At 44.1% G+C, this 51,568-nt stretch carries 56 protein-coding genes and 3 pseudogenes; 21 read left to right on the top strand and 38 right to left on the bottom strand.

From position 1 onward, the window contains the following. Positions 1-230: 230 nt before the first annotated feature. The 7 genes from E4U82_RS12460 to E4U82_RS12430 form a co-directional block, all read right to left on the bottom strand. Positions 231-629 (bottom strand): VOC family protein, encoded by a 399-nt coding sequence (locus E4U82_RS12460; RefSeq protein ID WP_135110511.1) that lies wholly within the window; start codon positions 627-629, stop codon positions 231-233. Further along, positions 614-1,132 (bottom strand): helix-hairpin-helix domain-containing protein, encoded by a 519-nt coding sequence (locus E4U82_RS12455; protein ID WP_342447738.1) that lies wholly within the window; start codon positions 1,130-1,132, stop codon positions 614-616. Before E4U82_RS12455 ends, E4U82_RS12460 begins: the two co-directional genes overlap by 16 nt. A 6-nt stretch (positions 1,133-1,138) precedes the next feature. After that, positions 1,139-1,636, bottom strand: coding sequence for a GNAT family N-acetyltransferase (locus E4U82_RS12450; RefSeq protein ID WP_135110510.1), 498 nt, complete (start codon positions 1,634-1,636; stop codon positions 1,139-1,141). Positions 1,637-1,664: 28 nt separating this feature from the next. After that, on the bottom strand, positions 1,665-2,246 hold the full coding sequence (locus E4U82_RS12445; RefSeq protein ID WP_135110509.1) for a protease complex subunit PrcB family protein: 582 nt from the start codon (positions 2,244-2,246) through the stop codon (positions 1,665-1,667). 89 nt (positions 2,247-2,335) lie between these two features. Beyond that, entirely contained in the window at positions 2,336-2,773 is a 438-nt protein-coding gene (locus E4U82_RS12440) for a GNAT family N-acetyltransferase (protein WP_135110515.1), read from the bottom strand. A 166-nt stretch (positions 2,774-2,939) separates the two neighbouring features. After that, positions 2,940-3,539, bottom strand: coding sequence for a nucleotidyltransferase family protein (locus tag E4U82_RS12435; RefSeq protein WP_167751404.1), 600 nt, complete (start codon positions 3,537-3,539; stop codon positions 2,940-2,942). Positions 3,540-3,546: 7 nt separating this feature from the next. Continuing rightward, the gene (locus tag E4U82_RS12430) at positions 3,547-3,951 is read right to left on the bottom strand and encodes an HIT family protein (RefSeq protein WP_135110508.1); all 405 of its coding nucleotides are present in this window, start codon (positions 3,949-3,951) and stop codon (positions 3,547-3,549) included. Between the two features lie 254 nt (positions 3,952-4,205). Between E4U82_RS12430 and E4U82_RS12425 the strand changes: the two genes are divergently transcribed. From E4U82_RS12425 to E4U82_RS12410, 4 genes and pseudogenes are all read left to right on the top strand, one after another. Further along, positions 4,206-4,532, top strand: coding sequence for a PadR family transcriptional regulator (locus tag E4U82_RS12425; RefSeq protein WP_135110507.1), 327 nt, complete (start codon positions 4,206-4,208; stop codon positions 4,530-4,532). Beyond that, positions 4,532-5,686 (top strand): DUF2812 domain-containing protein, encoded by a 1,155-nt coding sequence (locus E4U82_RS12420; protein WP_135110506.1) that lies wholly within the window; start codon positions 4,532-4,534, stop codon positions 5,684-5,686. Before E4U82_RS12425 ends, E4U82_RS12420 begins: the two co-directional genes overlap by 1 nt. A 54-nt stretch (positions 5,687-5,740) precedes the next feature. Continuing rightward, a pseudogene (locus E4U82_RS12415) lies at positions 5,741-6,183 on the top strand (GNAT family N-acetyltransferase); the annotation flags it as partial. Between the two features lie 140 nt (positions 6,184-6,323). Then, positions 6,324-6,965, top strand: coding sequence for a Fic family protein (locus E4U82_RS12410; RefSeq protein WP_245183576.1), 642 nt, complete (start codon positions 6,324-6,326; stop codon positions 6,963-6,965). 146 nt (positions 6,966-7,111) lie between these two features. Here E4U82_RS12410 and E4U82_RS12405 read toward each other — a convergent pair whose 3' ends face one another. The 3 genes from E4U82_RS12405 to E4U82_RS12395 all read right to left on the bottom strand — a co-directional run bounded on the left by E4U82_RS12405 (position 7,112) and on the right by E4U82_RS12395 (position 9,747). After that, entirely contained in the window at positions 7,112-7,468 is a 357-nt protein-coding gene (locus tag E4U82_RS12405; RefSeq protein WP_135110504.1) for a hypothetical protein, read from the bottom strand. Between the two features lie 405 nt (positions 7,469-7,873). Next, a complete protein-coding gene (coaW, locus tag E4U82_RS12400; protein WP_135110503.1) occupies positions 7,874-8,707 on the bottom strand; it encodes a type II pantothenate kinase in 834 nt (277 codons plus the stop codon). Positions 8,708-8,709: 2 nt separating this feature from the next. Next, entirely contained in the window at positions 8,710-9,747 is a 1,038-nt protein-coding gene (locus E4U82_RS12395; protein WP_135110502.1) for a C45 family autoproteolytic acyltransferase/hydrolase, read from the bottom strand. A gap of 303 nt (positions 9,748-10,050) precedes the next feature. On the opposite strand from E4U82_RS12395, the gene E4U82_RS12390 reads away from it, so the two are divergent. Continuing rightward, positions 10,051-11,178 carry a trans-sulfuration enzyme family protein gene (locus tag E4U82_RS12390; protein WP_135110501.1) on the top strand — a complete coding sequence of 376 codons (1,128 nt, stop codon included), beginning with the start codon at positions 10,051-10,053 and terminating at the stop codon, positions 11,176-11,178. Positions 11,179-11,400: 222 nt separating this feature from the next. On the opposite strand, the gene E4U82_RS12385 is transcribed toward E4U82_RS12390, so the two are convergent. From E4U82_RS12385 to E4U82_RS12370, 5 genes are all read right to left on the bottom strand, one after another. After that, complete coding sequence (locus E4U82_RS12385; RefSeq protein ID WP_135110500.1) at positions 11,401-12,090, bottom strand: LrgB family protein; 690 nt, start codon at positions 12,088-12,090, stop codon at positions 11,401-11,403. Further along, positions 12,083-12,448 (bottom strand): CidA/LrgA family protein, encoded by a 366-nt coding sequence (locus E4U82_RS12380; RefSeq protein ID WP_209300569.1) that lies wholly within the window; start codon positions 12,446-12,448, stop codon positions 12,083-12,085. Before E4U82_RS12380 ends, E4U82_RS12385 begins: the two co-directional genes overlap by 8 nt. Positions 12,449-12,832: 384 nt before the next feature. Beyond that, positions 12,833-13,024: a Uma2 family endonuclease gene (locus tag E4U82_RS20535; RefSeq protein ID WP_342447737.1), complete on the bottom strand. Its 192-nt coding sequence runs from the start codon at positions 13,022-13,024 to the stop codon at positions 12,833-12,835. Further along, a complete protein-coding gene (locus tag E4U82_RS12375; RefSeq protein WP_342447736.1) occupies positions 12,993-13,553 on the bottom strand; it encodes a type II toxin-antitoxin system prevent-host-death family antitoxin in 561 nt (186 codons plus the stop codon). The genes E4U82_RS20535 and E4U82_RS12375 overlap by 32 nt, the downstream gene beginning before the upstream one ends. 36 nt (positions 13,554-13,589) lie before the next feature. Further along, complete coding sequence (locus tag E4U82_RS12370; RefSeq protein WP_135110498.1) at positions 13,590-13,931, bottom strand: nucleoside triphosphate pyrophosphohydrolase; 342 nt, start codon at positions 13,929-13,931, stop codon at positions 13,590-13,592. A 298-nt stretch (positions 13,932-14,229) separates the two neighbouring features. On the opposite strand from E4U82_RS12370, the gene E4U82_RS12365 reads away from it, so the two are divergent. Beyond that, complete coding sequence (locus tag E4U82_RS12365) at positions 14,230-15,270, top strand: C45 family autoproteolytic acyltransferase/hydrolase (RefSeq protein ID WP_135110497.1); 1,041 nt, start codon at positions 14,230-14,232, stop codon at positions 15,268-15,270. Between the two features lie 258 nt (positions 15,271-15,528). Here E4U82_RS12365 and E4U82_RS12360 read toward each other — a convergent pair whose 3' ends face one another. Together E4U82_RS12360 and E4U82_RS12355 are read right to left on the bottom strand one after the other, a co-directional pair. Further along, positions 15,529-16,455, bottom strand: a complete 927-nt coding sequence (locus E4U82_RS12360; RefSeq protein WP_135110496.1) for a nucleoside hydrolase — start codon at positions 16,453-16,455, stop codon at positions 15,529-15,531. A gap of 98 nt (positions 16,456-16,553) precedes the next feature. Beyond that, a complete protein-coding gene (locus E4U82_RS12355) occupies positions 16,554-17,201 on the bottom strand; it encodes an SDR family oxidoreductase (protein ID WP_135110495.1) in 648 nt (215 codons plus the stop codon). Positions 17,202-17,587: 386 nt separating this feature from the next. On the opposite strand from E4U82_RS12355, the gene E4U82_RS20320 reads away from it, so the two are divergent. Next, on the top strand, positions 17,588-17,704 hold the full coding sequence (locus E4U82_RS20320) for a DUF3231 family protein (protein WP_245183575.1): 117 nt from the start codon (positions 17,588-17,590) through the stop codon (positions 17,702-17,704). A gap of 216 nt (positions 17,705-17,920) precedes the next feature. Here E4U82_RS20320 and E4U82_RS12350 read toward each other — a convergent pair whose 3' ends face one another. The 7 genes from E4U82_RS12350 to E4U82_RS12325 form a co-directional block, all read right to left on the bottom strand. Next, positions 17,921-18,661, bottom strand: coding sequence for a hypothetical protein (locus tag E4U82_RS12350; protein WP_135110494.1), 741 nt, complete (start codon positions 18,659-18,661; stop codon positions 17,921-17,923). Positions 18,662-18,735: 74 nt separating this feature from the next. Next, a complete protein-coding gene (locus tag E4U82_RS12345; RefSeq protein ID WP_135110493.1) occupies positions 18,736-19,188 on the bottom strand; it encodes a hypothetical protein in 453 nt (150 codons plus the stop codon). Between the two features lie 11 nt (positions 19,189-19,199). After that, positions 19,200-19,334 (bottom strand): hypothetical protein, encoded by a 135-nt coding sequence (locus tag E4U82_RS20475; RefSeq protein WP_280689038.1) that lies wholly within the window; start codon positions 19,332-19,334, stop codon positions 19,200-19,202. A 58-nt stretch (positions 19,335-19,392) separates the two neighbouring features. Then, entirely contained in the window at positions 19,393-19,992 is a 600-nt protein-coding gene (locus E4U82_RS12340) for a response regulator transcription factor (RefSeq protein WP_135110492.1), read from the bottom strand. Beyond that, positions 19,989-21,125 carry a sensor histidine kinase gene (locus tag E4U82_RS12335; RefSeq protein WP_135110491.1) on the bottom strand — a complete coding sequence of 379 codons (1,137 nt, stop codon included), beginning with the start codon at positions 21,123-21,125 and terminating at the stop codon, positions 19,989-19,991. The genes E4U82_RS12340 and E4U82_RS12335 overlap by 4 nt, the downstream gene beginning before the upstream one ends. Before the next feature lie 85 nt (positions 21,126-21,210). Further along, a complete protein-coding gene (gene desA, locus E4U82_RS12330) occupies positions 21,211-22,245 on the bottom strand; it encodes a Delta(5) desaturase DesA (RefSeq protein ID WP_135110490.1) in 1,035 nt (344 codons plus the stop codon). A gap of 525 nt (positions 22,246-22,770) precedes the next feature. Beyond that, complete coding sequence (locus tag E4U82_RS12325) at positions 22,771-23,787, bottom strand: YeiH family protein (protein WP_135110489.1); 1,017 nt, start codon at positions 23,785-23,787, stop codon at positions 22,771-22,773. 120 nt (positions 23,788-23,907) lie between these two features. Between E4U82_RS12325 and E4U82_RS12320 the strand changes: the two genes are divergently transcribed. Beyond that, positions 23,908-24,783, top strand: a complete 876-nt coding sequence (locus tag E4U82_RS12320) for a LysR family transcriptional regulator (RefSeq protein ID WP_135110488.1) — start codon at positions 23,908-23,910, stop codon at positions 24,781-24,783. Between the two features lie 246 nt (positions 24,784-25,029). On the opposite strand, the gene E4U82_RS12315 is transcribed toward E4U82_RS12320, so the two are convergent. Together E4U82_RS12315 and E4U82_RS20530 are read right to left on the bottom strand one after the other, a co-directional pair. Next, complete coding sequence (locus E4U82_RS12315) at positions 25,030-25,227, bottom strand: DUF2188 domain-containing protein (RefSeq protein WP_135110487.1); 198 nt, start codon at positions 25,225-25,227, stop codon at positions 25,030-25,032. Positions 25,228-25,250: 23 nt separating this feature from the next. Next, positions 25,251-25,820 (bottom strand): MFS transporter, encoded by a 570-nt coding sequence (locus E4U82_RS20530; RefSeq protein ID WP_342447735.1) that lies wholly within the window; start codon positions 25,818-25,820, stop codon positions 25,251-25,253. A gap of 157 nt (positions 25,821-25,977) precedes the next feature. Here E4U82_RS20530 and E4U82_RS12305 point away from each other — a divergent pair, with 157 nt between their 5' ends. After that, on the top strand, positions 25,978-26,166 hold the full coding sequence (locus E4U82_RS12305) for an H-type small acid-soluble spore protein (protein WP_135110486.1): 189 nt from the start codon (positions 25,978-25,980) through the stop codon (positions 26,164-26,166). A 202-nt stretch (positions 26,167-26,368) separates the two neighbouring features. Continuing rightward, a complete protein-coding gene (locus E4U82_RS12300) occupies positions 26,369-27,607 on the top strand; it encodes a dicarboxylate/amino acid:cation symporter (protein WP_135110485.1) in 1,239 nt (412 codons plus the stop codon). Between the two features lie 52 nt (positions 27,608-27,659). Here E4U82_RS12300 and E4U82_RS12295 read toward each other — a convergent pair whose 3' ends face one another. From E4U82_RS12295 to E4U82_RS12280, 4 genes are all read right to left on the bottom strand, one after another. Beyond that, positions 27,660-28,274, bottom strand: coding sequence for a TetR/AcrR family transcriptional regulator (locus tag E4U82_RS12295; protein ID WP_135110484.1), 615 nt, complete (start codon positions 28,272-28,274; stop codon positions 27,660-27,662). A 373-nt stretch (positions 28,275-28,647) separates the two neighbouring features. Further along, positions 28,648-29,187: a helix-turn-helix domain-containing protein gene (locus E4U82_RS12290; RefSeq protein WP_135110483.1), complete on the bottom strand. Its 540-nt coding sequence runs from the start codon at positions 29,185-29,187 to the stop codon at positions 28,648-28,650. Positions 29,188-29,436: 249 nt separating this feature from the next. Further along, positions 29,437-30,342, bottom strand: a complete 906-nt coding sequence (locus E4U82_RS12285; protein ID WP_135110482.1) for a hydroxymethylglutaryl-CoA lyase — start codon at positions 30,340-30,342, stop codon at positions 29,437-29,439. 237 nt (positions 30,343-30,579) lie between these two features. Beyond that, positions 30,580-31,194: an NUDIX hydrolase gene (locus E4U82_RS12280; RefSeq protein ID WP_135110513.1), complete on the bottom strand. Its 615-nt coding sequence runs from the start codon at positions 31,192-31,194 to the stop codon at positions 30,580-30,582. 212 nt (positions 31,195-31,406) lie between these two features. On the opposite strand from E4U82_RS12280, the pseudogene E4U82_RS20315 reads away from it, so the two are divergent. Beyond that, positions 31,407-31,589 (top strand): annotated as a pseudogene (locus E4U82_RS20315) (sodium:calcium antiporter); the annotation flags it as partial. 19 nt (positions 31,590-31,608) lie between these two features. Here the strand turns inward: E4U82_RS20315 and E4U82_RS12270 are convergent. Together E4U82_RS12270 and E4U82_RS12265 are read right to left on the bottom strand one after the other, a co-directional pair. Next, on the bottom strand, positions 31,609-32,145 hold the full coding sequence (locus tag E4U82_RS12270) for a hypothetical protein (protein ID WP_135110480.1): 537 nt from the start codon (positions 32,143-32,145) through the stop codon (positions 31,609-31,611). A 377-nt stretch (positions 32,146-32,522) separates the two neighbouring features. Continuing rightward, entirely contained in the window at positions 32,523-32,999 is a 477-nt protein-coding gene (locus E4U82_RS12265; protein ID WP_135110479.1) for a CBO0543 family protein, read from the bottom strand. A 141-nt stretch (positions 33,000-33,140) separates the two neighbouring features. Here E4U82_RS12265 and E4U82_RS12260 point away from each other — a divergent pair, with 141 nt between their 5' ends. Next, the gene (locus E4U82_RS12260; protein ID WP_135110478.1) at positions 33,141-33,431 is read left to right on the top strand and encodes a hypothetical protein; all 291 of its coding nucleotides are present in this window, start codon (positions 33,141-33,143) and stop codon (positions 33,429-33,431) included. 85 nt (positions 33,432-33,516) lie between these two features. On the opposite strand, the pseudogene rhuM reads toward E4U82_RS12260, so the two are convergent. Further along, positions 33,517-34,158: pseudogene (gene rhuM, locus E4U82_RS12255) on the bottom strand (RhuM family protein); the annotation flags it as partial. Between the two features lie 133 nt (positions 34,159-34,291). On the opposite strand from rhuM, the gene E4U82_RS12250 reads away from it, so the two are divergent. Both E4U82_RS12250 and E4U82_RS12245 read left to right on the top strand, forming a co-directional pair. Continuing rightward, positions 34,292-34,639, top strand: a complete 348-nt coding sequence (locus E4U82_RS12250) for a hypothetical protein (protein ID WP_135110476.1) — start codon at positions 34,292-34,294, stop codon at positions 34,637-34,639. A 49-nt stretch (positions 34,640-34,688) separates the two neighbouring features. Next, positions 34,689-35,210: a GNAT family N-acetyltransferase gene (locus E4U82_RS12245; protein WP_135110475.1), complete on the top strand. Its 522-nt coding sequence runs from the start codon at positions 34,689-34,691 to the stop codon at positions 35,208-35,210. Between the two features lie 16 nt (positions 35,211-35,226). Here the strand turns inward: E4U82_RS12245 and E4U82_RS12240 are convergent, their stop codons facing one another. Beyond that, positions 35,227-36,261 (bottom strand): S66 family peptidase, encoded by a 1,035-nt coding sequence (locus E4U82_RS12240; RefSeq protein WP_135110474.1) that lies wholly within the window; start codon positions 36,259-36,261, stop codon positions 35,227-35,229. A gap of 242 nt (positions 36,262-36,503) precedes the next feature. Between E4U82_RS12240 and E4U82_RS12235 the strand changes: the two genes are divergently transcribed. Together E4U82_RS12235 and E4U82_RS12230 are read left to right on the top strand one after the other, a co-directional pair. Then, the gene (locus E4U82_RS12235; RefSeq protein ID WP_135110473.1) at positions 36,504-37,934 is read left to right on the top strand and encodes a vWA domain-containing protein; all 1,431 of its coding nucleotides are present in this window, start codon (positions 36,504-36,506) and stop codon (positions 37,932-37,934) included. 117 nt (positions 37,935-38,051) lie between these two features. Continuing rightward, entirely contained in the window at positions 38,052-38,798 is a 747-nt protein-coding gene (locus tag E4U82_RS12230; RefSeq protein ID WP_135110472.1) for a uracil-DNA glycosylase family protein, read from the top strand. Between the two features lie 112 nt (positions 38,799-38,910). Here the strand turns inward: E4U82_RS12230 and E4U82_RS12225 are convergent, their stop codons facing one another. Together E4U82_RS12225 and E4U82_RS12220 are read right to left on the bottom strand one after the other, a co-directional pair. Beyond that, positions 38,911-40,734 carry a methyl-accepting chemotaxis protein gene (locus E4U82_RS12225; RefSeq protein ID WP_135110471.1) on the bottom strand — a complete coding sequence of 608 codons (1,824 nt, stop codon included), beginning with the start codon at positions 40,732-40,734 and terminating at the stop codon, positions 38,911-38,913. Between the two features lie 4 nt (positions 40,735-40,738). Continuing rightward, a complete protein-coding gene (locus E4U82_RS12220) occupies positions 40,739-42,787 on the bottom strand; it encodes an efflux RND transporter permease subunit (protein WP_135110470.1) in 2,049 nt (682 codons plus the stop codon). 163 nt (positions 42,788-42,950) lie between these two features. On the opposite strand from E4U82_RS12220, the gene E4U82_RS12215 reads away from it, so the two are divergent. Both E4U82_RS12215 and E4U82_RS12210 read left to right on the top strand, forming a co-directional pair. Further along, positions 42,951-43,502 (top strand): TetR/AcrR family transcriptional regulator, encoded by a 552-nt coding sequence (locus E4U82_RS12215; protein ID WP_135110469.1) that lies wholly within the window; start codon positions 42,951-42,953, stop codon positions 43,500-43,502. A gap of 8 nt (positions 43,503-43,510) precedes the next feature. Next, a complete protein-coding gene (locus tag E4U82_RS12210) occupies positions 43,511-44,065 on the top strand; it encodes a GNAT family N-acetyltransferase (RefSeq protein WP_135110468.1) in 555 nt (184 codons plus the stop codon). Between the two features lie 317 nt (positions 44,066-44,382). Here the strand turns inward: E4U82_RS12210 and E4U82_RS12205 are convergent, their stop codons facing one another. Then, complete coding sequence (locus tag E4U82_RS12205) at positions 44,383-46,089, bottom strand: amidohydrolase (RefSeq protein WP_245183574.1); 1,707 nt, start codon at positions 46,087-46,089, stop codon at positions 44,383-44,385. Positions 46,090-46,522: 433 nt separating this feature from the next. Here E4U82_RS12205 and E4U82_RS12200 point away from each other — a divergent pair, with 433 nt between their 5' ends. Beyond that, positions 46,523-47,482 carry an alpha/beta hydrolase gene (locus E4U82_RS12200; RefSeq protein ID WP_135110467.1) on the top strand — a complete coding sequence of 320 codons (960 nt, stop codon included), beginning with the start codon at positions 46,523-46,525 and terminating at the stop codon, positions 47,480-47,482. Between the two features lie 355 nt (positions 47,483-47,837). Here the strand turns inward: E4U82_RS12200 and E4U82_RS12195 are convergent, their stop codons facing one another. Further along, positions 47,838-48,863 carry an NADP-dependent oxidoreductase gene (locus tag E4U82_RS12195; RefSeq protein ID WP_135110466.1) on the bottom strand — a complete coding sequence of 342 codons (1,026 nt, stop codon included), beginning with the start codon at positions 48,861-48,863 and terminating at the stop codon, positions 47,838-47,840. A gap of 580 nt (positions 48,864-49,443) precedes the next feature. Here E4U82_RS12195 and E4U82_RS12190 point away from each other — a divergent pair. Further along, positions 49,444-50,184 (top strand): spr1630 family ClpXP-sensitive toxin, encoded by a 741-nt coding sequence (locus E4U82_RS12190; protein WP_135110465.1) that lies wholly within the window; start codon positions 49,444-49,446, stop codon positions 50,182-50,184. Positions 50,185-50,200: 16 nt separating this feature from the next. After that, positions 50,201-51,409: a spr1629 family repressor/antitoxin gene (locus E4U82_RS12185; RefSeq protein WP_135110464.1), complete on the top strand. Its 1,209-nt coding sequence runs from the start codon at positions 50,201-50,203 to the stop codon at positions 51,407-51,409. The last annotated feature ends 159 nt before the right edge of the window (positions 51,410-51,568 follow it).

Raw genomic sequence — 51,568 nt, 5'->3', positions numbered from 1 at the left:
AGTCCTCCTTGGTACTTAAATTCGAGGTCATTGCAATGACACTCTCTATCGTACCAAGAGGGCTCTATTTTTGTACAACCGATTCTAGCCCCACTTATCCTCAAATTTCTTTATATACAGGAATGCTTTTTAATTTCTTTCTTCTTACGGGGCAGTTACTTCATACGGTTTAGCATCTGCCTCATTCTTTTCCATCTCCTTTGGTTATCTCCCCTTTATGACTACATAATTCATTTAGGTGCTACCAGTTCAACCTTTATTCTATCTGGATCTTCAAAGTAAACAGCATATTGATCGTTACCACCAGCATATGGATGCCTGTCGGTATAAAGTATGTGTACCTCTTTTAGCTCCAGCATTGCTGTTATATCATCAACATGCTTCTTTGACTCAGCGTGAAATGCAAGGTGGTTAAGTCCCACACGGCGTCTGTGGTATGGAAGGTCAAGAAATCGTTCCTCTGCCTGTACGAAAACAATGTACGTTTCACCCAGTTTCCAGCTGCAGCCATTATCCCATTCCTGAAACAAATGATATCCCAATTCCTCTAAAAACCAACCCCAAAAGTTTGCTGTAGCAGTTAAATCGGAAACATATAGCTCTATGTGATGAATCAGTCCCTTCGGCAATTTTTATCCCCTCTCCCATTACTATACTTTGCTATACCATGCGATTTCCGGCCTCGATGCCGGATAACCGTTCGCTGCACGTATGCCTTTCGCTCCTCCGTAAAATCAAGCCATTGTTTCGTGGAGCCGGAATGATCCACATGATGGATGACACATCTGATCTGATCCTCGACGCACGGATCAACCCAATACCCCAGATCATGCTCAAGCTGATCCAGTAATACAGCGCCATCTTTACCTTTTAATTCCTCGAGACTATAAAACCCGAGATTATCGACAAGCGTATCAGCAAATTTATATCCGATTGAGGGAATCTGCTGAAACGCGGCTAAAGCCCTGATTTGCCTGGCACGACTCCCTGATGTCTCTAAAACACGGGTCAATTCCGGCGTTTCAAGTTCATGGATGTCACTTAATCTGATTTTAGCTTTTCGCAAATGCGCTTTTTCTTCTGGTGTTAATGGCAGTTTCGGATTTTTAGACAATTCAACCACCACTTTCATAATTATTCACCGCAGCAGTTTATACATATAATACTCATTCGCAGGCTCCCCGTCGATCATCAGCGAATGCACCTTTTCGCCTTCAATTTGAAAACCCATTTTCTGATAGAGCTTCACGGCTTTGACATTAGCTTTAATGACGGTCAGTTCCAGTCTGGTGATGCCAATACGACCTGCCCATTCAAGCACCGTGTTCATCAGTTTCGTTGCAATGCCCTGTCCCTGAAACGCGTCATGAACACCCAGGGCAAGATAAGCCGAATGCCGGTTGCGTCTCATCTTGCCGCCGAATGCTGCGATGAAGCCGGCGAGCTGCCGGTCCGTTTCCGCTACAAAAAAGACAGACCGTTCTTCTGAGGAAATCCTTTCGATGGCCTGTCTTTGCTGTTCGGCGGTTAAGTTTCGTTCACCGGGCTCGTGCAGCATGAATCCGGATTCATCGATTCGTTTGTTTAATTCTAAAAACACTTCTGCATCACTTGTTTCAATTGGTCTGATGTTCATGTTTGCCTCCCCATACATCTGCTGTCTTCTATTCTGTAATTTTCCCTTCGCTCGTCAACTCTTCAGGCTGAACACCTTCACTCTCCCCATCTGATTGATTCTGGCTCTTTTTCAGCCCGTCTCCTTTGGCTTGTTGTGAAAACTGAAATGTATAATTGCGCACGCCGTCGATTTCAGCAATCGCCATCGGATAGGTAAGCACTTGGATGTTGACGCTGCCTTTTTGCGGCTCAACGACCTTATATGTCACGTTCACCGTTCCCTCGCCCGCCTTGGACGCCGGCGAAACAATTTTCTCAAGCTGCATCTCATCAATTTTTACAGCATAGCCACCGGTAGACTTTTGGCCGAGCATGATAACAACATAAGTTTTCCCATCAGCATGAAAAACCTTTTTCGTTTCCTCATTCCGATTCTTTTCAATCCACTTTTGTACTCTTTCAGGCGCGTCATCCGCTTCGATTGTCCTGAATGAGAGCTCCGTTTTTTCTCTTGCAATTGGTCCTTCTTCACTCATTGTCTCACCCTCCGTTGTTCCTGAACCACAGCCAGTTAATGATAGAGTTAGCAAAATCATTAGTAGGACATTGAATAAAACATGCCGTTCCATCAGTGGATACCCCTCTCAGCTATATTACGATTTCCAGCTGAATCCCGTGAATCCTTTAAAAGGGAACTGAAATGTGATCCGTTCATAACTTATAAGGCTTTTTCCATTTTAATATTTGTTTCGGAATATCCCATTTTTTCATATAAGCCTCTTGCTGCTTGGTTGTGACCGAAGACGTGAAGCCCTATAGTTTCGAAACCTATTTTTTTAGCTATCATTTCAATCTCTTTCATTGCTTGCTTACCATAACCGTTACCCTGGTTGCCTTCCCAAATGTTAATGTCATAAATAAACCCTTTTTCATTCGTTCTTTGTGCCAGCCAAATCATCCCCACATTTTGATCTCCATCACGAACTGTAAATAGATAATTGTGTTCAGTTTTTTCTCCTTCAGGCAATAACTTTTCATGTTCCTCCGTTGCCTTACTGATTGCCTCTTCTTGTTTCCAATTGCCAGACTTAACCTGCTCATTTGCAAAGTTTTTAATAGCATAACTCAAGTATTGCTGATATTCAATTGAATTCATTTTTTCTAATGTAACCGTCACTTTCTGTCTCTCCTTATAGTTTCAGAGCTGAATTTTCCTGAATCTAAGTACTTTTCTTCAAAGTTCAAAGGGTGGTCAGCTATTCCCGTTTGGAGAAGATCATTGTTTAAAAATAACATCTTTGATTTCACTCAATAACATCGCCTTAACTGCCGTTTTGAATGTGACAGACGTCCAACTTATACCATATAGATTGCCAATCCTTTGTCTTAATCCGATCTTCATAAACACGCGCACGATCTTTGTTCTCCCTGAAATAAGGTGTCGGCATTATCCGCAGATGAATCGCATCACTTATTCCATGGGGTGCAGCTAAAATCAGCTGGCCCGTTTCATCAAGCCTTACCCCCAGTGCTGTAGCGGTTTCCGGGAATTTAGATATCGCATCGACAGAAGACGTATAGGGCGGCAGATCATTTCGGAGGTGCATTCTTGCTTCATTTTTGACTGACCACGGAACATCCGGAAGCAAACTGCTTAGCTCCTTCTCCAATTTTTTCTCCACTGACGCATTTAAATTCGTTTCATCGAAATAAATCACATCGACATCCGGAAGTGGCGTGCGCCGGGTGAAATCATGCAATGTATCCCATATTTTCGAACGGACAAAACCGGCGCAAATCCACCAATCCGGGAGTTTTAACATAGCAACCGATTTCAAGACATCCATCATCCATTGATCCTGTTTAACCAGTTCGAGTACGTCTGTTTCGTTTTGAAGGTTCACGGTTAATCTATTTTTCATCTGTTCTTCAACCCTTCCGCCGGTTCCCCATGCCTTTAAACATATACCGAATACCTTTTCCGGCAAGCGGCTCATCCTCGTACCTTGGCAACACGTGTAAATGCGCGTGGTGAATATGCTGACCGCCAACTTCGCCGCAATTCCAGCCAACATTATAGCCATCGGGATGAAAAGTTTCATCGATATATTGTTTCACATCCTGAAGAATTGTGTATGTGGCACGCCATTCCTCAGGGGTTAAATCAAAAACCGTTTCCTGGTGTGCTTTCGGGACAATCAGACCGGCACCCGCCAGCTGCCCGCCTTTCACCCTTGCCTGTTTCAGCTGCAAAAACATACAGTAGTCATTGCTTAACACGATTTCCTGTTCTGATTCCATTTCCGGATAACAAAAAACACAATCTCTTTCCATAAAACTTCTCCCTGCCAACTGGTTAACCGCAATCACTCATCAGCTATTGTTATCGGTCATGATGATGAGCCCCCGACCGTCATTTCCTTTCTGTCATTATAATACAAACAGAATTGATTTGCAGTTTCGACTTTTGGTAATGATCCGTTATCATAATGGAACCAAACAAGTTTTATAAGTGAATACAAATAAGTATTGTTATATGTGTCGCGCCATGATATAGTCATGGTGTGACATAATAAAGGATGAGATTAATGAAACAGACAAAATTGATGAGATCATACATTCCAATGACCGAAACCGCATTTTATATCCTACTTTCGCTGACTGAACCCCGTCACGGATACGGGATTATTAAGCATGTTGAACACCTGACAAAAGGCAGGATCCGATTGGGTTCCGGGACGGTTTATGGCACACTGACGAAAATGCAACGGGACGGTCTTATCACGGTCTTTGCCGATGAAAAGCGCAAAAAGATTTATGAAATTACCGATCCGGGCAGAAACATCATAAAGATAGAAATTGATCGGCTTAAAGAACTCCATGAGAACGCCTTACGATTTGAGGGGGAATTTTAATGATTCTGAAACAGTTCAAGCCCTTTTGGAGTTATGATATTACCAAAACTGAAAACTGGCTCACTTCCATGGCAGCAAAGGGTTGGCATTTTGCGGAACTAAATATATTTACACGGCAATTCTTTTTTGAAAAAGGGGAACCTAACGAAGCGACATTTCGTATTCAATATGACAAGACCGCCGAAGTTCCTGTATCTATAGAGGATAGCGGCTGGGAGTATGTTTATCAGCGTCGTAAATGGAATATCTTACGTAATCAAGATCCTGCAAGTGGTATCAGTGCATTTCCGGTTCGAGATGGTATCATCAAGCGGAATTACATCTTGAGAAATGTATTCGGCGGTATCTTTCTTTATCATCTCTTTACGTTTATTATTTTTCTTTTTATAACCGGATCCATTCTCTTATCCAGCGAGGGTGGTAGTTTCAAAGTCGTTGGAAGCCCTTTTTGGATCCTAACAATTACCGCCTGGATTCTAATGTGGACATTCGTGCCATATTCGGCATTCAAACTCCATCAATCTGTCAAACAACTTTCCGATTTTTCGAAAGCAACTGATTTTGAGATGCTTCCCGCCAGCAAAACCGGCAGCATCATAACAAAATGGAAATTCGGCTGGAATTATGAGCCGGATAAGCTGGAACAATGGCTCGAAGAAATGGAACAAGCTGGTTATAATCTGATGCGCATCAGCACGGCTGGGCTTAAATTCCACTTTGTGCAGGGCACACCACGAAACGTTAGCTATTGCGTAGATTTCCAGAATACCCGGCACCAACATTACTTTGATATACACAAAGAAGCAGGATGGCTACTGATGTACACAAGTGGTTCTTTTCAAACCAAATGGGCCATCTGGGCGAAAGAATATCAAGACGATGAAGAACCGCCACAGTTGTATAGTGACAGTGAGCACATGCTGAAACATGGCAGAAGGATTGCTCTGACTAATTTTGCGATATTTGGCCCGATCATCGTTATGTACATCGGTTTGATTGTCATGAATATTAATCTCGCACAAACGCGTGGAATGGATACACTCGATTGGACGATTATCATCTTGTTTGGGATCGTCATTATTGAAGACGGCTGGCTGCTGATGAAATCAGGTTTTTACTATCGGCGGATGAAACATCGACACAAAAATAAGTGAAGTTCCATTTGGTAGAAACAGTATAAGTCAGTAACATTATAAGGAGACATCACCATGTTTTCGACCAGCCCATCACTGGACTTATATTCATATGAGGATACAAAGCGTTTTGTGGAAAATGTTCTGATGAACGGGACTTCATCCAAAAGCTATATCATTGTTGGAAAAGCACAGCAAATTCCAATCGGCATAACGTCCTTGATACACATCAATTTTAAAACCGGAACGCCGAATGTGTGATTGATATCGGCGAGAAAGACTATTAGGGGCAGGGCTACGGCACGGAAGCACTTCAGATCCTATTAAGTTATGCATTCCGGGAACTGAATCTGCATCGCCTATCGTTACGGGTGTTTTCGTTTAATGAAAAAGCCCTCCATTTATACAAAAAACTGGGCTATCAGGAAGAGGGCAGAAGCCGGGAGTGTCTGTACAGAAACGGGCAATGGCACAATATCATACTTATGGAGATGTTACAGGAAGAATACCCGCTGTGAGTGAGACATATTACCGTTGAAAATATGTAAAAGTATTCCCTGGAGGTGACAGAATTGTTTGACCAAATCAATCAAAAAAAGCGCATTTAGACGCACACCGGCCACTGCCAACGTATACATTGAAGAGTCTCCGTGAAAAATTGCTGCTTGAATGGACCTATAATTCCAATGCTATAGAAGGGAATACATTAACCCTGAATGAAACAAAAGTCGTACTGGAAAGCATTACCGTCGGCGGGAAAACGATGCGCGAACACTTGGAGGTCATTAACCACCGTGATGCCATTATGTATGCAGAAAAAATCGTAAAAAACCGCGAGACACTCTCAGAATGGCAAATTAAAAACATACATCGCTTGGTACTAAAAGAAATTAATGATGAATATGCAGGTGTTTACCGCGACCAGCAAGTCTTTATTTCAGGTGCAGAGCATACACCGCCAGCCCCGCTTTTTATCCAGGAACAAATGGAACAGCTCATAAAATGGCATGAACATGAGGCGGAAGAGCTGCATCCGATCACCCGCGGCGCCATACTGCACGCTATTTTTGTCGGGATCCATCCATTTATTGACGGCAATGGCTATGTATCACGCTTATTATTAAATTTGGAACTTATGAAAGAAGGCTTCCCCCCTGTTGTCATCAAAGTTGAAAACCGATTGACTTATTACAAAGCGCTGGATAAAGCCCATACCCAAAAGGCATATCATGATTTTATTCAATTAGTTGCAACGGAAGCAGAGGATTCTTTGGACTTGTATTTAAAGGCTGTCAACTGACAAATCCCCCTGGGTAATTGTGCGGATTATCATGCGGAAATGCTGTTGACAAGCAAATTTCAAACGGGCGCTCCTTCCCCGATAAGGATTAGCGCCCAATTTACATACAGATAGAGGTTCGCCTATCAATAATAAAGCGTACTGTGTCACTCCTGTTCTGAAACAGGGCTATCTGCTCGGGTATGACTCGCATCCACCAGCTTCTTCCGTCTATAGTACAATGTGGCGATCAAAGCGGCTTCACCGGCAACAAACAAGCTAAGTCCCAGAACCAATCCGCCAAAGAAGACCGCCTCATCAATACTTAGAGCATAAAGGAACCAACCGAACAGCGCACATGCACACAGAAATAGATTCATAACACTTGATATAAAAACCTGCGAGCCAAACCATCCGGTCGCCTCAATTGCTTTCCAGCCGTAAAGCAGGCTGACGGCCAATGCTATCAAAATGACTAAAATAAAAATGATAATAGCTGAAGCACTGCTGCCCTCCAATGTCATATTACTTTAACACCTGCCTTTTAGCTATATTATGTTGGAATGTGGCCTTTCAATTCTCTTCCCGTTTCCACTTAAAATAATTATACCAAATTTGCAGGAGTGCCATGAGATTCAAAATCACAATAAGCGTCTCTTTCAACCACCACGAGAAAGATACCGTTATGAAGATAGCCATTAAGATGAGAAAACTGACGGGAATGATCCAAAGCGTACGGATCAATTTCCGGCCAGTAGATTAGTTTAAACTGATCAAGCTGCTTTAAAACCATATAGCTTGGTTAACAAAATAAAAAAGCAGCACCAACCCTGTCCACACGAGAACAAAACGTACAGGCCCAGGGATTCGTAATAATTTTGATGTCAAGTACTGCCCAAAACGGTTGCCATTGGCGTGTTCACGGTCTCTCATTCAATCACACCCTCATCAACAGCCAGGAGCGCACCAACCGCACCGCTATAGTCACCATGCTGCAAAAATACCGGCTTTTTCCCAATCATCCAGGCATATGTTTCAATAATCTCCCTTATGATCGGATTGTCACGGAATGATGAACCGACATAGACGATTGAATCGGCATTATAATGGGCCGCCATCTGACTGCTGATCGTGACAATCACTTCACCGATCAAACCGATAATAGATGCCAGTGTATCCTGTTGTGTTGGAGGATTCTGCATCATGAATGCTGTTTTTCCGAGGTTACTGGCGGTCAAATCTCCGGAAATCGGTGGCACCGCACCTTCAAAAATATCCTTCACTTTCAGATCCACATTTCCCCGATTACCAATGCCGGCAAGTCGCACAATCTCATCATAATCCGTCATGCCAGTGGTCAGATACGCGAGCCCCATGAGCGTTCCGCCGCCGATACCGGATCCGCCAACCCGCTCCTGTGTGCCATTTTTAACATAATGCATGGATGTCCCTGTACCGATATTTACAAATAAAAAGTGACTCCCAAGCGAATGCCCATCCTCATCTGCCAGATAGGTGATCCCCCGTGTGGTGGCCTCAAATTCGAGCACGGAATGTGTAGATACATCCAGTTCTTCGGCAAATACCTGACTCTTCCCGCCGGTTAAACATATCTTCGGATTTCTAAAGTGATCGTTAACCCACGAGGCAGCCTCACCAATGTGCTGTGTCTGAAATGAGCGGTAACGGATTGTTTCCTCTTCCAGATAGGAAATTTTTATAAGCGTTCCGCCAGCATCGATACCTATTTTGGTTGGCTTCATGATTATAATCCCCTTAAATTTACAGATTGCGCAATTATTCCCTGCATTTTATTTTTAGCGATATTTTTCCCGGACACCCATTCATCAAAATTAATATCCAGCACTTGATCACTCCCGGCGATCGCCGTCAATAGCCTTGCATCCTCATAACTGTAGGAAAAGGTATGCAGTGTGCCGAACATCTCCTCATAGTCAGTATAGAAAAGCGGTGAAGCCTTGTCATGAAAATGATCAAACGCTTGCCTTTGGGTCAACTTTTTTTCTCCCATCGATTGTATATAGATATGCCGGTCAACAGAGTTCGTAAGGTCAGGCCTGTTTTGATATTGAAGGGATTCTTCCTGAAAATGATTCGTGCACGTTAATAACGTTGGGGCACGCCGGACTTCAACCTTATCAGGGCTCGCTTCCACAACGGCAGCATGACCATCTTTATCCCCCACAGAAAAATTATAGCAGGCAGCATGCGGTATTTCCCGCAGTATATCGATCGCCTCAGACACCGTTGCACATGTATCCAGTACCATCCGGATGGCCGTCCAAGCCGATAAACCTGTCGTATAGCCATTGTTGCTCACAAAATGCAGCCCGGCGACAAGCCCGTGCTGATTAACACCATCATGTCTGCCGAGCACCTGCAGATTGTACCCCGCAGACGCAAAGGCCTCTTCCGGCTGCAGCAGGCTGAAGTAACCATCATAAAGATCGGGCGAAAAATCATAATTCCTTACATAATAACTATCCGTGAGCATGGCCGAACAGCCCAATGCTGCAGGTCTTGGCACATCGTATCCGCCAAATAATGCGGCCGCTTTGTCCCATGGAATATTCAATCCGTCCGTGAGCCCCTCCAATTCCTCCAGCAAATGTGGCGCAAATGATTGGTAAATCGCCTTCATATTGTCCGTATCAATTGCCGGGCGGGTAATCGTTTCGAACAATCGCGGGATTCGGGTGCCCCTCACCTGCTGACCTAATTTAACTCCTGTTTGATACGAATTTCCTCTATACTGAAAAATAGTCACATTGAAATCAGACATCCCGGCCCCCCTTTGTTAAAATATGCTATAAGATTCTGTTTTTCTAATTGTCATTATACCACATAGCATTTACCTGAGTGAACATTCAGTATATTTTTGATCAGCCATGCTTAACTGTGTTCATTTCTTGCAAAATCCCTTATACTATCCATAAACAAATGACCGCCAGCGCATTGCACTGACGGCCGTGTTCAATTGCCTTCAGGGTTGCACACTGCATCATGGGGGTTATTGTTTAAGTCAGGAGTTATCACCACTATCCGGACATATTTTATCAATCACTTTCGAAAGCGGGGAATATCGATGAGTTTTGAAACGAAAGCCATTCACGCCGGTCGTTCAGTGGATAGAACGACGAGCGCCGTGACCATGCCAATCCATCTCTCAACCACATTTGAGAGAGCTGAGGATGGCACTTATCCAAATGAATTTATCTATAGCCGGGAAAACAACCCGAATCGCCAGGCTTTGGAGCATTGCCTTACATCCCTTGAGGATGGACATGATTGTGTCACGTTTGCTTCAGGGATGGCCGCTATCTCGTCTGTGATTGAAGCACTTCCTGCCGATAAACCACGACGGGTCATTATGCCAAATGATATGTATTACGGGATTCGTTCGCTTCTGTCAGATACAGACATCGGCATCAATTTTGATATTGATGTTGTTGATATGACCGATCTTAATCAAGTTGAAAAGGTGGTGAAAAAGGCACCGACTGGATTGGTATGGATTGAGACACCATCGAATCCGCTTGTGAAGGTTACTGATATTGCAGCAATTGCCGGGATAGTTCAGCAGGCCGGGGCTTATACCGTTGTTGACAATACGTGGGCAACGCCGATTTTACAGCGGCCGCTCTCCCTTGGCGTTGATTTTTCGATACATGCCGCGACGAAATATATTGGCGGTCATAGTGATCTCATGATTGGCGCAGTTATCGCAAAATCCGATAGCCAGATGCTAGCCAACCTCCGCGCCTGGCAGCATGCAAAGGGAGCTGTGCCTTCTCCATTCGACTGTTGGCTTGCACTAAGAGGCGTGCAATCACTCGCCCCACGTATGGCAACCCACTGTTCCAATGCAGCAGCTATTGCAGACTTTTTAAATCAGCACCCAAAGGTCGAAGCCGTCCATTACCCTGGTCTTGCTGACAATCCGGGATACGCTATTGCAGCACGTCAAATGGATTCATTCGGCGGCATGCTGTCGTTTCAGGTAAAGGGTGGCGAGCGTGAAGCAATGACTGTTGCGGCAAAGGTCCAACTGCTGATTCGCGCGACAAGCCTGGGTGGAACACACAGTTTGATTGAACACCGTGCTTCCGTTGAAGGCAGTACAACAACTGCACCACCTAATCTCCTGCGGCTGTCGATCGGACTCGAACACGTGGATGATCTCAAAGAGGATTTAGCGCAGGCACTGGGATAGGGGGAGAGGGGGCCCTCCTCCCCCTATTTACAATTCCCAATCGGATGCCTGCACACACCAAGCGGGACCTTCATCATCAAAAAACGCTGTTGGCACAGCAACATGAACGGCTTCTTTTAACATAATCATTCCTTTTGTGCTTCCATCCCGTTCACCGCAGTCTATTCCCCCATGTACGGGTTAAAGATTCACTCCATGCTGGATTTATTGCGTCACAATATCCTACACCCACCACCCAGCAAACAATGGAGCAATCACCGATACCACCATCGCACTCACTACCATTGCGATGGTACTCACCGAACCCTCGAACGAATCACGCTCCATGGCAATGGCGGTCCCAATAGCATGGCTCGCACTTCCGAGACCGACTCCGGTGCCGGTATAATGATAGATACGGGTAAATTTAAGAACAAACGAACTTAGCATGGAACCGCCAATGCCTGCAATCATGACAAACACAGCAGCCAATGACTCAACTCCTCCCATACCGGATGCCACTTCCATTGCAACTGGCGTGGTTGAATTCTTTGGTATAAGCGAATAGATCACTTCCTCGCTCACACCCCACCATTTGCTTAGCAGAATGCCACTGGAAATGCCGATTACTGCACCGATAACAGTTCCTGTCAGAATCGGAAAAGTCAGCTGTTTCATCGTATCCCGATGTTCATACAAAGGATAAGCCAAAGCGACTACAGCAGGTCCGAGAAGATGGTTAATCCACCCACCGCCAATCATATACGTCTCATATGGAATCTGAAAGAAGAGCAAACTCAAAACGAGTATCAATGTAGCGATAATAACCGGAGCCAGAAACGTATAACGCCATTGCTGGTAAATCTTCAGCCCAATGAAATAGCAGATAATCGTCCCAATCACTGCAGTTAAGCCAATGATAAGATTACTCATTCCCATGACTCCTTTCTTTAGACTTGATCAGTAATTGACTCACACTCCCCGCAGAGACCATCACCATTAAGGTACTTACAAGGCCAATAAATACGAGTAACAGGCCTCCCCCTGAAAACAAATCCAGATAATTGATAACACCAACCGTTGCAGGAATGAAAAACAACGCCAAATGCTTAATAAAAAATCGTGCGCCATCCTCCACCCAGGGAGCCTTAATGATACCTGTCATGAGCAGGATAAACAGAAGAATCAAACCGATGACACTTCCCGGAATAAATAGATTAAATAATTGCTGAATCCAAGTTCCCATTATATATATACCGTACAACACGCCAATATGAAGGCCTGTTTTCATAGCATTCACCAATCAAGGTCACCCCATTTGTTGTCATTCAATGCTACCCAGTATAGCAAAAATGCCAGATTTACAGAAATATAACTATTTACATGGACAGAGTAAATGGCGTTTTTTCACAAAAAAGTCGGGAAGGATGGGAAGGGTTGGACAGCAAGTAAAGTAGCCAGTCCTGAAGATGAATCATACGCTACCTAAGCGAAGGAAATATACGGCGCCGCCACTCCTTGATTGTAAACATTTATCGTGTGATTTAAATTGCTCAGTTGATGAATAGGTGGCAGGTCCCTGTTCGTAAATCATGCCAAATCCCGCAAGCGATCCTTACAGGCAAGCAGTCTCGAATAAGTCAGCTGTGACCTGCTCGATTTCGTTCTTTAACAATCAAGCGAAAACATCCTGCAAATCCGCTTCCAATCCTTCAAATATAACGGAACGAACTGTCTGATGGGCACTTTTTGAATAGACTTTGGTGCCCGCAATGTCATTGTCCTTCAGCACGTAAATCATAATCTGCTCGTTGATTGGGTCGACAAGCCAATATTCACAGACACCGCACTGTTTTATATAAATCAAGCTTTGTCAGCATATCCTTACTTCTTGTGGAAGGTGATAAGACTTCCACCACAAGCGTTGGCGCACCCTTATATTTGCCTTTCTCATCCAGATGGTCCTTGTCACAGATGACGAGAATATCCGGCTGGACCACATTGATGTTGTTTTCCTCCTTAACGAACGTTACATCAAACGGGGAAGTGAGCGGCTCACAACTTTTCCCTTTAAACCAGTTATGGAATGCGGCATATAGCTCACCAACCGCATGCTGGTGCTTATAGGAAGGAGATGCCGGGTTGTAGATGACACCGTCAATTAATTCAAATCGCTGTTCCGATGTCTCCGTCAATTCCAGAAATTCCGCATACGTCACCCAATCACCCGAAGATCGGTATTCCGGCTGCTCTTCTCTGACAGATTCTGTATCAGGACAAGGCAGGATTTCCGCCGCATCTTTTCCGCTTTTCGTTACAATGATTTCCTCACCGGCTTCCACGAACTTCAAGTATTTCCCAAAATTATTTTGCATTTTGGTTGAAGGCACTCGCATTTCAAACACATCCTTAGCTAATAGCGCAGTCCTTAATTAGCTAAAATTATGTTCGTCATTATCAACTTCAATCAGGTAAACCTTTTCCTGAAATCCGCCTCGTTCGGTAAATTTCTTTTTTCTTGCTGCTTCTACAGCTCTGAATCCTTTTCCATGAATGGCTGATAAGGCATGTATGATTTCCAGAACATCAGAAAGTTCTTCAACCGCTGATTCATCGTTTTCTGCTTGTAAATACTCATGTACTTCTTCTTTTAATTTTGTTTTTAATTCCTGGAGATACGTTGATTGATCAAGCCTTTTAACCTTGCATGTCTCCCCATTTCTTTCGATGATTTCCGGAATCTTGTCCCGAACAAGTTTATGATAAGTTGGCATTTTCTCTTCTCCTTTTCCAAGCCTTCAACAAATTGACATTTCAGGGTGGTACAAGTATCCCCCCGCTCTAAAATCGATTAAAAAAATTGATTTTAGGTGTTTATTGATAATATATTAACGTAAACTTTTTACACATTTGTTTCATCCGGCTCCTGATAAACCTTTCTTCAAAACGCATGCTCTCCCTATTATTTTAAGTCAAAATAGAAAGTTTTCAATGGCTTTCTGAATTCTCATGATTTTAATTTTATGACAGCTGACGTAAAATGGAATCAGTTTGAGAAAAAGGATGAATGTCATGACCAACATACATGTGGATATCGCTCAATTTCGCGGCAGCCATTATGATTTTGGCTATAAGCAAGGGCTCATGCTGCAGGGTTCCGCTGTGCTGCATAACCGTCAGGGCAACTGGCGCATCCGGCAGCCACGTTTCAAAATTGATGAACAGGAGGCCAAAAATGCCTTTATGCGATTTGCTCCTGGCATTTGGGATGAATTGGTGGGGCTCGGTGATGCACTGAAAATGCCGATGGAGGATGTACTGCGTGATTTCGGCCATTACCGTGTGAATGCAAAACCGGGCGGCTGCTCCATTTTGACAGGCGGTGACTTTATGGTGCGCAATTATGATTATCACCCGCTCACCTATGACGGGCGCTACAGTCTTTTCCAGCCGTCTGACCAGGGCTATGCCATCATTGGGCCAGCATCACGGATCACCGGACGTATGGACGGCATGAACGAAAAGGGCCTGGCGATGGGCTATAACTTCATGCAGCGCCGCAAGCCTGGTGATGGGTTTATTCCATATATGATCGGAAGGATGATTCTGGAAACGTGTGCCACCGTTGATGATGCAATGCAGCTGTTGAAAGAAGTCCCCCATCGCGGGTCGTTCAGTTATGTGGTATTGGACCAGCATGAACAGACATATGTGATTGAAGCATCGCCACGATCAGTGGAAGTGCGGCCATCCAATATTTGCACAAATCATTTTGAACTCCTCCAGCATGAAAACCGCCATCATTTGGACGACTCAAAGCGCCGCATGGCAATCATCGAGCAGGAGGCGAATACCGGGATCAAAGCTCAGGATGCTTTCCGACTCATGAATGACAAGGATAAAGGCGTCTTTTCCGATCTGTATAAAAGCTGGGCTGGCACGATTCATACGGCTGCTTATTTTCCAAAAGACCTGAAGGCGTGGTTTGCCTTGGGTGGCAATCAGGAACCGGTTGAGTTTGAGTTCGCCGACTGGCTGAAAGGTGAATCTGTCGCTGCCGAGCCGATTCACGGTGTAATCGATACCGATTTAGGGATTGCGAATATGGACTGACTGTAAAATACCTCTCTTCTGTTACTGAATTGAAAGTTATATGAAGAAGATGCATGAAATCACAATTTTTTTGATTTCATGCATCTTTTCGTGTCCCGATTTGATTACAATTCAAAAGAATGCTGTTAGGTCACTGCGCAAAACCAGCGATGTATGGCCGGCCTCTTTAAGTTTAAAATTTGTTTTCAGGTACGTCTATCACTTTTTCGCACGAGTTGGATTGGTCTCTGGCTTCGGACGGGTTTTCCTGTCTTCTCTTTAGTACGATTTGATCGTTTCCATAAACAGCTTCCAAAATTTATCCTGATCCAGCTTGCGGGCAAATTGGACATTCGGATTCCGGTCCGTTACGCCTTTAAAATCAACAACAGTCATGCCATACGTAAATTCACCTTTTGTTTCCACATCCACCCGTATATGTTCCAGCTCAAACATCGATGGATCAATTAGATAAGCGACTGGGCAAGGGTCATGCAGGGCTGCACCTGCAAACTTTCCTTGGTAAGCGCCGGAGTAAAACGCGATCATATCGGAAACTGCTGTGGCAACCGGATTGCCAATACCTTTTAGTTCATCTGGTTTATCAAGTGTTGCCAATGCCTGATGTGTCACGTCCAGTCCGAACATCGCAATCGCCACGCCACTTTCAAATACCATGCGGGCCGCTTCTGCATCCGCATAAATATTAAATTCCGCTGCCGGCGTACGATTGCCGTATGTACCCCCGCCCATCAAGGCGATTTCCCTGATTTTCAAAATGATACGCGGTTCTTTTCGAATGGCCAGTGCAATATTTGTCAGTGGACCAATTGCCACAAGCGTGATGTCCCCTTCAGAAGCCATTAACTTCTCGACGAGCACATCCACTGCATGCTCGTCAGCCAGTTTCTTAACCGGCTCTTCCGGCAGAGCTGTTCCGTCCAGGCCGCTTTTTCCGTGTACATCGGAAGCCACTAATTGTTGACGGACGAGTGGCCGGTTAGCGCCCATCGCCACCGGGACATCGTGCAGCCCAATCAGGTCGCATATGCGCAGTGCATTTTTTGTATTTTTATCAACACCGACATTACCGGAAACCGTTGTGATCGCTTCTATTCGCAAATCACTCACATGTGATGCGGCCATAATGATTGCCATTGCATCATCAATTCCAGGATCACAATCAATGATGATCCTCTTATTCATATACCTTCACCTCATATCTCAGTATGCAACGCTTTACGACATTTAAAATCCCAAATACAAAAACACCAAAAGCACCCGCTCCTGGTGTTATCAAACAATTAAAGATTTCTCAGCGAATCCGTAATTTCTGTCTCGCCCGAAATCAAGTCAAACGCCCGTTTATACGTGTGCTCTTCTGTCAACGAGGTCACAACTGTTTTCGCGACATCTTCACGTGGGATCGAACCGCGCTCGTCCAGGTTTTCGGCTATCTGCACTTCACCTGTTCCAACTTCATTTAACAGTCCGCCCGGCCGCACAATGGTGTAATTCAGATTGCTTGCCTCGAGCATTCTGTCGGCATAGTGTTTAGCAACATAATAATGCCGGATTTTTTCATTCCAGTTTTCGCGATTGTTCGCCTGCATGGCACTTACCATGACGAAACGGTCTACACCTGCTTCTTCAGCCGCTTCGATTGATTTGACAGCTCCATCCAGGTCAACGAGCAACGTTTTATCAGGTCCGGTACTGCCACCTGAGCCCGCCGTGAAAACGACCGCGTCACAGCCCTTTGCTGCTTTTACGATTGACCGTTTGTTTCCTTCCAGGTTCGCGATGACGGCGTCGATCCCTTTCTTCTTCAGCTCTTCTGCCTGTTCCTCTTTCCGGACCATTGCCCGCACAGTATGTTCATCACTATTTTGTATTTGTTTCACGACATGTTGTCCAATTTCACCATTTGCGCCTATTACCAATACTTTCATCCGGTCCACTCCTTCAAGTTTAGATTTTGTCCCAGTGTAAATATCCTTAAGAATCCCACCAGGCCTACAAATAAACCAATATGTTCAAATGTGGGATAACGGGTGCTGATACTCCGTTTAGATATTAATATTATTCCAAATAGACAGCATCATGACAACTTTTCTGCCTTTTTTATGAGATGATCTATCGAGTTCGTATAGCATATTATCCAAACCCATTATGGTTTCGACATATTATTATAGACCACTTGGTGTCCGTTAAAACATCTGCTTTTTTTGTATTATAATATATCTACTTCACAACCGGAACCCTAAATCCTTTGATTACGAATATTTTAAGCTACAGAACAAACAATGCAGAGACATTTTTCTGGAGGAATCGAACCATGGGAAATGAACCCACTGTTAAACTGACATCCGCTGAACTGTCACAAGTCTGGACTTCCTATCAAAACGATACAGCTTCCATATGTATTCTGAATATTTTTTACAAACGGCTGTAGATCCTGATGTACAGGCCTTATGAAATATTCGGAAAATCGTGCAAACCTCCTGATTGACCATGGCTGGATGAAGGAGCCGCCACGTGCGAGTGACCGGGATGAACTGGCGAATAATTAGAGGCGAGCTACAAATTAGAACAACCTGCATTCACGCGTTCCTTGGACACATGTAATCCCGTACCACTTTTTAGGTGACACGGGATTTTTTGGATTGTCTTATTTTTTCATCATGTGATGACCCTTAAAGAACATTTCTTGCTTATTTTCAAACGGATACAGATTCTGTTCCTTGGCCTCTTCAGCGTGAGTCGTCATAATCTCATCGAACAATTTTGCAGAACCTTTACTTTCCGTTTCAATCCCTAATGCCTCAGCTGTTTGAATCGTTTTCTGTTCATGAATGGCCTTTCTCAGTTCCGGGAAATCCTTGTCTTCTGTTGCAATGCCTAATGTATCCGCCTCATGTTTAATCGAAGCTTTAATAACGGCTTGCTTTAGATCTTGTACTTTTTTGCCTTCTATGTCGACTCCCAATTCATCCGCCTTCTGCTTCAATATCTCCTCATAAACATCCTCAGCAAGCATCTGGGGGTCTTTTCCTTTCTGCTTGATGCCCAGTTCCTCGGCTTTTTCCTTCACTTCAGCATGGTGGACTTCTTTGGCAAGCTCTTTGACGTCTTTGTCATCCGTTTCGATTCCCTTTTCCTCTGCAGCTTGCTTTATTTTTGCCTCAGCAACCTCTTTGGCCAGTTGCTCGTTATCCTTGCCTTCTGTTGCAATCCCAAATTCCTTTGCCTCGATCATTAGGAAAATTTGGTGGTACGTCTCGTTATTGTCATCCCTCTCTGCTTCTTGTTCGTGCAAGTCCTCAGCAAACCCTTTGTAAAAAGCGGATACAGACGACACACTTGTAAACAGCATCAGGGCTAGTGCTATCAGGGTAAACAAGTTTTTCATGACCGATTCATCCTTTCATACGAATTTTTTGCGACAAAGTTTAGTATCCCCTGAAACGATAAATCCATGAAAAATTAACGGTTCTTTTGTGCTTGCCCGGGTTCCAGTTTCGATACCCAGTTCCCACCGCCTGGCTCGTTTATGTTTGGCTCGCGGCCGTTGATATTCCGGCTCCTACCCTCGATATTGGCGTCGTTACCGTTGATGTTCCGGCTCCTACCCTCGATGTTGGTGTCGTTGCCGTTGATGTTCCGGCTCCTACCCTCGATATTGGCGTCGTTACCGTTGATGTTTCTGTCTCTACCCTCGATGTTCTTTCCACCACCGTCGATATTCGGGCTTCCACCTTTGATGTTCTCGTCGCGGCCGTTGATGTTCGAGCTTCTACCGTCGATGTTCACACAATAAAACTTGCGGCGGGGGCAATCGGCACGCAACTTTTGCAGGTGCCAAACGATATCATCCATATTTGTCCCAAATTCCATCCATAAAAAAGCAGTGTGACTTGTTACCACACTGCTTTCCATTTAGCCGTCCTTCAATCATCTTTTTGATCGACATACTCATTTAATTGCCTGCCATGGGTACTGCTGTTTTTATATTGGCTTTTGCGGCCGTTTCGATGCTCACCATGATTTTTATTTTCCTTGAATTGGTTGTTCTTGTTCGGCATGTTGTCTGCACCCCTTTCATTGGCTAGCTTTTGAATGAGGGGCATTGTCTATGCAGGGCTACTTAAACCAGCCTTTTTCCTTAACTTTTGAAATGGCTTCGATCCGGTTCGTTACTTCCAGCTTATCGAGGATGACCGAAACATAATTACGGACAGTACCATTTGTTAAATAAAGCCCGTTCGCAATTTCTTGTGTATTTTTCCCGTCTGCAATTAGTTTAATCACCTGCTTTTCTCTTTCAGTCAGCGGGTTCTCGTTGTCATAGACCATATCGACCAGTTCAGGAGCATAAATACGTCTACCGTCCATAATTGTCCGAATTGAACTTGCCAATTCCTCGCTGGGGCTGTCTTTCAATAAATAACCACTAACCCCGGCCTTTCGTGCGCGTTCAAAATAGCCTGTACGGGCAAAGGTTGTTAAAACAATTACTTTGCAGGGATGATCCTTTAATACTTCCGCAGCATCGAGTCCGCTTTTCAAAGGCATTTCAATATCCATAATACAAATGTCAGGCTTGTACCGCTCGACCAGCGTCAGGGCCTCCACACCATTTCTTGCTTTACCGACGACCGTCATATCTGCTTCCAGATCAAGCAACGACCCCAGTGCACCAAGCAGCATACTTTGATCTTCCGCAATCACAACGCTTATCACGACAAGCCCTCCTGTTCCGTTCGAATTAGAACACTTGGCACCCGAATGGTAAGGGTTGTACCACTCCCCGATTCAATCGCCAGACGGCCATTCACAAATTCCAGCCGTTCTTTGATTCCCTGAAGGCCATTTTCTGAATACCAATTGTTACTTTTCGTCATCCCGATCCCATTATCCTGCACCTGTATCAGCGCCTCTTCCGGTGTTTGTTTGATCGTAACATGGCAGGCAGCAGCGCGGCTATGCTTGACGACATTTGTGACAGCTTCCTTTAAACACATACTTAAGACATTTTCCACCAATAGTGATGTGTGTTTAAGCTTCGGGTCCCCTTCCAAATGAAATTCGATTCGGGCAGCTGTCAACACTTGGCGGACACGGGTGACTTCATCGCTTAGTTTTGAGCCTTTCATATCGGAGACCATCTCACGGACTTCCTTTAATGCTGTTCGGGCTGTTTGGTGGATATCCTCAATCTCACTCGTTGCTTTATCAGGCTTCACTTCAACTAACTTGCCTGCCAAATCACTTTTCAATCCAATGAGGGAGAGCTTTTGCCCCAGTGTGTCATGCAGATCACGGGCAATACGCTGACGTTCTTCCAGGACGGCCATCCGGGAGAGCTTCTGGTTGGCGTCTCTTAATTCGCTTTCCAGTCTTTCCTGCTTGTTACGGTGATAAAGCGTGATGGGCAGCAAAATCACACCGATGACACTGAAGGTAATAAACGGAAGCTGCGCCATGAAGATTTCACTTTGGGTGAAAAAGCCAATCGTAACAGCAGCCGCAGTCGTGACAAGATTGATCATATAAAGTGTCATAAACCGAATTTTATGCTGTAAATTTCCAATATAAAATGCCAAAAATAATGCAAAGTAGACATAGCCTAAAAATACTGTCATCACAATGCTGATGACCATTTCAATACTGACTGACAAATAAACCGTCCAGCTTTTTGAAAGGAACGACACGCGGTATGCCGTGAAAAACAGCAATATCATTAAAATACCGAAGACAATTTCCCATGCACTGGAGGTCCGGAAGATGAAATAAAAAGGCAAAACACAAAATATAATCCACGCATAGATACTAAGCCCCGTGTTTTTCGGAATGATATGATACCATTTCTGCATACCAGCCCCTCCTTTCATGCTCCATTAATTATATCAAAAAACAGGACCCTCCTATACAATCAAAGAGGGCCTTTCGCGAATGAATTTAATTTTCCTGAAAACGTGTCCCGATCTGTTGCCTTTTGCGCAGCAGTTCTTTCACCTCTTTAAAGCTTACAAACGACTTGCTCGCTTCATCATACAACCGGAAACGAATCGATTTTAAACTGGACACTAACGTGATCGTTGTTGCCTTTTTTAATGGAGGCGTGGATTCGTGCGCTTTTTCCAAATGATAATTTGGAACTCTTGGACTTAAATGATGTACATGATGGAACCCGATACTGCCCGTGATCCATTGCATGACTGTCGGCAGCTTGTAATAGGAGCTGCCATCCACAGCAGCTTTAACAAAATCCCATTCGTCTTCATTTTCAAAGTAGGAATCCTCAAACTGATGCTGGACATAAAACAGCCAAATGCCCAGTGAACCTGCTATAAAGATAATCGGCATTTGTATGATAAGAAACGCCTGCCAACCGATCGCCCAGATTAACACTCCATAAATCGCGACAACGGAAGCATTGATGAGATACGTGTTCAACCGCTCCTTCCGTTTCGCTCCTTTACGGTTAAAACGATTCGATAGGAGAAACAGGTAGAACGGACCCAATCCGAACATGACAAGTGGGTTCCGGTAAAGCCGGTAAACCAGCCTGCCCCAAAAAGAAGCGGCAGCGTATTCATCGACTGTCATTACCCACACGTCGCCGGTGCCGCGTTTGTCCAAGTTACTGCTGGTGGCATGATGAATGGCGTGACTTCGCTTCCATTTTTCAAAAGCAAACAGTGTCATGATCCCCGTAATCGTCCCAACAATCCGGTTTGCCTTGGGGTTTTTGAAAAAAGAACCATGTGTACAGTCATGAAAAATAATAAAGATCCGAACAACAAATCCTGACGCCACAACCGCCAGTGCAAGTGTCAGCCAAATCGATACCGACAAACTCTGGTAGGCCAGAAACCAAATCAGAAAAAACGGCAGAATCGTATTAATAAGCTGTTGGATACTTGCTTTCTTATCCGGAGTCGCAAAGGCTGCGACACGCTTTTTTAAATTGGCTTGTTTTTGTTTACTCATAACGGCCTCCTCGGGTGGTGTGATTTTTCGTCAATCATCCTAGTCTACATGGTAGCGAAAACAAACGAGCTGTAGAAGTCATAAACGTCAAGTTGTGACTATGACAAATGTCATATATTTTGAAAAAACCGAGGCAGATGATTCTATAACTCATTAAAAAAACTCGCATTCACTCGTTCTTTAGTGAATGAGTAGTTTTTCTTAAAAGATAAGAATGTATAAAATTTTCGGCTATATGAAGCTCTTTGTCAGCAATAGCCATGGCCAGCTTCGACGTACAGGACGTACTCGTGCCGGCGTTGGCACAGGACGTGCCGAACTTAGCCGGCCAGCGCCTGTCCCCTCAAGGTCTTAAGCAATCATTTTACGTAGCAAAAACCGCCACTACAAATGCTTGCTCAAGCTTTTCGTGGGCGAACAAGGCGCCCTGCGCTTTTCTTATAAGGTCACCCATAACCTATACATTATGACGATACAAAAAGCCGATCAGCGACTGACCGGCTTTTATACCTTATACTTATCGAATTAAAATAGACCAAATGCCGATACGAGCAAAAAGCCGAATACGGCAAGCAATACAGAGCCAATTAAGCCAGCTGTAAACGACTTAAGCCCGAGCCGCCGGAATGTGCCGATATCCACACCCAAGCCAATTCCAGCCATGGCCATTGCCAGAAGCAGGTAGGCCAGGTTGACGATTTGATCTGCCGCCTGCTGAGGGACGACCCCGAGTGAGTTAATTGCGCTGACGGCAAGGAAGCCAAAGATAAACCACGGTATCGTTGACCAGGAAAACCTGCTTCTGGCAGTTCCCTCATTGTCACCCCGAAAGAAATAACCGATCAACAAGACGACCGGGACAAGCAATGCCACGCGTGTCAATTTAACGATTACCGCAATGTCGACCGCTTCATCGCCACCCGCTGCAGCCGCTGCTACAACATGGGCAATTTCATGCAATGTTCCACCGGCAAAAATACCGAATCCGTTCTGGGACAGGTCAAGAAGTGAATAAAGAAATGTATAGACGAGCGTGAACAGCGTGCCAAGTACGGCAATCGTGGCGACTCCGACAGCTGTCTCGTCATCTTTAGCCTTCACTTGTGGGGCAATCGCCACAATGGCTGCCGCGCCGCAAATGGCTGTACCACCTGCTGTTAGAACCCCCAATTTTTTATCAACACCCATCCAACGCGAAATCACAAAAACGACGATAAAGGCAAATGTTAGATTGAGTGCAGCAATCATAAATACATTCCAGCCGGCTTCATATATGTCCACCAGATTCAGCCGCATGCCGAGCAGGATAATACCAAATCGCAGCAACTTCTTACTCGAAAAGGTCACACCCGGCGTCACACCGGAAGGAACGCCAAACGCTGACCGCCAGGCAATCCCAATCAATATCGCAATCACCAGCTGACCCATAATCGATAGAAATGGCAATTGGGACAAAAACTGAGCGATCAAAGCAATCACAAGCGTAATTAGAATCCCCACGGTAAATAAAACAGCGGGATGTTTAGTTAATGACTGTTTCATGGATGTACACACCCTTTTTAAAAAATGTTCTTTTTTCACTTTATCGAAGGCATTGTTATTAGTAAAATACATATTAATGATTGTTGTGATTAATATTTTTAATAACAAGGAGACGTAAAGATGTATTATGATGCGCTCAGAACGTTTGTTACGGTTGCGGATCAACAAAATTTTACGAAGGCTGCTACGAAACTGAGGATTTCGCAGCCGAGTGTCAGCCTGCATATTAAAAACCTTGAAGAGGAATTCCAGACGGAGTTGTTTATACGCAGGCCGAAAAAGCTGACGATCACGCCAACTGGTGAAATGTTGTATGATCGAGCCAAACAGATTCTTGCCGTGTATGAACAGACACGCCAAGACATTCTTGAACATCACCAGGCCGTGAAAGGAGCCCTCAAAGTCGGCGCGAGTTTCACGATTGGTGAGTATATTGTACCCTCCCTATTTATGCAGATGCGTGAAAAATTCCCGGATCTTGACCTTGATTTAGATATCGGTAACACGGCAGAGGTTGTCCAGTCGGTGAGGCGGCTTAACGTCGATATCGGTTTGATTGAGGGTCAGACGAACGATCCGGAACTACAGATCGAGCCGTTCATGGAGGATGAACTGTTCGTCGTGGCATCCGCCAGTCATCCGCTTGCCGAAAAAGAGGAGGTGGAAATAAACGACCTCCATCAGGAAACATGGATTGCAAGGGAGGAAGGATCGGGCACCAGGAAATATCTTGACCATGTGCTCCGCTCAAACGGTCTACAGTCCAAGTCGATGATTACGATTAGCAGCAATCAGGGCGTGAAAGAGTCGGTAATCCACGGAATGGGTTTATCGGTTTTATCGAAAAGTGTGGTGGAGCGAAATGTGAAGCACAACGACCTCGCGATAATCACCATCAAAGGACATTCGTTCAAGCGCCAGTTTTCCTGTGTCTATTCACCGATCATGGCGAAGAAGCGGAATGTAGAGGCCTTTATGGGCATGCTGTATCGTTAGTGCTGTTCCCTGAAAAGTTCTATAGTGAACCAAATGTGACGCTTAAACAATCTGATGGCTTTGGGGACTAGGGGGCACCGTTATGATCAGAAAACGGCGAGGAGCTTAAAGGTACTTAGCAAACGAGAAGAAGCAGACCATTGACTGCTTCTTCTCGTTCGTTCCATACCTTACTAGGTTAGCATCCAAATTTAACTTAATGAACCGACTTTTATGTTGTAGCAGCCGGTGCGGGTCACCTTAGTTTTAAAATTGTTCTTCTTTCTCAACGTTATGTTCATCATCAAAAATGGTAAGTTTGCTTGGCGTATTTTCATTAGCTAATTCTCTGGCCTTCGCAATCGCATCATCTTTTGCCTCGAATTCACCTGCAGGAGCAACGTCCTCCAGCTTCACAATCCACGCAGTTACATCCTGATTTGGCGCTACACTGTATAGTTTCATATGATTTCTTACTCCTTTATTGCTTAATTATAGTTGTCCATTCCCGGCCCTTCTGTTATTGAAACATTGCACAAGAATCTCTGTCCCCACAACATTGGGGTCACCGGTAGTATGGGCGAGGCCAATGACGAAAAACTGATTGATATGCCGAAAAAAGAAGTTAAAATTGCAGAAAAAGCATTCGCAGCAGAGACAAAGGGGATACTAAAAACATGATGCACGTTTGAGAAAACCGATAAGATGTTCCTCACCAAAAAGAAACCGATCCCCAGCATCAACATGTTCGTCACCATACTGTTAAAAAAACAGGCCAATGCAAACACGATACCGACCGTCACCATCATGAACCGCTGCCCGTACTTGTCAATAAACCGGCCGACAAACATCAGGGTCAGCCCGGCAATGAGTGTTGCGCCCGAGTATAAACTGGAGACCTCTGTCCGCGACCAGCCAAAATCATGAATGTACTCATCAATAAATGCTGAATTCGAATACGTCTGGCCAGGGCCCGAAAAGAAAATACCCAGACCGCCGATAAAAACAATGAACCACCCATAGTAAAACGTTTGAAAAAACCTGGATTTTCCTGTCATACAGTATCCCCCTGCATGCGCCGCTCTTTTACAGTCTAAACCAGTTTCTACTCCAAATGGACACCTGACACAAACAAAAAAATGGATATTTCCGCCTCGTATATTCCGTTTACCCGAACAAAAAATAAGTCTGAGGACGATCAGAAAGGAGATTCCAATGAAACGTGATCGTGCGCAGGAAATCATTGAAGGCATTACTATGACAAACGTTCAATACCACGGGTTTCCCGTTTATCTAAAAAAAATAAATGAAGACAATGAGACAGTGACCGTTTTTCCGCTTGATGAGATGGATCATGAACAGGAAGTCGACCTTGATGGCTTATTAGAAGATGGCCCTTCATGAAAAGGAAAGGTGAAGGCTCATGAAACTCAAATGACCCTAAGCTGCAGGAAAGCCATGTCCCCCCGGGGCGTGGCTCACCCCATTTTGATAGAAACAATACTTTTGACAGTACAGTCAAATCAAGATACTGTTTAAACATAAAAACCAATTAATTTTATAGGAATAGGACTCATAATCTTTGAATTTCGGGGGAGGTTTTGTGATGAAGGCTATTTGGAGAGGGTACATCGAAGCATCCTTGATTTCCAAAATTACCGTTGCACTTATTCTCGGTGTGGTAGCCGGTTTGATTTTCGGCAAAGATGCAGCTGTACTGGCACCGTTTGGGGATCTGTTGTTGCGTCTGTTGCAGTTTTTGATCGTTCCACTGATATTATTCACGCTGATTGTCGGGGTTAATCAGACAAAGCTCGGCGACTTGGGCCGTATGGGTGGAAAAGTATTTATTTATTACATCCTGTCGTCTGCATTTGCCATTATTGTCGGCATATCCGTGGCAAGTATTTTCAATCCGGGGACAGGGGTGACGCTTGACACAAACGAAACATTTGAAGTGCCGGAAAACCCGGGCGTCGTCAGTGTTTTGCTCAGTATTGTCCCGGATAATATTGTCTCCGCGTTCAGTGAGCTGAATTTGCTGGGAATTATTTTTACGGCGCTCGCTTTCGGGATTGCCATATCAGCGCTCCGGTCATCGGAAACAAACCAGGATCTGGGGGAAACCGTGTATAAGGTGATTAATGGGCTGAATGAAGCCACGCTCAGCATTATGAAAGCTGTCATTCAGTATGTTCCTGTCGGTATTTTCGCCATTATCGCGGAAGTGGTCGGCAATCAAGGCGCCGATACGTTAGTGGAATTGGGAAGTATGGTTGGTGTCCTTTATGTGGCGTTGATTGTTCAGATCTTGTTTTACGTGCTGTTCATGTTTTTTTTCAAAATCAATATCAAAGATTTTTTCCGACATGGGCGCACACCAATGATTACAGCCTTTGTCACACAGAGCAGCTCAGGTACATTACCGCTCACACTCAATGCCGCCAAGGATCTGAATCTGCCTAAAAGTCTGTATGGGTTCAGTTTACCGCTTGGTGCAACGGCTAATATGGACGGAGCTGCCATCCGTATTGCGGTATCAGCTGTCTTTGCCGCCAATGTGGTTGGTGATCCGCTAAGCTTTGTGGAAATACTGCAGGTTGTCCTGATCGGTACATTGGCATCCGTCGGTACAGCCGGTGTCCCAGGGGCAGGCATTATCATGATTGCCACTGTGTTTGCCCAGTTGGGTCTGCCAATGGAAGCAGTCGGTTTATTAACAGCAGTTGATGTTCTGGTGGGCATGGGAGCTACAGCGACAAACGTGACGGGCGACCTTGTGGGAACAAACATTATTAGTAAGACGGAAAAATCACACGAAAATGAATCTGCCAATACGCGTTAAACATTAAAACATCTCCCCTCCCGCGGGGGATGTATTTTATTCTGACCCTTGATTATCTTTCCTCTGACCAGTATAATCCTGTCTTTAAAAGCTTCATTTCAATGTTGACATTATACATAGCTTCTTCATCGGATAGATTCCGGGCAAATTTTTCAACAAAATTGCGGACGATAACAGACGTGAGTATTTGCATTACATGGAACAATTCCTTATCGCCTGAGATATTCAGCTTTTGTTTATCAATCAGTGAGCTGACTTCTTTAAACTGCTCCTCGCTTTGTTGATCACTGAAAATCCTTGCAAATGAATTTTCTATTTTATGGGTCATATTCAAAAAAGCATTTCTCATAAAATCAAGATTTTCACCTTTCGTTATGACCTGCTGGAAAAACGTCGTCATCGCATCAATGAGATCACCGTCATGTTTTTTCAATAAGGCTATAAAGCACTCTTTTCGTTTAATTGAAAGATTATCCAACAGGAAGAAAAAAGCGTCTTCCTTATCGGCAAAGTATTGGTAAAAGCTCCCCCTGGGGATGTCTGCTTCTTTTACGATATTGGAAATGGAGGCCTCGTATAATGGCACTCTCGAAAATTCTTTTTCAATGGCATTGATTAGGGTTTGCTTTTTCTCCTCCGGTAAGTTATAAAACGTCTGTTTCGGCATGGTTTTTCCTCCCGTTCCTTCATATGATGGCAGCGTGTCATGTTAATCAGCAAATTTTGCTCATTGATCAACGATGCTATCCTCTCATACAAGGTCAGCCGACAGCATAAATTAAAGCTGCCGGCCCGTTATCCTGTCGGGTCTTTTGCAAAGCTCGGCGTCAATTCCCTGCATTTGCAGTTCCCGTACCAGTTTTTTTAACTGTTCCTCATAACGATGTACCATGGTCAAGTGAACATCACTCCCAGTAATGTGACAAAACGTCACTTAGTATGTATTTTAAATGACGCTTTGTCACTTGTCAATCGAAAGTGACAAGTGACAAAGCGTCATGTTGTTACCAACCTTTTGTAATATCAGGGTGACCAACTGCTCAATCATCAATAAAGACGGTAAGCACTTTCGCCCCGGCATTATCAACCGGCATAAACAGGTGCGGCTTAACACCTTTAAAATGGGCTGTGTCCCCTTTTTCCATGTAATGTTTTTCCCCGTCATAATACAGTTCAATGGCGCCCTCAACGATATATATAAACTCATCCTGGGAATGCGTATACGGCTCATGGCGCACATTAAAATCCTTTGGCGTCACATGAACAATTGTCGGTTCAATTCGCGAAAAACGGGAGCGATTGGCTAGCAGTTCAAGCGAATAACCCATATTATCATCGTCAGCACTGATCTCTCTTTCCGCTTTCGGCAGCACAGCAAGGTCTGTTTCCGGATGCCCGTCCAGTACCCAGGAGAGTGGTACATCCAGTGTTTCTGAGATTTTTGATAACGTTGCCACTGCAGAGGATGTCTGCCCGTTTTCAATTTTTGATAACAGGCTTTTGGATATACCGCATTGATCGGCTATTTGCTGTTGGGTGTGTTTACTTTTTAAACGGACCGTCTTGAGTTTTTGACCCATATTTTGAAGATCTATGGTAAGCGCTCCTTTCGCCTTGCTCTTGTACAAGCTTCTTTAACATAGAATAGATGAATCTTTTCAATATGGCAACAGGTAAACGTTTATTTTTATGTCCTTCTGCCGATATTAACCCCTTCTGCTGATTCTTCTGCCCTTCTGCCGATTCTTTCGGACTTCTGACGATTCTACTAAAAACCTCACCCCAGTGAACATCACAAAGGGTGAGGCTTTCTTGACCGTATCATTGTGTCAACCCTGGCTGGCGGCATACGCCAATGATTTGCTCGGCAGCGCCTTTTCGAGTTTGTTTTGAATGAACAGCGCTGCTTCCTGAAGCTTGTTTTCATCAATTCCCGTTCTGATGCCGAGACCATTCAGTAAATACAGGACATCATTTGTTGCCACGTTCCCGGCTGCTCCCGGCGCATACGGGCAGCCACCGAGACCGCCGATCGAGCTGTCAAACCGGGTGATCCCGTATTCCATTGAGCGCATAATATTGGCAATCGCCATGCCGCGTGTGTCATGAAAATGCATGATGACTTTTTCGCCTGGTAAGCGACTCAGCACCTCGCCCAGCAGCTGATCCACCTGGGTTGGGACTGCTGTGCCAATCGTATCACCGAGGGAAATGTCGTCCACACCAGCCTCAATCAGCCGGTCACAAACACTCAGCACTTGATCAGGCGTGATTTTTCCTTCATATGGACAATCAAATACCGTCGAAACATATCCTGTCACATGTTTACCCGCAGCTTTTGCCGATTCGATGACTTCCGCCAGTACCGGGTAGGTCTCATCAATCGATTTGTTGATATTTTTCCGGTTATGCGTCTCACTCGCCGACATGAAAACGGAAGCCCCATCAATGCCTGCTTCAAGCGCCAGCTCCAGACCCTTCATATTCGGAACCAGCGCCGAATAGCGTACGTCCGGATGCCGCTTGATGCGTCGCCCGACTTCATGGGCATCCGCCAGTGCCGGCACCCATTTCGGATGAACAAACGATGAATACTCGATTTCCCTGACCCCTGATTCGGATAACGTATTAATCCAGTGAATCTTGTCAGCCGTTGAAATCAGCTCACTTTCATTCTGCAGCCCATCACGCGGTCCCACTTCCTTTATCTGCACAAACTCCGACCATCGTTCCATCATGCAGCTCTCCTTTTATTTTCAAAATGCCATGCGCCATCTGCCCCATAACGCGATACTTGAATGCGCTTTCAACAATTGCGGACAATAAATTATCACTTATTCCTTATATTCTATTCAATCCGGTTTCGTTTGATTCAACATTGTTGAATGAAGTATATAATAAAAATTCCCAAACTGTCAAATTTGGGAACGGGTACTTGTGCTTTTTTCCAGGTCAATCTTATGAGAAGTCACTCAACGAATCATTTCAACAAAATGGGCCAGGACGCGGGCCGTCAAGCCCCAGATGACCCGCTCATCATAAATATAAAAATACTCCTCCATATGACTGGTACGCCAATTATAGTTTTCGCCACCGGGAACAAGCTCAAAGGGAAACGTCTTTTCCGGCTTCACCTGCAAATTAACATGATAAATGTCCGGCTCGGTTTCCAGGAAGAATGCCAGCGGTACTGTAAATATCTCCCCAACCTCTAACGGGTTAGGATCAAACGGTCCATCTGTCCGGATGAGCCCGGCATGGGGATAAATGATCATGCCAAATGGGGTGACCAGATAATCCAACGGGTAAACATCCGAAATCTTCTGTTCGTTGACGCCCAGCTCTTCCGTTGTTTCCCTGATAGCTGCCGCCTGCGCACTCTTATCCTGGGGGTCGATGCGCCCGCCTGGAAAACATATTTCACCAGGCTGCCGTCTCATGGCTTCCGAGCGAACCTCAAACAGCACGTGCAGCCCGCCCTCTTTCTGAACAAGAGGCAAGAGAACAGCGGATTTGATAAACTGTTTACTTCCAAGAACGGTTGGCGTATGCTCTTTCATTTTATTCGTAATGTGTTCTTTGTCGATCCTAATCACCTCAAGTGCCGTGACTTTGCTTACCTATACTATAGCAGAACAGTTTGCTTTGGATAACCAAAATGCTCCTATCCTGACATTATTCAAGATTCACCAAAATCATTCATTGGTAAGAGTCTATTCAGTATTAATATGGAAAAATGATAACTTGCTCTTGTAGAAAGGGTGAGAATCAGGACGTATGTATTGCTGATGTTTCACCACTGACCATCGTGACGTTTGGAACAAGTTCACCAGAGGCAACCGTCAGTATTGTCGCAGCGCTCGAAGACAATGCGGACGTTTCGAAGGGAAATGTTATTGGAAGCAATATGCTTAATATCACGGTAGTTGTTGGTCTAACAGCAATCATGAACCCGTTAAAAGTCAAACGGGAAACGGTCAAAACAGCAAAGGAAACTGCCGTCAATGCTCAGACTGACGGCTGTTCCGCTCCCTCCATTTTTCGGCACACTTTTCAATCAGATGACCAAGAACGCCTCCGACAATTCCGAAAAACAAACCACTGTAAACAGGCACCGCAAGAAATTGAAGTCCCTTCACCTGATATAAATGATGTGTCGTAAGCCCGATAGTCATCCCAGCGGTTAAACCGAAAAAAAGCCCGGTATGATAAACTTTCCTCAGTTCTTCTTGATGCTCATACCTGTATGTGATAGCCCTTGCCTTGTTATACGCCTGCCATAATGAAAATGCGAAAACGGACGGGTAAAACAATCCCCACTCATAGTTAATGATATCGTGCGCTGTTTGAAAGTCTCCATGAAATGTATGCATCAAGGCGATGTTTAAATTGGAATACAAATTAATCAGGATTTCCCAGCTCACCAGCACGAGGCCCAAGAAATAATCCCGATTATAAAACTGTCCAAATCCCGGCAACGCAAATGACCACAGCAAGGCTGCCATAGGAGATTTATAGGTGATGTCGCCTTTTTTCATCCAAATCCTTCTTTTTTCAATTTTAAAGGTAGAAACAGTCGTTTAATTGTATTATCGGAGGGATACGGTGGTGTGTCCACAAGCCCTCTGGAAAAAGGACATCTTTAGAAGGTATGCTGTAGTTGCTTTTTCATCTTTTTACCAAGAGCCAATCGTGGGCTGGAGACCTTTCTGACTACCGTCATGAACCCCCGTTCAAGCAAAAGAAACAGTGTTATCTAAAAAATGTGTAAAACCAATTCCATCTCTGCCAAATAATCAAATTTGTCCGTTTTTCCAATTGGTATTCACTGAAGGTTATCCACAACTTTTTCTCCTACGCTATAACGTCGCTTTTCCTTTTATTTTTCGATAAAGCGCCAGAAGTATACATTCCACTACTGCTTTGTAAGACGTTCGAACGCTTTCCTTTTCGTCAGCCAGTCACAAAAGATATAAATTACGGCATAAATCGGGATGGAATAAACATATGTCCACCCGGTCATCACATAGAAACCAACCCACACAAAGATTGGTTCACCAACAAAAGCGGTCAGTAACCCGTAAAAGATCCCCTTTTTCCACGCGGCAATATGCGGCTTGGTTTGGATCAGATACATAGTGGTCACTGGTATCAGGCAAAAATGATAGGGCGACCATGCAGGGAACGAGGGTATAACCATTTTGTTATAATGCCACAAGCCTAGTGCAGTGCCAATATAGTCCATGCTTAATGCAATGATAACCGAAAACAAACCTGCGTATAACAGGCGGTGTGTGCTTTCTTTTTTTCGGTAAAAAATCCAAAATACCCATGGGACAACAGATAGTAAAACGGCTATCCACCAATCCCAATGCAAAAATATGTAATCCAACCAAAATTGTGCCAACTCCTCATGAAGCTGATGAAAGTTTTAAAAGTAACCATCCAGAATCTGTTTTTGCTGTGCTTTATCCATTTAGATCTCCTTTTACGCCAAAGCTTTATTCTTATGTTTTGTTTAAAGTGAATTCTTATGCTGCCGGCGGGTGGAGGATCCGGACATACGCAAAAGGATCTCCAAACGATATGTTCAGAGATCCCGGTCATGTTTACCGCGCACACATTTGTAAGGGGTATCTGTCACTACGGCCACATCCGCACGAAACGTTCAGGCGGTTTTTTTGCTCCTGCACTTTCTGCTCAATCAGGTCAGCATGGCGCTATTGAGCCACTAGCAGTCTCCGGCTCCCTTTTCCCTGGGGTAAACAATGAAACTGCTGAAGAAGCGGCATCGGATTTAAAGGCAGCTTCCCTGGAGGCATAGAGTCTGCCGGTGTCATACCTTTCCCTCTTGCATCGTGAGTCTATGTAACTACTCCAAGCTACTTTTTCAGGTTCAAATTCTCTCATGAGGTTAAACCCATGTTTTCGTTTTGTGCGTTTGCCCTGTCTGCTATTAGTTCAGCAGCCGTTTTTCCATGAATGGCAAAATGCAGTTTATTTTGGACCGTCGCAAAAAATTCCTGGGTTACTCTGGTATTTGGATCATAATCAACTGATGTAGCATAAATGTCAGTGATTTTTTGGTAAAACCTCTTCTCCGAGGCACGAATATCCCGTATTCGTTCAAGAAGCTCATCGAAATAATCCTGTCCAAAGGTTCGCATGTCTTTCAAACGATCATCATCCATGGTGAAACCTTTTACAAGATATTCATGAAGACGTTCTGTAGCCCACTGGCGAAATTGAGTTCCGCGGTGAGAGCGTACGCGATAGCCGATTGCAATGATCATTTCGAGATTGTAGTGTTTTGTTTTATAATTTTTTCCATCTTTAGCAGTTATCAAGTAAAACTTGACAACTGAATTCTCATCTAACTCACGTTCTTCAAAAGTATTTTTGATATGTAAACTGATATTCTGCTTTGTGGTTTGGTACAACTCCGCAATCGCCTTTTGTGTCATCCATACGCTTTCGTCTTCCAGTCTGACATCAATTTTGGTGTCGCCATCTTTCGTTTGGTAGATCAGGACGTCTGATTCGTTATTCACTATAATCCCCCCTCCAGACCTTAATTTCGTCGTTTTCAATTAGTCTTATCATACCACTTACTTTTCTCGAACACAAACAAACGTTCTTTTATAGAAACAGTATATTTGGTACCGTCTTAATGCCGACAAGACAATGGCAAAAAATACAGCGGGATTAAGCGATAAAAGTAAAAGAAATAAAGCGTGTGAATTGATTTCCAGTTTATATGCTTTTCTATATAATAAAATAAACCGCTTACCGGGAAGAAATATTTGTGAGATAATGAAAGGCATCATTAATGACGGAGAGAGCGTTTATGAAATAGATGGTAAGAGATATCGCTTTGACCACACAGAGGAACCGGTGACCCCAGTTAAGGAAAATATCAAAGCTGACCCCGAATTACGACAAAAATCACTTCGGCCTAAACAGGATATAGCAGACGGCAGGGTATACGCCACGGATGAAGTTATGAAAATGATCGAACAAGATAAAGCATAACAAACAGAGCAACCACGGCACCCATACGACGTCAGAGAGGGAGAAAATCATGGCCGTCCATTTCGTAAAATTAACCAAACCAACAAACAGTCTTTTGGAGACATTCAACAGGTGGGAAAATGACCCTGCACTCATTCCACTTACCCGTCCGAATCAAAACAAATCAGAATTGGAACGACGAAGTAAATCAACCCTGGCAGGCCTAACCAAACGTCTGGAGCAAGTCCACATCTACCTGATTTATTCATATGACAAGTTAGTCGGCGAAATGAACTACATGGTCGATCCCGGCCATCTGTATAAAAAAGAGCCCGGAACCGCCTGGATCGGCATTACGATTGGTGAACCCGAGGGACGCGGAAAAGGGATTGGTTATGAAGCGATGCAATACTTAGAGGAACAAATTAAAGAGCAGGGAATCAAACGTATCGAATTAGGTGTGTTTGAGTTTAACAAACCGGCACAAATTCTTTATCAAAAGCTGGGCTACAAAGAAATCGGCTATATTGAGAATTTTACATTCCGTGAAGGCAAGATGTGGTCTGATATACGAATGGAGAAATATTTATGAGTAAGGGAAAGCTCCCTTACTCAACCCCACTTTCCAAAATCGAGAACGCACTATGATCACAATCCACTTCAGCCATCGCACCATACGGCAAAGTCATCTTCGGTTCGGTATGCCCGAAATTCAGATTGTACAATATCGGCAAGTCTTCCAGCTGATATTCCTTCATGACCGTTTGGATGGCTGTCTTGTATTCATTGTAGTAGGTTTCATCCTGAGGTTTGCCGAAAATGATACCGTTCGTTTTTTGCAAAATACCCTGCGCCGCGTAATTGCGCAGCCAGCGGGTAATGGATTCAGGTGCAGATTTTTCTTCAGATGTTTCAAAGAATAGAATGCTGTCTTCCCAATAGCTTTCCTCAGGCCAAATAGACGTACCTTTTGCAAATTCCAGAGACTCAATGCAGCCACCGATTAATCTTCCCTGGACCACACCGGAGCCTTGCAGCACGTCATACCCCTGATTGGACTGCATTGTCCGGCGTATGTATTTGTTCGACATATCCGTCCACTCCAACCGCTCACTCGTCCACTCCGCTGCAGGCTGGATCTCACCGATGGAATCGCTGGAAAACAACGTCCGCTTAACCATGTCCACTGTATACGGAAGCATCTCCACATTCTCAGCAAAGTCGGTCATAATCGCCGGCCCGTAAAACGATGACAGCCCCGCTTTGTGACAAAACAAATGCGACATTGTCACATCCGAATAGCCCATGAAAATTTTCGGGTTGTTTCTAATCACATCAAAATCAATGTATGGAAGCAACCGGATGCTTTCACTGCCGCCGATGTTGGCAATAATCCCTTTGATGCTCTCATCCCGGAATGCTTCCATCAAATCCTCCGCACGTGCTTCCGGATGTTCATAAAGATATTCCACGCCTTTCAAACTGTTCGGCATCGCAACGACCTCAAGCCCAAATACATCGCGCAGCCGCTCCACACCCTGCTCATAGCGCCATCTGAGTTCCGGCTCCCCGGCCGCACCTGATGATGGACTGACTGTCGCCACTTTATCACCGGGATTCAATTTCACTGGTTTGATAAGCATCCTGAACACCGCCCTTGTTATGATATATTTTCTTATCATAACATACTGTCCGCTCAATCGGAGCACATTTATCAAAATGATTTCTATAATTTTAAAGCGCAGCAACAAATATTCCGGGACCCTGGAGGGAAAATCCAGTGCTGGCCCGGTAAACTTAAATCCATTCAAAACGTTGGTTCGTTATAGTATACTATACATATTATTTCAGATATCTATCTTTATAAAATAAAGGGGGCTTGTTAATGGGTAAAACGTGGCGTTGGTCAATCACTGTTTTGTTTTTTCTATTAGCCATGATTATTTCAGCTTGTGCATCTAGTGAGGGACAGGAATCATCAACAGAAAACGGACAGGGTGACGAGCAAAACGAGGAAAGCGCAGAGAATGAAGAGGGTGAGGCGGCGGACGCAGCAGAACAAGAAAAAACTGATGAAAGTTCCACCAGCGAAGAAAGTCTGTCATTTGCTGATATTCCTGATCCTCCCACAGATCTTGACGGGCTGATCGATTACCCGGCAGGTCCGTTTGCCGGCATTGCATATGAGGATCAGGAAAAGGACATTCAGGAGGCTTTGGCTGAGCTGCCCAAATTGACCGGGGAGCCATCAAACGAAGAAATCGAGTCTTATTGGGCAAAATTGCTTTCCTTATTTGCCGAAGACTTTCCCGATCCTGAAAATGTCGTGAAAAAGTGGCGGACCCTTTCATTTGGCAGTCCCGAAGCTGATAATCCGAAACTGCAATTCAAGGAGAATTATAATGTGGAGATCATTTTGGATGCCAGCGGGAGCATGGCAGCATATGCCGGATCAAAATCACGGATGGCCATCGCAAAAGAGTCGATCACTGAATTTGCCAGTGGATTACCCGAGGATGCCAATGTCGGACTTCGTGCTTACGGGTTTGAGGGAAGCGGTGCAGATAGTGATAAAGAACTGTCATGCGCGAGTAATGAGCTGGTTTATGATATACAGCCTTATGAAAAAGATAGCTTAGATCAGGCAATGGAAAAGTTTCAACCGGCCGGCTGGACACCGCTTGCAGATGCTATCAACCTTGCGATAGAAGACCTGAAGGAATACGATGGTGAGTATAACACGAATATTATTTATGTTGTCAGCGATGGCATCGAGACGTGTGACGGAGACCCTGTTACGGCAGCTGAAGAATTAGCGGATTCCGACATCACGCCGCTGGTGAACGTGATCGGGCTGGATGTAGACAGTGAAGGGCAAAAGCAGCTGAAGGACATTGCAGACGTATCAGATGGTACATATACCCTCGTCAAAAACCAGGACCAGCTGATGGATGAATTTGAACGCACACAGAATATGGCTTCCGAATGGAGACAATGGAAAGCAGATGCTGTCAGTGATGTGCGGCAAATAAGTGTTGATCGTATGCAGATGATCCGTGATTTTCGCGGTGAATGGGCTGACGGATGGCAGCGTGAATATACAACATTTAGTGAAGTATTTGATTACCTTGAGAGCAATGACACCATTTCCAGGGAAGTTAAAACTGCTTTATATGATCTTAGAGATGAACGCATTGACATGACCACTGATTATCAGGATCAAATCTTTGACGATCTCTATGAGCTTAAAGAAAAACAAATTGATAAAGCCAGAGAAGAGATTGAGGACAAATACAACCAGCAAACAGATAGCTGATGAAGCGGCAACCCCTCCTTTGATTAGGAGAGTGGGTGCTGCTTTTGGGTCGTTATGAACGATAAATATACTTAATGAAGCTAAAGTTCCGGGCTCAAGCCAAAGGAGGGCCTGCCTATGCCTCACACAACACTCCAGCAATTCCTGCCGGCCCTTCGATCATTGAATCCCGGCAGCCAGCTCACGAAACAAGATGTACTAACGGACACTTTCCGCATTGAAAATGAAGGGCGCCTCAGCATGTACTATGCGCCGCATAATGAATTCATCAACCGTAATGCCAAAATCGTTATTGTCGGTATTACACCCGGATGGCAGCAAATGAAAACCGCCTTTGAGCAATTTGCACGAAGCCATTCATCCGGTGAAACACTGGAAACGTGCTTAAAAGAAGCCAAAGAAGCAGCCGGATTCGCCGGTTCAATGCGAAGAAATCTCATGGATATGCTGGATCAGTGCGGAATCCCGAAAGCACTTGGTGTGACAAGTTCATCCGATCTATTCAAGAAAGACAGAAACCTCTTGCATACCACTTCAATCATCAAGTATCCGGTGTTTATCAGCGGAAAAAACTACACAGGACACCAGCCACCTATTGACCGTTCACCTTTGCTGCAGCGTTACATTTATCGTGAATTTCCGGACGAATTAGCACAAATCACTTCAAGTGCACTGATCATCCCACTTGGAAAAGTGGTGGACCAGACGATCCTGAAACTAACTGAAGAAGGTAAGCTGCCCCATCATACTTTAACCGGTTTCCCGCATCCGTCCGGGGCAAACGGTCATCGTATTAAGCAATTCCAGCAGCAAAGAGAACAGCTGCAAGCGGGGGTGAAAAGATGGGATAATGAAACGTGCTAAAATGGGAACTGCAACGACGCAGCCCTTCCGACTTCGGAGAGGGTGCACCTGTTGATCTTACAGAAGAAACCAGTCTGCATCATCCAACAGACTGGTTTCCTGGCTACAAATTTTACCGGAACAGATCCATCAACCTACCCCAAAAACCTTTTTTCTCTTTTTCTGTTTCTTCCGTTGTGTCGGGCTCTTCCACTTCAATTGGTTCTGTCGACAGGACGAATTGTACGACATCGACTTTTTCATTTTGATTCGACACAAACGATTGTGGCTCGAAATCAGAGGCGTCAAATTCATCCATCATTTCATCGACCTCTGATTGCATTTGGTCGGGAAGATCACTCGTCTCATCTTCGAGTTCCTGTGTGCCGTCTTTCAGTTCACTTGCACCGCTGTCGAGTGATGACGTGCCCTTAGACAGTTCCTGAATGCCGGTATTGAGTTCTTGGTAAGAAGTTGCTAATTCACCGACACCATTCGTATAGTCCGTCAGACCACTATGGAATGACTCGTATTCGGAAGCCAGGGAGGAAATTCCTTCCTGTAATTGGCCAAGTTGATCCAGTTGGTCCATGTTGCTCATGCCTTGCTCGACTTTATCCGCTGTGGTTCCAGCTTCATCGGCTATTTTAGTTATGGCACCGGAAACCTGATCCAATGTCCCCGTGACGGATCCAAACGCTTCCTGTACACCCTGATACGTTTTTTTAGCTTCGCGAGCCTTTTGATAGGTCTTCGCTAATTGATCTACAACAGCTTTATCATCTTTATCCTCGATCTGGTCACGTAACGCCTGAATTTGGTCTTTGGTGATTTCATTGTCTGGAATTCCATTCATTACCTCATCCAAACTGCTGTATGCTTTATCATAATTCTCTTTCAACGTATCCAGTCCCTCGGCCGACTCCCGCAGGCCTCCTTCCAGATCCCGAAGACCTTTAGGCAGCGCCTCAAGTTCGCTCAAATCCGGCGTACCAGAACTTCCTTGTACAGATTGGTTTACATTTTGCAATGCATCACGAATTTTCGCTGATCCATTAACAAGCTGGCCGGATGATTGATTAAGCTCGTTAATACCATTTAAATACTCCCTTGATCCACTGCTCAACTCCGATGCACCATCATTGAGATCGGAAATGCCGCTGTTCAAGTCGCCGACACCTTCATTTATATCACTGATGCCGTCAGACAATGACTGCATATCACCCTTCACGCCGCCCAAATCCGGATCCTCAATCGGCATCGAAGCCGGTGTTGCCGTTATGTCAATCGGATCCATTTCAAAATCTGTCACGTTCGCTGAGACAATAAATGTTTCCTCTTTTTCCGGCGTCACGGTGAATGTGACTTGTGTATTTTTGCCGGAAGTAGCCTTTGTTCCGTCGGGCGCCTGGATATCATCAAATTCCTCAGGACCCATCGTCAGCGAAATTTGCATCATATAGTTTTCAAAAAATACCGAATCGACTGCTTCATTGGCGGATGTGGCAATCTGCAGCTTCAATGCGCCGCTTTTGCCGGCCAATTCATCCGGTGACACTTCTTCACCATCAAGTTCATAGGTGATATCGATATTCCACGGGAGCGGCTGATTATCCATGTCTCCCTGATAATAAAACTCCTCTTCTTCCGCCTGAACCCGGACGGTGTTGTCATCGGTCTGTTCGATATCGTTCAGGTTGCTTAAATTGCGCACATTGGTGTAATTCCCGTGGTCCGTGATCTCACCAGGTTCGGTGACGTGGAAGGTATTCACCACATACATATCCTGCAGTGTGCCTCCAGCATTCAAGTCACCGTAAATGGCTTCATCCTTGGCAGAATATTTTCCGGTTCCATTCCCTTCATCCGAATTATCTTCAGCAAACGCATGTAAAGGAAGCGAGCCGGCCACCAGCATGGCAATCATTATGACGATCACTAATTTCTTTATTCGCACATCATCACTTCCCTTTATAAAAGTTTGGTTTCCAGGTTGTTTTTTCAACGACCTTGTCAAATACAAGCAATAACGCTGGCAGCAGAAGTACAACCAATAGAAACGCTAATAACGCACCGCGTCCTAGTAGAAGCCCAATGGACGATACGATTGGATCTGAAGACGTTGCCCACAAAATAAATCCGACACTGGACAGAATCGATGCGGACACACCAATTGAGAAAATCTTTTCATTAATCGTCTTTTTAACCGCCGCCATTGCATTCATTTCTTTCCGGTTTTGCGTATAGTTTTCCGTCAATAAAATCGCATAATCGACCGTCGCCGCAAGCTGAACGGTACTGATGATCAGATACCCGACATAAACGAGCGACGAATCGGTAAAGTAGGGTACCGATAAATTAAGCCAGACTGCGGACTGAATCGTCAGCAGCAAAATGACCGGGAAGGAAATCGATCGGAATGTCACTAAGAGGACAATCGCAATCGTCACAACGGTCAGCAGGTTAACAATCGTATTATCCTTTTCCACGATATTCTTCATGTCATACATGGTGGCACTTTCACCAAGGGCATGATAATCATCACCGTAATAATCCGCCGCAATGGCCCTCACATCTTCCACAAGGGCAAACGCTTTGTCGCCTTCATTGCTGGTCGTCGTATTCAATGTAATCCTGCTGTAGTTTTCCGAAAAGAACTGTTCAGTCTGAGATTCATCGAGATACTCCGGGGGGATGCCAGCTCCCACGGTATTCACATAGGAGACGACACTTTTCACCGGATCAAGGCTGTCAAGGTCCTGCACAAGTTCTTCTTCCCGGGCGATGTCTCCTTTAGGAACCATAAGGACCATCGGCGTGTACTTACCAAATGATTCCTCAATTTCAGCCGCATCGCTTCCGGCCCGTGTGTTTTCAGGGTGCCCCCCCGTTCCATAAAGAAAATTGGTCTGACTCTGTGCCAAAAATGCCGGCACGATCAGAACGGCTATCAACAGCAAAACCGGGATACGTAATTTCAGCAGGTATTTCCCGACATTATACGTGCTCGGCATGAACGGTTTATGCTGTGTTTTATCAATCCATTTGTAGAACATTAATGTCAAAGCCGGGAGAAAAATCATGACACTGAGAAAGCTGAGCAGAATCCCTTTCACAAGGTTCAGACCCAAATCGGCACCAAGACCGAATTCCATAAACGTCAGGGCTGTGAACCCGAAGAACGTGGTTGACGCACTCGCGGCGATAGCCGGAAACGACCGTTTCATGGCCAGTTTCATGGCCTCTTTCGGATCCGCTGTTTCATGCCGGTAATCGTCAAAACTATGCAGCAGGAAAATTGCATAATCGAGTGAGACAGCCAACTGTAAAATTGGCGCCACCGCCTGCGTTATAAACGAAATCTCACCAATAAAAATGTTTGTCCCCAGGTTGATCAATACAGATATGCCAATGGCCGTCAGGAAAAACACCGGCTCAATCCATGATCTGGTGGACAACAAAAGAATCAAAATAACAACCGGGATGAGGATCAATGCTGCATTCATCGATTCCGAACCCGTCATCTCCTGCGATACGGCCGTATCAAGAGCACCCCCTGACATGGCATTATCCTCGCCGATCAGCTCATAGACCGCATCCGTCGTTTCCACTTCTTTCCCTTCTTCAACATGGAAAGAAAACAGCGCATTCCCGTCCTCGTAGTACGACTCAACCGTATCGGAATCCGCCATTTCAATCGGCGTCCTGATATCAATCACATCATCAAGCCACATGACCTCAGACACACCCTCAAGTGCTTCAAGATCTTCCTTGAAAGCTAATGCCTCCTGGATACTGATGTCCTTCATCATGACCCGTGTATTTGTCATGCCGCCGTCAAATTCTTCTTCCATTTCATCCATCGCTTCAATCGACGACGTATCATCCGGCAGATAGTCAACCATATCATGATTGACCGGAACCGCAAATTGCACCACCGCGCTGGCAATGGCCAGTATGATAAATGTGATTACAATCGACTTTTTGTTTTTTAAAATACGTGCTGTCATATCAATCGATGTACATCCTCTCTTGCATCATCTATTTGAACACGATATTATTATATACGACACCGTGTTGGATTTACAACAAACAGTTTAATAATCAGCGTACAAAAACCAACATACAATAAAGATGTGTTGCTGAACAACGAAAAGAAAGTGTGACGATTTGATGAACAAAAAACTCGACCGTCGCAAAAAATATACGCGCATGGTCTTAAAGGATAGTTTAATCAATTTATTAAAAACAAAACAGATTTCTGCCATTACGGTCAAAGAAATCTGCACAGATGCCGATATCAACCGTTCGACCTTTTACAGCCATTATCATGACCAGTTTGACCTGCTGGAGCAGATTGAGGAAGAGCTGATTGCGGATTTAAACACCTATTTAAATCAATATAATTTTGAGCAGGAAGCGGAAGCACTGAAGATGACCGAAAAGCTGCTGGAATACGTTGTCTCCAAGCGGGATATCTGCCGGACACTCCTCAGCGGAAACGGTGATCATTCCTTTGAGCGCCGTGTCATGGATGTTGCCCGGACATTTTTGATCAAAAACTGGATCGACAACAATGAGGTCGACCCGGACATATCCGAATATGCCGGTACCTTCCTCATCAGCGGAAGTATTTACGTCATCAAAAACTGGCTGGCAAACGACATGGACAAGTCCCCGAAACAGATGGCCGAGCTGATTAATAGTTTCCGGTTTAGGGAGTGAGTGCTATTATGATTCAATTTGCAGCGTTATCCGAACCAACCCCAGGCATATTGAAAACGCTCAACCGATGGGAAAACGACACGGCATTACAGGCACTGACCCGTCCTGTTCAGAGCGAAGTAGAGTTAACAGAACCACGGCAACTCACCATGAATGACTTAACAGATCGGTTAAAGCACGAAAACATCTATCTCATTTACATGGATGATCAGTTAATCGGCGAAATGAGTTACATGATTGACCCGGGCCACCTCTATAAAAAAGAGCCAGGCACAGCCTGGATTGGCATCGTCATCGGCGAGACCAAGGGACGCGGCAACGGCATTGGTTACGACGCCATGAAATATTTGGAGGAACAGATTAAGAAAAACGGGATCAAACGGATTGAATTGGGTGTCTTTGCCTTCAACAGACGTGCCCACAGAATCTATCAAAAGCTTGGTTATCAGGAAATCGGGCGGATTGAGGACTTCACATCGTGGCAGGGTGAGATGTGGCCAGATATACGCATGGAGAAATATCTTGGCACACAGCAAAGGATATATCTGCACTCGACTAAGTAACCAGAAATATGATAATAAGAAAAGCGCAAGCGCCTTGTTCACCCCCGAAAAGCTTAAGCAAGAATTTGCAGTGGCGGGTTTGGCCACGTAAAATTATTGCTTAAGACCTCGAGGGGGGTAGGCGCTGGCCGGCTAAGTTCGGCACGTCCTGTGCCAACGCCGGCACTAGTACGTCCTGTACGTCGAAGCTGGACATGGCTATTGCTGACAAAGAGCTTAATATAGCCAAAAATTTTATACTTTCTTATCTTTACACAAAAAATGATAGTATAACTCTTAAGAGTTATACTATCATTCCTGCAGCTATCTGTCATGATTCAATTCTCGTATACAACATTTCCGCCAACGACTGTAGCAAGAACCGTAATATCCTTTAACTGCTCCTCAGGGATTTCCATTATATCCTGATCAATAACAAGAAAATCAGCAAGCTTTCCTTTCTCCAGGCTGCCTTTTAAATCCTCCTCTAAACTGCCTTCAGCAGCCCAAATGGTAAAAGCTCGAATGGCTTCTTCTCTAGTCATTTTTTCTTCCGGATACCAGCCACCATGTGGATTGCCATCACGATCCATTCGTGTAACAGCGGCATAAATTCCGTGAAAAGGATTAACAAGTTCAACAGGCGCGTCTGAACCACCAATAATATGAGATCCGGAATCAATAATTTTTCGCCAGGCATAGCTGTATTTTATCCTTTCTGCCCCAAGCCGGTCCTCTGCCATATTTTTGTCTGACGTTGCATGTGTGGGCTGCATCGATGGTATAATACCAAGCTCAGCTATTTTTTCAATTTGACTGGCATTGCTAATTTGGTAATGCTCTATTCTCCAACGATGGTCTTCCAGCGGATTCTCGTTTAACACTTTCTCATACGTATCAATTACTTGCTGATTTGCCCCATCCCCAATTGCATGTGTTGCCACCTGAAAACCTTGCTCCCGCGCTTTCTTAACTAAAAAGTAAATTTGCTCATCGGAATAGATATAATTCCCCTTATGCCCCGAACGATCACTGTACCCATCCAATAACGCAGCACTCCTCGACCCCAGTGCACCGTCTGCCATAAGTTTAACTGAGCCTATTGTTAGTCGGTTATCAAATAATCCTATTTCCGGACCTTTATTAAGGTAATGTTTAAAGGTTTCTCCCAGTTCACTGAATGTATTATCTATCATGACATTAAGCCTGACCTTCAAATCATTCTCTTTATAGAGTTCCTTCATAATATTAATTTCTTCCAAATTAGCACCAGCATCCGAGGTGCTCGTAATACCATTGGAAAGTAATGTATCTTGTGCCTCCAGTTGTGCTTCTGCCAGCCTCTCTTCACTGTATGGCGGTATTTTTTCCGTCACTGACTGTCGTGCGGCATCAACCAGAACTCCTGTAGCTTCCCCATTTTCATCCCTAATTATTTCTCCCCCCTCGGGATTGGGAGTTTCTTTGGTAATACCACCAATCTCCAGGGCTTTGGAATTCACCCAAACGGAGTGTCCATCCACTCTTGTAAGTGCAACCGGATTATCAGGAGCTACCTGATCAAGTTCATCCCTGGTCGGAAATGATTCATCTGGCCAAAGTTCGTGGTTCCAGCCCCTCCCTAATATCCACTCTTCTGAATCAAGTGCTTTTGCTTCTTTCTTTACCAATTCCAATATTTCCTGTTTAGGTTTATTAAAAGCATCAATTTCCAGTAGTTTCGTTCCAAGGGAAGTAAAATGAATATGCCCATCATTCAAACCCGGTATCACTGTTTTATTTTTTAAATCAATAACCTCTGTCTCAGGTCCGATATAATTTTCGGCGTCTTTATCATTGCCAACATAAACTAGTTTCCGGTCCTTAATCGCCATTGCGCTAACTTTTGAAAAATCCTGGTCGACCGTATAAATCGTTCCATTTACATAAACAGTTTCAGCCAGTTCATTATTTTCATTTATTGTTTCCTGATTCCCGGCTTCACACCCAATAGCCATAATAATCGATACAATCACCATCCCAAGAAGAATTGCTTTATTTTGCAATTCATATCCCCCTCCCCGTTAAATATTAAGAATTTCCCGCCTCCTTTAATTTTTTAATTTTTATTACAATTAGGATATCAGTCACCAGTTGAATTGTATATCCATATTTTGGTTCAAATTTGAAAAAACAAAATAGTACGTTTGACACACTGTTCCCTGGCTTGACTCTATAAACTCCAGTGTGTCGCATTGATTGATGATGTCATCAGCACCGGCGAGTCAATGCAGGCACTTGAGGAATTAATTTTTAAGGCTGGCGGTGACGGTGCGCAAAAGCCGCTATTTTGGCTGAAGGTGGCTTGGCTGAGCGGGATGAGATCGTGTTTTTCGATTATTGTAATGAGAAGGTATGACTGTTGTGGTAAAATTTTTGTTATAAGCACAATAATCAGATCTTAATCATCGCCAATCATATAGAAGGGGGCAAAATCAGATGAAAAAGAAGCTGCTCATTACTTTAGGAAGTCTTACAGCTGTTTTAACTATCGGACTGATTTTCGCAGGCAATTATTTTTATGGGGAAGGGATTAAAAGGGGCACTGAGGTGGAACTCCATCAGGAAGCTTCCGCAGTTAATATCGAAGCAGCAGATGAAGACCAAGCCCTTGTGGAAGAAGCGAACGAGTGGTTTGATGACCGGGAGACAGAAAAAATTGACATGACATCGTATGATGATTTGAACTTGACGGCACAGTACATTGATCACGATTCCGCTAATCACAGGGCAGTTATTTTAGCACACGGGTTCCGGAGCACGGGCGATGATATGGGGAAGCTCGCAAAACTTTATTATGACGAGGGATTTGATATTCTTTTGCCTGATGCACGCGGACACGGCAAAAGTGAAGGTGATTACATCGGGTATGGATGGCACGACCGATTCGATTATCTCAATTGGATTGACTTGTTAATTGACGACTATGATGCAGAGGAAATCATACTGCATGGGAACTCCATGGGCGCTGCGACTGTTTTGATGACAAGTGGTGAGGTTTTGCCGGAAGAAGTAAAAGGCATCATCGCGGATAGCGGCTACAGTACGGTAAAAGATGAATTAGCGCATCAATTGGAACATTTATATGGTCTCCCGGCGTTCCCGTTGCTCGATGTAACCAGTGTGATTACAAAAATTCGTGCCGGTTATATGCTGGGTGAAGCCTCGGCAGTTGAACAAGTTCAAAATAATACGCTACCTTTATTCATCATCCACGGGGAAGATGATGATTTGGTACCGACCGATATGGCGCATGAGATATACGATGCTGCCGGCGGCGAAAAAGAATTGTGGATTGTGCCTGATGCCGGACATACAAAAGCATTTGATAATGTGACAGGGGAGTATCAGGAACGTGTAGGGGCGTTTGTTGATGAAGTTATTAACAAAAATAGGTGAAATTTATTTGATACTACAGGACTTTATCCTTTTCGATAGTGAAAACTTGCTATAACAAACGAGGTAGCACGCTTTTTAAACAAAGTGTCTACCCCGTTAAATTCCAATTATTTCACCCACACCTGTAGCAAGGTAAACAAAAGTACAGGACGCTTAAAAAAACTGTTTTAACCAATTATGATAAAGGGTACCACACAGCCCTTTTGATTTAGTTGGTATTGTCATACACGAATCGATAATCCAGATACAATTCTTTCAGCAAGTGACATTTTGGGTAACGATTCTCAGCGTTACCCTCCGTCGCACATCATTCAAAAGAAATTTCCCTGTGACAATGCGTGAACTATTTTTCTTCTTATTTATTCATGCTCCGCTCTCCAACTTTCACCAACAACTTCCCAATATTCTTCCCTCTAAACAAATCCAGAAAGGCGTCCGGAATATTTTCAAAACCTTCCCGGATAGTCTCGCGGTACGTCAGTTTTCCTTCCTGCAGCCATTGGCCGAGCTGTTTGGCGCCTTCCTTGAAGCGGCCTGAATAGTTTCCGACAGTAAAACCTTGCATAAGGGCGCTTTTTTTGATCAGGGTCTGCTGCACGCGTGGGCCAATGTCTTTTTCTTCCAGGTTGTAAGTTGATATCGCGCCGCAGACTGGAATGCGTGCATAGCGATTCAATTGTGTCATAACAGCGTCCGATATCTCACCGCCGACGTTATCGTAATACACATCAACGCCATCAGGACAGGCGTGCTTTAAGTCAGCCTTAATATTGCCCGTCGTCCGATAGTTGATACCTGCATCGAAGTTCAGTTCGTCTTTCAAAAAGTTAACTTTTTCATCGGATCCGGCGATACCGACGACACGTGCGCCTTTGATCTTGGCGATTTGACCGACAATGGAGCCAACCGAACCAGCAGCACCTGAAATCACAACGGTCTCACCTGCTTTCGGCTTACCGATATCCAGGAGACCAAAATAGGCGGTTAAACCGGTCATGCCCAATATGTGTAGATTTGTAGTAATCGGTGCAATGGATGGATCAATTTGCCGAACTTCACTTTCACCTGCAATATAGTACTCCTGCCATCCGAACATGCCTGTTACGATATCGCCTGTCTTAAATTGATCCGATTTGGATTCGATTATCTCGCCAATTGAGCCGCCATCAATTACTTCATTCAATTTAAACGGTTCGACATATGATTCCACATTCTCCATTCTGCCGCGCATATACGGATCGACGGAAACATACAGCGTTTTAATCAGAATCTGGCCTTCTTTGACGTCCCCAACATCCTTTTTCACAAACTCAAACGTATTGTCATCCGGCATGCCCTGTGGCCGCTCAGCCAAAGTGATTTGGTTATTGATGATTGTCATGCGAATGTCTCCTTTATCTAAAATATTTCTGCTTGTTTCCTATGATAGTGAAGATAGTGGGCTTTTGCCAGTGAAAGTGATTGACGGATAACGCAGTATAAAAGGCTCCCGTACCTTAATAGGTGTATGCGGCGGCGCTCGATGGTGGGCACTTTGAACAATATCTGAGCACCGTGGAAGGCAGCGCTGCTTTTGCTTTCATGGCAGAAAAGCCGTCCCCACGTAATTCAATAATGTGGCAACAACCTTTTCAACAGATTTAATATGGTTGTGAGAAAGGTTACAGACTACAATAACTTGATTTAAAGTTCGCTTTTAATATTCTCGATTTCCTCTTTTTTAAACCGCGTGACTTTCACAATAAATTCAACAGATGAGCCTTCATTGCTATCTTCTTTTTCAACCGTAAAAATGTATTTTACTTTCCCATTAAGTGTTTTATTAAGCAGCAAGATCAATCTTTAAAAACCAAACACTTCATTCATAAAAACTTTAAAAATTTAGCATAAAATCATATCTTTCTTTGCTGATTTATATTAAAATAGAACTCAAATATATCTTTTAAGGGGGTAAAATAGGGGTGGATCAGTTTAAATTTGATGGCGATCAAAGTAAAAGAATTGTTGATGCTATTGTAGAAGGATATCGTGATTACATAGAACATCGTAAGGAACGTTATGAAAAAATGATCATTAGCTCTGCCTTTGCGTGGACGAAAGGAAATTTTATTGAGAGTAAAATTGCTGAAGTTAACGGTGATCTCACTTATAAGAAGGCAAAAGCCGGCCTGACATGGGATTACCTGCAATTTATTCAAGGTGATAAAAAATTACTCTTTCTAATCAAAAATGCAGCTTATTTTAATGAAGACAGTTTTTCACATGCCGTTTTACCTAACAGAAGCAAAAGCGATGGACATCTTCGTTCATATCTTCATGAGCTTTCAAAGATTAACCGGGGACTTGAATTTTCGCCTTCTCAACAGAGCCAGGAAAATACAACTGAACAAAGTATGCAACTGTCACTTTTTGTCCCGGAGAATCAGGTCAAAGAAGAACTTGACCGGCTTCAAAATGTATATAATGAGTTCCACATTCTCACTTATAAAATTGATAAGGCTTATCAGATTTCAAATATTATGCATTATCTGCCCAATCCTGATGATAATATAGCATATAGGGTAGAAGATCTTTCAGATTATATCCTGGGTGCAGAATTAACCGATGAAGAAAGGGGAATCATAGCACCAGAACCGGACAGTGAATTTGTTGATCCTGAGGCATTTGACATTGGAATATTTGAAGATGAGGAAAAGAAATAAAGAGGGGGGAGCTATATTGTTTATCGGTGAAAATTTGTCCAATCTACGTATTATGCGTGGCTATTCACGTAAACAGCTCTCAGACGTGTTAGATGTTACTGAACAAGCAGTTTGGCAATACGAAAATGACTATACTTCGCCCAAAATGGAGATTGTTAATAACCTGAAATCCATTTTCAATGTAAAAAGTAAATATTTTTATACAAGAGATTGTTTAAATCGCTATTTCAGAGCAGGTAATATACCAGCCACAAACGTTGCATATCGTTCAAAAGTGATGAATACCATTTCAAAAACCCAGGCGGAAGCAAAACACATGGCCTTTCTGGATAGCTTTGTAAACTATTTAACATCCAAAGTGTCCTATCCCGCACAAAATATCATTCGCTTAAGGGATAAAATCATTGATTATATAAACACTTCAAATGAGGACAGAGATACACAAATAAAGGAGACAGCCAAACTGGCACGACAAGAACTGGGGCTTCGTAATGATACCAATGATCATCTGATGTTTTCGGTGGAAAAAAGCGGCGTGTTTATTTTTGAAAAAGCAAGCGGTGAAGAAATTGATGCTTATAGTTTGTGGACAGAACAGGATCGGTCCTTTATCATCTTAGGGAATCTGAAACGCTCAGCGGTGCGAAGAAATTTTGATATCGCGCATGAACTCGGTCATCTGCTGTTGCACTATCGTGTTGAATTTACCACTTTAGACCGAAATGAACATAGGGCAATTGAGAAAGAAGCGAATCAATTTGCAGGTGCATTTCTTCTGCCTGAGGCACCGCTTTTAGCTGATATGAAGACTATAACACGCGTGACAAATCCTGACGCTTATATTGACTTGAAAAAGAAATGGGAAACATCCTTGCAGGTTTTAGGGTATCGGGCTGCTAACCTGGGCGTGATGGACCCCAAACGTCATCGCAATTTTTATGCTGCGCTTCACCGAAAAGGGTATTTAAAAAAGGAACCTATAGATGAAACAATACCTATACAAAGGCCGCAAAAGGTCAAATCGATTATTGATTTGGTAGTAAAAGAAGGGCTTGTTGACATTCGTCATATGATTGAAAGTGACTGGATGACAGATACCAGCTTCTTTTATCAATTAACAGGTATTGATGTAAACTTTTTTAACCGTTACATGTCTGCGGACCAGGATTTTGAGTTGGGTAATATTACTGACTTGGCACAGAATGCTCGTAAAAGAAAAGTATAGGAGTATGATAAACGGAAGCACCACAAAGGAGTACCTAGGAGCCTTAGACAGAAGTATAACGGGTTTTATGTAAAAATATGTAAATTAGCGAGTGGAACATCAGATTTTCAATGAAACGGCTTGATCTCCCGCCAAGACAGGAGTAATTAGGTTTTAGAC

This window comes from Lentibacillus salicampi, assembly GCF_004565465.1.
Taxonomy (GTDB): domain Bacteria; phylum Bacillota; class Bacilli; order Bacillales; family Amphibacillaceae; genus Lentibacillus; species Lentibacillus salicampi.
Note: the sequence above shows the minus strand (reverse complement) of the source record. Positions and strands in the feature narration are given on the sequence as shown.

What these genes read in the sequence shown, in the direction of transcription:
- E4U82_RS12365 (WP_135110497.1), top strand. Translation starts at nt 14,230, where the DNA reads ATGACCAACATACATGTGGATATCGCTCAATTTCGCGGCAGCCATTAT.
- E4U82_RS12345 (WP_135110493.1), bottom strand. Translation starts at nt 19,188, where the DNA reads ATGGAAAGCAGTGTGGTAACAAGTCACACTGCTTTTTTATGGATGGAA.
- E4U82_RS12445 (WP_135110509.1), bottom strand. Translation starts at nt 2,246, where the DNA reads ATGGAACGGCATGTTTTATTCAATGTCCTACTAATGATTTTGCTAACT.
- E4U82_RS12295 (WP_135110484.1), bottom strand. Translation starts at nt 28,274, where the DNA reads ATGCCGAAACAGACGTTTTATAACTTACCGGAGGAGAAAAAGCAAACC.
- E4U82_RS12335 (WP_135110491.1), bottom strand. Translation starts at nt 21,125, where the DNA reads ATGCAGAAATGGTATCATATCATTCCGAAAAACACGGGGCTTAGTATC.
- E4U82_RS12435 (WP_167751404.1), bottom strand. Translation starts at nt 3,539, where the DNA reads ATGAAAAATAGATTAACCGTGAACCTTCAAAACGAAACAGACGTACTC.
- E4U82_RS12270 (WP_135110480.1), bottom strand. Translation starts at nt 32,145, where the DNA reads ATGAAAAAAGGCGACATCACCTATAAATCTCCTATGGCAGCCTTGCTG.
- E4U82_RS12195 (WP_135110466.1), bottom strand. Translation starts at nt 48,863, where the DNA reads ATGACAATCATCAATAACCAAATCACTTTGGCTGAGCGGCCACAGGGC.
- E4U82_RS12420 (WP_135110506.1), top strand. Translation starts at nt 4,532, where the DNA reads ATGATTCTGAAACAGTTCAAGCCCTTTTGGAGTTATGATATTACCAAA.
- E4U82_RS12375 (WP_342447736.1), bottom strand. Translation starts at nt 13,553, where the DNA reads ATGCGAGTGCCTTCAACCAAAATGCAAAATAATTTTGGGAAATACTTG.
- E4U82_RS12235 (WP_135110473.1), top strand. Translation starts at nt 36,504, where the DNA reads ATGGGTAAAACGTGGCGTTGGTCAATCACTGTTTTGTTTTTTCTATTA.
- E4U82_RS12350 (WP_135110494.1), bottom strand. Translation starts at nt 18,661, where the DNA reads ATGAAAAACTTGTTTACCCTGATAGCACTAGCCCTGATGCTGTTTACA.
- E4U82_RS12285 (WP_135110482.1), bottom strand. Translation starts at nt 30,342, where the DNA reads ATGGAACGATGGTCGGAGTTTGTGCAGATAAAGGAAGTGGGACCGCGT.
- E4U82_RS12325 (WP_135110489.1), bottom strand. Translation starts at nt 23,787, where the DNA reads ATGAAACAGTCATTAACTAAACATCCCGCTGTTTTATTTACCGTGGGG.
- E4U82_RS12260 (WP_135110478.1), top strand. Translation starts at nt 33,141, where the DNA reads ATGCTGCCGGCGGGTGGAGGATCCGGACATACGCAAAAGGATCTCCAA.
- E4U82_RS12315 (WP_135110487.1), bottom strand. Translation starts at nt 25,227, where the DNA reads ATGAAACTATACAGTGTAGCGCCAAATCAGGATGTAACTGCGTGGATT.
- E4U82_RS12395 (WP_135110502.1), bottom strand. Translation starts at nt 9,747, where the DNA reads ATGTCTGATTTCAATGTGACTATTTTTCAGTATAGAGGAAATTCGTAT.
- E4U82_RS12210 (WP_135110468.1), top strand. Translation starts at nt 43,511, where the DNA reads ATGATTCAATTTGCAGCGTTATCCGAACCAACCCCAGGCATATTGAAA.
- E4U82_RS12290 (WP_135110483.1), bottom strand. Translation starts at nt 29,187, where the DNA reads ATGGGTCAAAAACTCAAGACGGTCCGTTTAAAAAGTAAACACACCCAA.
- E4U82_RS12230 (WP_135110472.1), top strand. Translation starts at nt 38,052, where the DNA reads ATGCCTCACACAACACTCCAGCAATTCCTGCCGGCCCTTCGATCATTG.
- E4U82_RS12450 (WP_135110510.1), bottom strand. Translation starts at nt 1,636, where the DNA reads ATGAACATCAGACCAATTGAAACAAGTGATGCAGAAGTGTTTTTAGAA.
- E4U82_RS12355 (WP_135110495.1), bottom strand. Translation starts at nt 17,201, where the DNA reads ATGAAAGTATTGGTAATAGGCGCAAATGGTGAAATTGGACAACATGTC.
- E4U82_RS12390 (WP_135110501.1), top strand. Translation starts at nt 10,051, where the DNA reads ATGAGTTTTGAAACGAAAGCCATTCACGCCGGTCGTTCAGTGGATAGA.
- desA (WP_135110490.1), bottom strand. Translation starts at nt 22,245, where the DNA reads ATGAGTAAACAAAAACAAGCCAATTTAAAAAAGCGTGTCGCAGCCTTT.
- E4U82_RS12320 (WP_135110488.1), top strand. Translation starts at nt 23,908, where the DNA reads ATGTATTATGATGCGCTCAGAACGTTTGTTACGGTTGCGGATCAACAA.
- E4U82_RS12440 (WP_135110515.1), bottom strand. Translation starts at nt 2,773, where the DNA reads ATGAATTCAATTGAATATCAGCAATACTTGAGTTATGCTATTAAAAAC.
- E4U82_RS20475 (WP_280689038.1), bottom strand. Translation starts at nt 19,334, where the DNA reads ATGCCGAACAAGAACAACCAATTCAAGGAAAATAAAAATCATGGTGAG.
- coaW (WP_135110503.1), bottom strand. Translation starts at nt 8,707, where the DNA reads ATGAAGCCAACCAAAATAGGTATCGATGCTGGCGGAACGCTTATAAAA.
- E4U82_RS12360 (WP_135110496.1), bottom strand. Translation starts at nt 16,455, where the DNA reads ATGAATAAGAGGATCATCATTGATTGTGATCCTGGAATTGATGATGCA.
- E4U82_RS12200 (WP_135110467.1), top strand. Translation starts at nt 46,523, where the DNA reads ATGAAAAAGAAGCTGCTCATTACTTTAGGAAGTCTTACAGCTGTTTTA.
- E4U82_RS12245 (WP_135110475.1), top strand. Translation starts at nt 34,689, where the DNA reads ATGGCCGTCCATTTCGTAAAATTAACCAAACCAACAAACAGTCTTTTG.
- E4U82_RS12380 (WP_209300569.1), bottom strand. Translation starts at nt 12,448, where the DNA reads ATGAAAACAGGCCTTCATATTGGCGTGTTGTACGGTATATATATAATG.
- E4U82_RS12455 (WP_342447738.1), bottom strand. Translation starts at nt 1,132, where the DNA reads ATGAAAGTGGTGGTTGAATTGTCTAAAAATCCGAAACTGCCATTAACA.
- E4U82_RS12220 (WP_135110470.1), bottom strand. Translation starts at nt 42,787, where the DNA reads ATGACAGCACGTATTTTAAAAAACAAAAAGTCGATTGTAATCACATTT.
- E4U82_RS12300 (WP_135110485.1), top strand. Translation starts at nt 26,369, where the DNA reads ATGAAGGCTATTTGGAGAGGGTACATCGAAGCATCCTTGATTTCCAAA.
- E4U82_RS12385 (WP_135110500.1), bottom strand. Translation starts at nt 12,090, where the DNA reads ATGAGTAATCTTATCATTGGCTTAACTGCAGTGATTGGGACGATTATC.
- E4U82_RS20320 (WP_245183575.1), top strand. Translation starts at nt 17,588, where the DNA reads ATGGGAAATGAACCCACTGTTAAACTGACATCCGCTGAACTGTCACAA.
- E4U82_RS12305 (WP_135110486.1), top strand. Translation starts at nt 25,978, where the DNA reads ATGAAACGTGATCGTGCGCAGGAAATCATTGAAGGCATTACTATGACA.
- E4U82_RS20530 (WP_342447735.1), bottom strand. Translation starts at nt 25,820, where the DNA reads ATGACAGGAAAATCCAGGTTTTTTCAAACGTTTTACTATGGGTGGTTC.
- E4U82_RS12405 (WP_135110504.1), bottom strand. Translation starts at nt 7,468, where the DNA reads ATGACATTGGAGGGCAGCAGTGCTTCAGCTATTATCATTTTTATTTTA.
- E4U82_RS12430 (WP_135110508.1), bottom strand. Translation starts at nt 3,951, where the DNA reads ATGGAAAGAGATTGTGTTTTTTGTTATCCGGAAATGGAATCAGAACAG.
- E4U82_RS12240 (WP_135110474.1), bottom strand. Translation starts at nt 36,261, where the DNA reads ATGCTTATCAAACCAGTGAAATTGAATCCCGGTGATAAAGTGGCGACA.
- E4U82_RS12215 (WP_135110469.1), top strand. Translation starts at nt 42,951, where the DNA reads ATGAACAAAAAACTCGACCGTCGCAAAAAATATACGCGCATGGTCTTA.
- E4U82_RS12370 (WP_135110498.1), bottom strand. Translation starts at nt 13,931, where the DNA reads ATGCCAACTTATCATAAACTTGTTCGGGACAAGATTCCGGAAATCATC.
- E4U82_RS12250 (WP_135110476.1), top strand. Translation starts at nt 34,292, where the DNA reads ATGGCAAAAAATACAGCGGGATTAAGCGATAAAAGTAAAAGAAATAAA.
- E4U82_RS12425 (WP_135110507.1), top strand. Translation starts at nt 4,206, where the DNA reads ATGAAACAGACAAAATTGATGAGATCATACATTCCAATGACCGAAACC.